44 protein-coding genes, 1 tRNA gene and 1 other RNA gene (1 of these 46 running past the window's edge) are annotated in these 57,671 nt (G+C 67.4%); 21 read left to right on the forward strand and 25 right to left on the reverse strand.

Annotated elements, in window-relative coordinates; genetic code table 11:
• Window positions 1-127: 127 nt before the first annotated feature.
• Entirely contained in the window at window positions 128-1,252 is a 1,125-nt protein-coding gene (locus ACTHNC_RS16600) for a substrate-binding domain-containing protein (protein ID WP_440295731.1), read from the reverse strand.
• A 295-nt stretch (window positions 1,253-1,547) separates the two neighbouring features.
• Here ACTHNC_RS16600 and ACTHNC_RS16605 point away from each other — a divergent pair, with 295 nt between their 5' ends.
• From ACTHNC_RS16605 to ACTHNC_RS16625, 5 genes are read left to right on the forward strand one after another with little or no spacing between them, the layout of a single operon-like run.
• The gene (locus ACTHNC_RS16605) at window positions 1,548-2,510 is read left to right on the forward strand and encodes an ABC transporter substrate-binding protein (RefSeq protein ID WP_440295732.1); all 963 of its coding nucleotides are present in this window, start codon (window positions 1,548-1,550) and stop codon (window positions 2,508-2,510) included.
• A complete protein-coding gene (locus ACTHNC_RS16610) occupies window positions 2,498-3,559 on the forward strand; it encodes an ABC transporter permease (protein ID WP_440295733.1) in 1,062 nt (353 codons plus the stop codon). The genes ACTHNC_RS16605 and ACTHNC_RS16610 overlap by 13 nt, the downstream gene beginning before the upstream one ends.
• Window positions 3,556-4,554 carry an ABC transporter permease subunit gene (locus ACTHNC_RS16615; RefSeq protein WP_440295734.1) on the forward strand — a complete coding sequence of 333 codons (999 nt, stop codon included), beginning with the start codon at window positions 3,556-3,558 and terminating at the stop codon, window positions 4,552-4,554. The genes ACTHNC_RS16610 and ACTHNC_RS16615 overlap by 4 nt, the downstream gene beginning before the upstream one ends.
• Window positions 4,551-6,080, forward strand: coding sequence for a sugar ABC transporter ATP-binding protein (locus ACTHNC_RS16620; protein ID WP_440295735.1), 1,530 nt, complete (start codon window positions 4,551-4,553; stop codon window positions 6,078-6,080). The genes ACTHNC_RS16615 and ACTHNC_RS16620 overlap by 4 nt, the downstream gene beginning before the upstream one ends.
• Complete coding sequence (locus tag ACTHNC_RS16625; protein ID WP_440295736.1) at window positions 6,067-7,152, forward strand: LacI family DNA-binding transcriptional regulator; 1,086 nt, start codon at window positions 6,067-6,069, stop codon at window positions 7,150-7,152. Before ACTHNC_RS16620 ends, ACTHNC_RS16625 begins: the two co-directional genes overlap by 14 nt.
• A 19-nt stretch (window positions 7,153-7,171) precedes the next feature.
• Here ACTHNC_RS16625 and araA read toward each other — a convergent pair whose 3' ends face one another.
• The 5 genes from araA to ACTHNC_RS16650 form a co-directional block, all read right to left on the reverse strand.
• The gene (gene araA, locus ACTHNC_RS16630; protein ID WP_440295737.1) at window positions 7,172-8,695 is read right to left on the reverse strand and encodes an L-arabinose isomerase; all 1,524 of its coding nucleotides are present in this window, start codon (window positions 8,693-8,695) and stop codon (window positions 7,172-7,174) included.
• Between the two features lie 75 nt (window positions 8,696-8,770).
• Window positions 8,771-10,396, reverse strand: a complete 1,626-nt coding sequence (locus tag ACTHNC_RS16635) for a xylulokinase (protein ID WP_440295738.1) — start codon at window positions 10,394-10,396, stop codon at window positions 8,771-8,773.
• Entirely contained in the window at window positions 10,393-11,109 is a 717-nt protein-coding gene (locus tag ACTHNC_RS16640; RefSeq protein ID WP_440295739.1) for an L-ribulose-5-phosphate 4-epimerase, read from the reverse strand. The genes ACTHNC_RS16635 and ACTHNC_RS16640 overlap by 4 nt, the downstream gene beginning before the upstream one ends.
• A gap of 122 nt (window positions 11,110-11,231) precedes the next feature.
• Complete coding sequence (locus tag ACTHNC_RS16645; RefSeq protein ID WP_440295740.1) at window positions 11,232-12,233, reverse strand: LacI family DNA-binding transcriptional regulator; 1,002 nt, start codon at window positions 12,231-12,233, stop codon at window positions 11,232-11,234.
• A gap of 34 nt (window positions 12,234-12,267) precedes the next feature.
• Window positions 12,268-13,281: a substrate-binding domain-containing protein gene (locus ACTHNC_RS16650; protein WP_440295741.1), complete on the reverse strand. Its 1,014-nt coding sequence runs from the start codon at window positions 13,279-13,281 to the stop codon at window positions 12,268-12,270.
• Between the two features lie 317 nt (window positions 13,282-13,598).
• Here ACTHNC_RS16650 and ACTHNC_RS16655 point away from each other — a divergent pair, with 317 nt between their 5' ends.
• Window positions 13,599-15,362, forward strand: coding sequence for a glycoside hydrolase family 127 protein (locus ACTHNC_RS16655; RefSeq protein ID WP_440295742.1), 1,764 nt, complete (start codon window positions 13,599-13,601; stop codon window positions 15,360-15,362).
• 116 nt (window positions 15,363-15,478) lie between these two features.
• On the opposite strand, the gene ACTHNC_RS16660 is transcribed toward ACTHNC_RS16655, so the two are convergent.
• From ACTHNC_RS16660 to ACTHNC_RS16710, 11 genes are all read right to left on the reverse strand, one after another.
• Entirely contained in the window at window positions 15,479-16,630 is a 1,152-nt protein-coding gene (locus tag ACTHNC_RS16660; RefSeq protein WP_440295743.1) for a S1C family serine protease, read from the reverse strand.
• Between the two features lie 117 nt (window positions 16,631-16,747).
• Entirely contained in the window at window positions 16,748-18,274 is a 1,527-nt protein-coding gene (locus ACTHNC_RS16665; protein ID WP_440295744.1) for a carboxylesterase/lipase family protein, read from the reverse strand.
• 20 nt (window positions 18,275-18,294) lie between these two features.
• Complete coding sequence (locus ACTHNC_RS16670) at window positions 18,295-19,635, reverse strand: MFS transporter (RefSeq protein WP_440295745.1); 1,341 nt, start codon at window positions 19,633-19,635, stop codon at window positions 18,295-18,297.
• Between the two features lie 104 nt (window positions 19,636-19,739).
• Window positions 19,740-20,966, reverse strand: a complete 1,227-nt coding sequence (locus ACTHNC_RS16675) for an ROK family protein (protein ID WP_440295746.1) — start codon at window positions 20,964-20,966, stop codon at window positions 19,740-19,742.
• A gap of 31 nt (window positions 20,967-20,997) precedes the next feature.
• Window positions 20,998-21,594, reverse strand: a complete 597-nt coding sequence (recR, locus tag ACTHNC_RS16680; protein ID WP_440295747.1) for a recombination mediator RecR — start codon at window positions 21,592-21,594, stop codon at window positions 20,998-21,000.
• A gap of 3 nt (window positions 21,595-21,597) precedes the next feature.
• A complete protein-coding gene (locus tag ACTHNC_RS16685) occupies window positions 21,598-24,366 on the reverse strand; it encodes a DNA polymerase III subunit gamma and tau (RefSeq protein WP_440295748.1) in 2,769 nt (922 codons plus the stop codon).
• Window positions 24,367-24,724: 358 nt separating this feature from the next.
• The gene (locus tag ACTHNC_RS16690) at window positions 24,725-25,921 is read right to left on the reverse strand and encodes an acetate/propionate family kinase (protein WP_440295749.1); all 1,197 of its coding nucleotides are present in this window, start codon (window positions 25,919-25,921) and stop codon (window positions 24,725-24,727) included.
• A gap of 11 nt (window positions 25,922-25,932) precedes the next feature.
• A complete protein-coding gene (pta, locus tag ACTHNC_RS16695) occupies window positions 25,933-28,053 on the reverse strand; it encodes a phosphate acetyltransferase (RefSeq protein WP_440295750.1) in 2,121 nt (706 codons plus the stop codon).
• Complete coding sequence (locus tag ACTHNC_RS16700; protein ID WP_440295789.1) at window positions 28,050-30,521, reverse strand: phosphoketolase family protein; 2,472 nt, start codon at window positions 30,519-30,521, stop codon at window positions 28,050-28,052. The genes pta and ACTHNC_RS16700 overlap by 4 nt, the downstream gene beginning before the upstream one ends.
• 255 nt (window positions 30,522-30,776) lie before the next feature.
• Window positions 30,777-30,873: signal recognition particle sRNA small type (ffs, locus tag ACTHNC_RS16705), an RNA gene on the reverse strand.
• Window positions 30,874-30,979: 106 nt separating this feature from the next.
• Window positions 30,980-32,359, reverse strand: a complete 1,380-nt coding sequence (locus tag ACTHNC_RS16710; protein WP_440295751.1) for a DUF222 domain-containing protein — start codon at window positions 32,357-32,359, stop codon at window positions 30,980-30,982.
• 130 nt (window positions 32,360-32,489) lie between these two features.
• Here ACTHNC_RS16710 and ACTHNC_RS16715 point away from each other — a divergent pair, with 130 nt between their 5' ends.
• The 3 genes from ACTHNC_RS16715 (at window position 32,490) to ACTHNC_RS16725 (ending at window position 34,162) form a co-directional block, all read left to right on the forward strand.
• Window positions 32,490-32,939, forward strand: coding sequence for a MaoC/PaaZ C-terminal domain-containing protein (locus ACTHNC_RS16715; RefSeq protein WP_440295752.1), 450 nt, complete (start codon window positions 32,490-32,492; stop codon window positions 32,937-32,939).
• A gap of 87 nt (window positions 32,940-33,026) precedes the next feature.
• A tRNA-Ser gene (locus ACTHNC_RS16720) sits at window positions 33,027-33,111 on the forward strand.
• Window positions 33,112-33,484: 373 nt separating this feature from the next.
• The gene (locus ACTHNC_RS16725) at window positions 33,485-34,162 is read left to right on the forward strand and encodes a DUF3761 domain-containing protein (protein WP_440295790.1); all 678 of its coding nucleotides are present in this window, start codon (window positions 33,485-33,487) and stop codon (window positions 34,160-34,162) included.
• 78 nt (window positions 34,163-34,240) lie between these two features.
• Here the strand turns inward: ACTHNC_RS16725 and ACTHNC_RS16730 are convergent, their stop codons facing one another.
• Complete coding sequence (locus ACTHNC_RS16730; RefSeq protein ID WP_440295753.1) at window positions 34,241-34,564, reverse strand: ArsR/SmtB family transcription factor; 324 nt, start codon at window positions 34,562-34,564, stop codon at window positions 34,241-34,243.
• A 16-nt stretch (window positions 34,565-34,580) separates the two neighbouring features.
• On the opposite strand from ACTHNC_RS16730, the gene ACTHNC_RS16735 reads away from it, so the two are divergent.
• From ACTHNC_RS16735 to ACTHNC_RS16780, 10 genes are all read left to right on the forward strand, one after another.
• Complete coding sequence (locus tag ACTHNC_RS16735) at window positions 34,581-35,057, forward strand: SRPBCC family protein (protein ID WP_440295754.1); 477 nt, start codon at window positions 34,581-34,583, stop codon at window positions 35,055-35,057.
• Window positions 35,058-35,155: 98 nt separating this feature from the next.
• Window positions 35,156-36,163 carry a LacI family DNA-binding transcriptional regulator gene (locus ACTHNC_RS16740; RefSeq protein WP_440295755.1) on the forward strand — a complete coding sequence of 336 codons (1,008 nt, stop codon included), beginning with the start codon at window positions 35,156-35,158 and terminating at the stop codon, window positions 36,161-36,163.
• A gap of 206 nt (window positions 36,164-36,369) precedes the next feature.
• A complete protein-coding gene (locus tag ACTHNC_RS16745; protein ID WP_440295756.1) occupies window positions 36,370-37,251 on the forward strand; it encodes an NAD-dependent epimerase/dehydratase family protein in 882 nt (293 codons plus the stop codon).
• Window positions 37,251-38,516 (forward strand): enolase C-terminal domain-like protein, encoded by a 1,266-nt coding sequence (locus ACTHNC_RS16750; RefSeq protein WP_440295757.1) that lies wholly within the window; start codon window positions 37,251-37,253, stop codon window positions 38,514-38,516. Before ACTHNC_RS16745 ends, ACTHNC_RS16750 begins: the two co-directional genes overlap by 1 nt.
• A 68-nt stretch (window positions 38,517-38,584) precedes the next feature.
• Window positions 38,585-39,943, forward strand: a complete 1,359-nt coding sequence (locus tag ACTHNC_RS16755) for an ABC transporter substrate-binding protein (RefSeq protein ID WP_440295758.1) — start codon at window positions 38,585-38,587, stop codon at window positions 39,941-39,943.
• A 57-nt stretch (window positions 39,944-40,000) separates the two neighbouring features.
• On the forward strand, window positions 40,001-40,996 hold the full coding sequence (locus ACTHNC_RS16760; RefSeq protein WP_440295759.1) for a carbohydrate ABC transporter permease: 996 nt from the start codon (window positions 40,001-40,003) through the stop codon (window positions 40,994-40,996).
• A 122-nt stretch (window positions 40,997-41,118) separates the two neighbouring features.
• Entirely contained in the window at window positions 41,119-41,916 is a 798-nt protein-coding gene (locus ACTHNC_RS16765; protein WP_440295760.1) for a carbohydrate ABC transporter permease, read from the forward strand.
• 1 nt (window position 41,917) lies between these two features.
• Window positions 41,918-43,069, forward strand: a complete 1,152-nt coding sequence (gene dgoD, locus ACTHNC_RS16770) for a galactonate dehydratase (protein WP_440295761.1) — start codon at window positions 41,918-41,920, stop codon at window positions 43,067-43,069.
• Window positions 43,063-44,349 carry a glucuronyl esterase domain-containing protein gene (locus tag ACTHNC_RS16775; protein ID WP_440295762.1) on the forward strand — a complete coding sequence of 429 codons (1,287 nt, stop codon included), beginning with the start codon at window positions 43,063-43,065 and terminating at the stop codon, window positions 44,347-44,349. Before dgoD ends, ACTHNC_RS16775 begins: the two co-directional genes overlap by 7 nt.
• Before the next feature lie 65 nt (window positions 44,350-44,414).
• Window positions 44,415-46,745 (forward strand): chitobiase/beta-hexosaminidase C-terminal domain-containing protein, encoded by a 2,331-nt coding sequence (locus ACTHNC_RS16780; protein WP_440295763.1) that lies wholly within the window; start codon window positions 44,415-44,417, stop codon window positions 46,743-46,745.
• A 9-nt stretch (window positions 46,746-46,754) separates the two neighbouring features.
• On the opposite strand, the gene ACTHNC_RS16785 is transcribed toward ACTHNC_RS16780, so the two are convergent.
• A complete protein-coding gene (locus tag ACTHNC_RS16785) occupies window positions 46,755-48,071 on the reverse strand; it encodes a serine/threonine-protein kinase (RefSeq protein WP_440295764.1) in 1,317 nt (438 codons plus the stop codon).
• Between the two features lie 240 nt (window positions 48,072-48,311).
• On the opposite strand from ACTHNC_RS16785, the gene ACTHNC_RS16790 reads away from it, so the two are divergent.
• Complete coding sequence (locus tag ACTHNC_RS16790; RefSeq protein WP_440295765.1) at window positions 48,312-50,474, forward strand: NEW3 domain-containing protein; 2,163 nt, start codon at window positions 48,312-48,314, stop codon at window positions 50,472-50,474.
• Between the two features lie 59 nt (window positions 50,475-50,533).
• On the opposite strand, the gene ACTHNC_RS16795 is transcribed toward ACTHNC_RS16790, so the two are convergent.
• The 6 genes from ACTHNC_RS16795 to ACTHNC_RS16820 are packed head-to-tail and all read right to left on the reverse strand — an operon-like array spanning window position 50,534 to window position 57,288.
• Window positions 50,534-52,090, reverse strand: a complete 1,557-nt coding sequence (locus tag ACTHNC_RS16795; protein ID WP_440295766.1) for an inositol monophosphatase family protein — start codon at window positions 52,088-52,090, stop codon at window positions 50,534-50,536.
• Window positions 52,087-53,211: an ABC transporter ATP-binding protein gene (locus ACTHNC_RS16800; RefSeq protein WP_440295767.1), complete on the reverse strand. Its 1,125-nt coding sequence runs from the start codon at window positions 53,209-53,211 to the stop codon at window positions 52,087-52,089. Before ACTHNC_RS16800 ends, ACTHNC_RS16795 begins: the two co-directional genes overlap by 4 nt.
• A 12-nt stretch (window positions 53,212-53,223) precedes the next feature.
• Window positions 53,224-54,114, reverse strand: a complete 891-nt coding sequence (locus ACTHNC_RS16805; protein ID WP_440295768.1) for an ABC transporter permease — start codon at window positions 54,112-54,114, stop codon at window positions 53,224-53,226.
• Window positions 54,114-55,064, reverse strand: coding sequence for an ABC transporter permease (locus ACTHNC_RS16810; RefSeq protein ID WP_440295769.1), 951 nt, complete (start codon window positions 55,062-55,064; stop codon window positions 54,114-54,116). The genes ACTHNC_RS16805 and ACTHNC_RS16810 overlap by 1 nt, the downstream gene beginning before the upstream one ends.
• Entirely contained in the window at window positions 55,061-56,218 is a 1,158-nt protein-coding gene (locus ACTHNC_RS16815) for an ABC transporter substrate-binding protein (RefSeq protein WP_440295770.1), read from the reverse strand. Before ACTHNC_RS16815 ends, ACTHNC_RS16810 begins: the two co-directional genes overlap by 4 nt.
• Window positions 56,215-57,288, reverse strand: coding sequence for a carbohydrate kinase family protein (locus ACTHNC_RS16820; RefSeq protein WP_440295771.1), 1,074 nt, complete (start codon window positions 57,286-57,288; stop codon window positions 56,215-56,217). The genes ACTHNC_RS16815 and ACTHNC_RS16820 overlap by 4 nt, the downstream gene beginning before the upstream one ends.
• 225 nt (window positions 57,289-57,513) lie before the next feature.
• Between ACTHNC_RS16820 and ACTHNC_RS16825 the strand changes: the two genes are divergently transcribed.
• On the forward strand, window positions 57,514-57,671 hold the beginning of the coding sequence (locus ACTHNC_RS16825) for a DeoR/GlpR family DNA-binding transcription regulator (protein WP_440295772.1). It continues 628 nt past the right edge of the window; only the first 158 of its 786 coding nucleotides appear in the window; it begins with the start codon at window positions 57,514-57,516; the stop codon falls past the right edge of the window.

Raw genomic sequence — 57,671 nt, forward strand, 5'->3', positions numbered from 1 at the left:
ACGACTTGGCCCGCGTAGAGCTCGAATTCAGGAAGGTCGAGCACGCGCACCGGTCCGTATTCCTTGTAGACCCCCTCCAGCCGCGCGACGACCGCGCGGCCGGAGGGGACGGTGGTGTCCGTCATGCCTAGCCGATGCCCAGTTGTCGCTCGAGCCCCTGGTAGTCCGAGAGATTCGACTTGGTGACCAGGCCGACTCCGGAGCTCAGAGTGCTGCCGTCCGATTCGAGATAGGGCTTGAGGATCGCGGCAGTCGCGGATGCGCCGAGCACCTTCTCAGCGGCGAGGATGTACGCGCCGGTGTAGCCCTGCTGGTACGGCATCTGAACGACGGTGCCCCCGATGACGCCCGACTTGATGAATTTCAGCGTCTGCGCGTCCGAGTCGTCGGAGACGATGCTGACGCTCGACTGCTTGCCCGCCGAGGTCACCGCCTGTGCGAGGGCCGGTCCGTCGTACGAGTACACCCCGTACAGTCCATTCACGTCCGGATTGTTCGCGAGGATCGTTTCGGCGTCGCTTGTGGCAGTGCTGGCCTGCAGGTTGTCGTTGACCTTCTGCGCGACGGTGATACTGCTGCCTTTGAGGGCATCCTCGAATCCCTGGATGCGCTGCACGGCGTTCGACGCGGTGAGCGAACCCACCAGGATCGCCACCTTGCCCTTGCCGCCCAGCAACTGCTTCATCGCCTTGCCGGCCTGGAAACCAGCCGTGTAGTTCGGCGTGCCGAGGTACAGCCCTCCGGCGGCGGTGTCGGGCAACGGCGAGTCGATGGGCAGCACGAAGATGCCGGCATCCATGTCCGTCTTGATCGTGTTCGCGGTCGACGTCGGGTCGATCGCCGAGATCGAGTACCCGGTGACTCCCTGTGACTTCAGCGTTTCCAGCTCGGATGTCTGTTCGGTGAGCTTGCCGTTCGGCGGCGCGAAGTAGGTGCACTTGTTTGCGGGGATCCCCAGATCCTTGCACCCCGCTTCGAAGCCGACCTGACCGGCCTTCCAGTAGTCCGCCGCCACGTTGACGACCATCGCGACGTTCACCGCCGAGAGGTCCTTGCCGGCAAGCGCCGACTTCAGCTTCTGGTCGAGGTCGGCGAGCTTCGTCTGATTGAACGCGAGCGTTCCGGTGAGCGTCGTCGAGCTCTTCGCGGAGGTGGTCGACGTCTCCGTCGCCGCCGACTTCGAACAGGCGGACATTGCCCCTGCGACCAGCAGCGCGATCGCCGCGGCTGCCACTTTTGTCGTGATCTTCATCGTTCACTTTCCGTTGGTGTGTGAGTGGGACTCCCTAGTGCGGGAGGGCGAGCTCGAGACGAATGTGAGGGCTCACATTGCCGGCACCAACGCGATGCTCCATCGCTCGTCTTCGGGCTCATCGAGTATTGTGAGCGCTCACGATCTTCACTGTCAAGCGCGAATTTGAAAGAATTTGCGGGAGCTGGCTCGGGTGAGTTACGCGCCGGCCGCGTCGCGCGAGCCGAGCTGTGAACGCTAACGTATCCTTGCGCGCTAGTTGTGCGCTCTTCGACGATGAAGCAGGAGGCGATCAGTGACGATCACCCGGCGTGCCATGCTCGGCGGCACCCTGGGGCTCGTGGCGGGTGGTCTGACGGGCTGCGCAACCGCCGAGGCGTCAGGGTCGCTGATCTCTGTCGGATTCGCCCAGACCGGCGCGGAGAGTACCTGGCGCGCGGCCAACACCGCATCGTTGCGCAAAGCCCTCTCACGCCGAAACGGCTTCGAACTCATGTTCATCGACTCCCAGGGCCGCCAGGAGAACGAGATCGCAGCGGTGCGTAGCTTCGTCACACGCGGCGTGGACGTCATCGTGCTGGCTCCCATGGTGGAGGGAGGATGGCGTGATGTGCTCGAAGAGGCACGGCAGGCGCACATCCCGGTCGTGCTCGAGGACCGCGGCATCGACGCGAGCGGCTCGTCGCTCTATGTCAGCCGGGTGGGCGACGACTTCCGGCACGAGGGTGCTCTCGCCGCCGAGTGGGTCGTGGCGACATCCGATCCCGCGACCCGTATCGTCGAGCTTCTCGGCACCACGGGGTCGAGCGCAGCACTCGAGCGTTCCGCCGGATTCGACGAGGTGATCGCGGGCCACGGCTTCACCGTGCTCGACGCGCAGGACGCCGGATTCACGCGCGCCGGTGGCAAGGAGGTCATGGCGGCGTTCCTTCAAAAGCACGGTGACGACATCCAGTTGCTGTTCGCGCAGAACGACGACATGGGGCTCGGCGCTATCCAGGCGATCAGAGCGGCCGGTCTGGAGCCGGGACACGACATCCGGATCGTCACGATCGACGGCACGCGTGATGCGCTCGTCGAGTTGATCGCCGGGCGTCTCAACCACGTCGTACAGTGCAATCCGATGCTCGGACCGCAGGTGGCATCCGTGGTCCGTGCCGTGCACTCCGGTAAGCCGCTGAAGCGCGAGTACATCGCAACCGACAGGGTCTTCGACGCTCGGGCGGCGAAGGAGGTGCTGGCGACGTGGCCGTACTGACACCCGCTCGCAGGGAATCCGTCGTACGCCACAGCATCGGCGTCGCGCTGCGCAGGCCGCAGCTGTGGTCGGTCCTCATTTTGTTCGTGCTCGTCGCCGTTAACGTCGCCGTGCGACCGAACTTCTTCGAGATCACCGTGCGGAACGGTGCCTTATACGGCAGCATTCCGGACGTCGTGCGGGATGCCGCACCCCTCATGCTCGTCTCGCTCGGAATGCTGCTCGTGATCTCCCTGCGCGGGCTGGACCTGTCGGTCGGGGCCGTACTCTCCGTCGGCGGCGCTGTAGCACTCGCGGTCATCGCGGCCTCACCTCAGCCCGGATCCGCCGGCGCGGTAGCGATCGGTATCGCCTCGGGCCTCGGTTCCGGCATCCTCCTGGGTGCCTGGAACGGGATGCTCGTCTCCGTCATCGGAGTGCAGCCGATCATCGCCACGCTCGTGCTCATGCTGGCCGGACGAGGTCTCGCAATGCTCATCACTCGAGGTCAGGTGGAGACCGTCGCAAGCCCGCCGTATGCGTGGCTCGCCTCCGGAACCGTCTTCGGCATTCCTGCCGCGGCCATCCTCGCCACCGCGGTCGTGGCGGCCGCGACGCTTCTGCTTCGACGCACCGCTCTCGGGACGATGATCGAGGCCATCGGTGCCAATCCCGTGGCCAGCCGCATGGCCGGCCTGCGGGTGCGGACGATCACCTGGACCGTCTACGCGATCAGCGGTCTGCTCGCGGCGGGCAGCGGGCTCATCACAAGCTCGGACATCATGTCGGCCGACGCCAGCAACGCGGGCCTCGGGATCGAGGTGGATGCCATACTCGCCGTGGTGATCGGAGGCACCTCCCTGCGTGGCGGGCGGTTCTCCATCGGCGGGACGGTGCTCGGAGTGCTGGCGGTTCAGGTACTGACGTCCACGGTGACGTATCTTGGCGGATCACCCGCGACCTCACCCCTCTTCGAAGGCATTATCATCATCGCCGTCTGCCTTCTGCAGGCCCCGCGTACAACCGCGCTCGTTGAGCAGCTGAGGGCCAGATGGCGGGGCGTCCGATGAGCACCGATCCGGCCCGGATGCCGCTGCCCGCGTGGCCCGCCCGACGGCGGGTGCACCTTCCCCCTGTGCTCGTCGCGGTCGTCATGCTCGCAATGCTCGTGCTCGGCGACCAGCTCGCGTTCGGCGGATTCGTGTCGGCGCGCCTCGTCTCGAACCTGTTCCTGGACACCGGTTACCTGCTCGTGCTCGCCGTGGGCATGACCTTCGTCGTGCTCTCCGGCGGACTCGATCTCTCCGTCGGTTCGGTCATCGGGCTCGGCGGAGTGGTCGGCGCCGGCCTGCTGTCTTCCGGCGTCCCTGCGGCGGTCGCACTACCACTAGTAGTCGCTTCCGGCGCCGCGATCGGGCTGGTCAACGGCGTGCTCGTCGCGCTCTTCGACGTACAACCGATCGTGGCGACACTCGCGGGGATGTTCCTGGCACGGGGCCTCGCCTACACCGTGAGCCTCAACCCCATCGCGATCCACGACAGCGGACTCAACGCGCTCACGCTCGTCTCCGTGGGCGCCGGCGGCCTTCAGTTCTCGCTCGGCGTCATCCTCGCCCTGACGATCGCCGCGGCGGCGTTCCTGGTGCTGCAGCGCACGCGCTTCGGTCGCACGGTCTTCGCCATCGGCGGGGACGCCGACGGAGCCCGACTCATGGGCCTCGACGTCATGCGCACCACCGTGCTCGTGTACGTCGTGAGCGGAGCGTGCGCGGGTGTGGCCGCGGTGCTCTTCTCGTCGTACACCTCCTCGGGCGACCCACAGGCCGGCGTTGGCCTGGAGCTCGCTGCCATCGCGGCCGTCGTGATCGGCGGCACCAGCCTCGGCGGCGGCCACGGCGGGGTCGTCGGCAGCGTCGTGGGCGTTCTCGTGTACGGGGTCATCCAGTTGACCATCGACTATCTCGGAGTCGATTCCTGGTGGACGCCCATCGTGCTCGGACTTCTTCTCCTGGCCTTCGTGGTGGCGCAACGGCTGGCAGCGAGCAGGGCGGAGGTGCCGCGATGAGCTCGGCCGACCCGTTCATCCGGATGCAAGGGATCACGGTGCGATATCCGGGTCACCTTGCGCTCGACGACGTCGACCTCGACCTGCACCGCGGGGAAGTGCACTCGCTGCTGGGTGAGAACGGAGCCGGAAAGTCGACGCTCATCCGCGTGCTCACCGGCGCTATCCGGCCGGTTCAGGGCGAGATCCTGTGCAATGGCGCGCCCTTGCAGATCGCATCGCCTCGCGATGCGCTTGCCGCCGGGATCGGCGTCGTGCACCAGGAGGCGGGACTGCTGCCGAACCTGCCGGTGTCCGAGAACATCATGCTCGGCGACGAGCCGCACGGGAGGTTCGGCATCGATCGCGGGGCGATGGCACATCGCGCCGCTGAACTGCTCGATCGCCTCGGAGCGGACGTGGATCCGCGGTCAGCGCTTGGTGAGCATCCGCCGGCCGTTCGCCAGCTGGTCGCGATCGCGCGTGCGGTCCGGTCGGATCCGAGAGTGCTCGTGCTCGACGAACCCACCGCGAGCCTCGGCGAGGCCGAGACCGAACGCGTCCTCGACGTCATCCGGTCCCTACGTGACGATGGAGTCGCCGTGCTCTTCGTCTCGCACCTCCTCGAGCAGGTCTACGAGATCGCGGACCGGCTCACTGTGCTCCGCGGCGGGGTCCGAGTGGGCGAGTTCCCCACGTCAGACATCCTTCGTCGCGACCTCGTGCAACGGATGCTTGGCCGCGACCCGCGAGAGCTCGACGAGATCATCGAGGAACGCTCGCAACCGATCGCGTGTCCGGCACCCATTCTGAGAGCGGAAGGCGTGCGCTCCGATGCGCTCCGAGCCCCGGCCGACCTCGAATTGAGCGAGGGTGAGATCGTGGGCGTCGCAGGGCTGCTGGGCTCTGGCCGCACCGAACTGGCGAGAGCCATCACGGGGGTCGACCCGATCGTCGACGGTCGGCTCGTGGGCGGAACGCCTCAAGCGGAGTACCGCTCGCCTCGCGCGGCTCTCGACTCCCGCGTGGTTTACGCCTCTGAGAGCCGCGTGTCTGAGGGACTCGTGGGTCAACTGAGCGTACGTGAGAACATCACGCTCGCCGTTCAGGCGCAGCGCGGCTGGTTCCTGCGGATGCCTCGCGCCCGCCAGCACGAGCTCGCCATGAGCTATCTCGAGGCGCTCAACGTGTGGCCGTGCAACCCGGAACAGCCGGCGGCGTCACTCTCCAGCGGCAACCAGCAGAAGATCCTCCTGGCACGATGGCTCGCGATCGCACCACGCGTTCTGGTGCTCGACGAGCCGACCAGGGGAATCGATGTCGGCGCTAAGGTGGAGGTGCAGCGCCTGGTGGCATCCATGGCTGCCAACGGCGTCGGCGTCGTGTACATCTCCACGGAACCCGATGAAGTGCTGCGTCTGTCTGATCGGATCGTGATCATGCGCGATCGCACGGTCCTGGGCACCGTGGTGAACGACGACGAGCTTGATCGGGAGCTCCTGCTGACGCTGATCGCGGATGGAGGCGAGGCGAATGGCACGGACTGAGGGGAACCGTGCGGCGACGATCTTCGATGTCGCACGACTGGCGGGCGTCTCGCATCAGACCGTCTCCCGGGTCATCAACGACTCGCCGGACGTGCGCGATCAGACCAGGGAGCGCGTGCGCAAAGCCATCAAACAGCTCCGCTACGAGCCGTCGGCCGCCGCCCGCGCACTCGTGACCCGGCGTACGCGAACGATCGGTCTCATCGCGCCAGGGTCGGCGGACTACGGGCCGGCGAGCATCCAACGCTTCTTCAACGAGGCAGCGCACGCGGCACGCTACAGCGTGTTCACCGTCAGCGTGCCCGGCGACAGCGCCGGTGAGGCGCGAAGCGCCATCGAGTCGCTGTTACGGCAGAACGTGGAGGCCGTGGTACTCGTGCAGCTCGACGTGCCGACACTCGAGTCGCTGCGCGGACTCGACGTGGGAGTCCCGCTCATCTCCGTCTCGGCGCCCGGGCGTCACGGCGACGTCGTCGCGATCGACCAGTACGGCGGGGCCCGGGCGGCCGTGCAGCACCTCATCGACTCCGGCTATCTCGACGTCATCCACGTCGCAGGCCCGCCCGATCACCCGGACGCGCGCGAACGACAGCGCGGCTGGGCCGACGAGCTGGCGGACGCGGGGGTTCCACGGGGCGCTCTCTACCACGCCGACTGGTCGGCCGCCGAAGGCCACCGGATCGGGCTAGAACTCACGGTGATCGCCGGGAAGACCGCGGTGTTCGCTGCCAACGATCAGCTCGCGCTCGGCGTCATGTCGGCGCTCGCACGCCGTGGATACCGCGTGCCGGACGATGTCGGTGTCGTCGGTTTCGACAACATCCCAGAGTCGGTGTTCTTCACACCGCCTCTCTCCACCGTCACGCAGGATTTCGCCGCGCTCGGACAGCTCGCCTTGCGACGCGTGCTCGACCGGCTCGATGGAGACGAGACATCCCCGTCACCCCCGCCCATCCCGGTCGCCCTCGTCGTGCGCGCGTCGAGCCAGCGACGCCGCGGGCCGGCGGGCGACACACCGGCCGACGCCGACGTGACGGAGCAGGCTCGCGCACACGAGACGCGCACCGGCTGAGCGCTGCGCGCCCGCGGCGTCAGATGCCGCGCTGGAGGCGCCAGTATGCTGCGCTCCACTGCAGCTGCTGCTCGAACTCCCGGGGACGGGTGTCCTTGTCGATCACGACCAGCTCGGTGCCGGACATCCTCGCGAAGTCTTCCCAGGCTTCGATGCCGACGGCGTTCGTCATGACCGTGTGATGCGCGGCACCGGCCTGCAGCCACGCCCAGGCCGAGGTGCGGAAGTCCGGCTCGGGAATCCACACGGCACGTCCCACCGGCAGCTTCGGCAGCGGCTCGGTGGGCGGGACCACCTCGACCACGTTCGCGGTGAGCCGGAACCGGTCGCGCATGTCGGAGAGCGCGACGACGACGGCGGGGCCGGCATCCGCATTGAAGACCAGGCGCACCGGGTCGTCCTTGCCGCCGATGCCCAGCGGGTGGATCTCCAGCGTCCGCTTGGCCGTGCTCAGCGACGGGCTCACCTCGAGCATGTGCGCGCCGAGAATGCGCTCCTGGCCGGGCGTGAGGTCGTACGTGTAGTCCTCCATGAGCGACGCGCCACCCGGCAGGCCCGCGCCCATCACGTTGGCGATGCGCACGAGCACCGCCGTCTTCCAGTCGCCCTCTGCGCCGAAGCCGTAGCCCTCTGCCATGAGACGCTGCACCGCCAGTCCCGGCAGCTGCTTGAGAGCGCCGAGATCCTCGAAGTTGGTGGTGAAGGCGCCGAAGCCGCCCTCCTCGAGGAACGAGCGCAGTCCCAGCTCGATCGCTGCACCGTCGCGCAGCGACTGGTGCCGCTCGCCACCGCGCCGCAGCTCGGGCACGACGTCGTACAGGTCTTCGTACTCGGCCACGAGGGCGTCGATGTCGGCCTCGGATGCCTGGCTCACGGCATCCGCGAGCTCGTTCACGCCCCAGGTGTTCACCTGCACGCCGAAGACGTGCTCCGCCTCCGTCTTGTCGCCCTCGGTGACGGCGACGAAGCGCATGTTGTCGCCGAATCGGGCGAGCTTCAGGGAACGGGATGCCGCGTAGCCGGCAGCAGCGCGGGTCCAGGTGCCGATTCGGCCGCTCACGGTGGGGTCGCTGACGTGGCCGACCACGGTGGTGCGGGCGACACCCAGCCTGGACTGGATGTAGCCGAACTCACGGTCACCATGCGCCGCCTGGTTGAGATTCATGAAGTCGAAGTCGATCTCGCCCCACGGCAGCTCCACGTTCGCCTGCGTGTGCAGGTGCAGCAGCGGCTTCTGCAGGGCGTCGAGACCGGCGATCCACATCTTCGCCGGGCTGAAGGTGTGCATCCAGGCGATCACGCCGATCACGGAGTCGTCCGCGTTGGCCTCGAGCATGACGCGACGGATCTCATCCGATCCGGTGAGCACGGGCTTCCACACGATGCGCACCGGCACATCGGCGGATGCCCCCAGCTGCTCGGCGATCGTGCCCGACTGGTCGGCGACCTGAGCGAGCGTCTCCGGACCGTAGAGGTGCTGGCTGCCGGTGAGGAACCACACCTCGTATCCGTCGAGCGAGGTGGTGAGCGGGGTGCGGGTCATGGTCGTTCCTTTTGTTTGTGGTGCGGAAGTTGTAAGGGTGTGGTTCTCGACCGGCTCAACCAGCGGGACGCCCGGTCACAGCGCGGCGATCGCCGCGCGCTCCACCGCGAGGCCGGCGCTGTAGCGCTCCAGGTAGGTGGCGAACCCGGCGACGTCGGCCGGGTCGGGGTCGGCGACGTGGGTCGCGGCATCCGCGAACACGGCATCGTTCAGATACTCGGCCAGCGACCGACCGGCGGATGCCTCGCGCAGGTACGCGGCGAGCACCGCGATCCCCCATGCTCCGCCCTCCGCAGCGGTCTCGCCGACGGCCACGGGAGCGTTCAGGGCCGCCGCGAGGAACCGCTGCGCGACGCCGGCGGTGCGGAAGATGCCGCCGTGCGCGAGCATCCGGTCGAGCGCGACGCCCTCCTCGGTGAGTACGCGCATGCCGAGGCTCAGCGTGCCGAACACGCCGTAGAGCTGGGCGCGCACCACGTTGGCGAGCGTGAAACGGCTGTCGGGCGTACGCACGAAGAGCGGACGCCCCTCGGCCGTGCCGGTGACCGGCTCACCCGCGAGGTAGTTGTACGCGAGCAGGCCGCCGGCATCCGCATCGCCGTTCAACGCCTCACGGAACAGCAGCTCGAACACGGCGTCCGCGTCGACGGATGCCCCGGACAGTTCTCCGAAGCGGTGGAACAGGCCCGCCCACTCGGCCAGTTCGCTCGCACCGTTGTTGCAGTGCACCATGGCCACCGGGTCGCCCGCGGGCGTCGTGACAAGGTCGAGCTCCTCGTGCGATTCGGCCAGCGGATGCTCGAGCACGACCATCGCGAAGATGCTCGTGCCGGCGCTGACGTTGCCGGTGCGCGGTGCGACGGCGTTCGTCGCCACCATGCCGGTTCCGGCATCGCCCTCCGGTGGACAGAGCGGAGCGCCCCGTTGGAGAGCTCCGGACGGGTCGAGGAGCGCAGCACCCTCTGCGGTGAGTTCGCCGGCGGGCTCGCCCGCGGAGAGCACCGTCGGGAGGATGCCGCGGAGGCCCGGCCGCGGGACGAGGGTGTCGAAGCGGGCGAGCAGTTCGGCGTCATAGTCGCCGGTGGCGGAGTCGATGGGGAACATCCCCGAGGCATCGCCGACGCCGAGCACCTTTCGACCGGTCAGCTTCCAGTGCACGTAGCCGGCGAGGGTCGTGAGGAACGCCACGTTCGGCACGTGCGGCTCCTCGTCGAGCACGGCCTGGTACAGGTGCGCGACGGACCAGCGCAACGGAATGTTCACCCCGAACAACTCGCTGAGCTCGGCCGCGGCTGGCCCGGTCGTCGTGTTGCGCCAGGTGCGGAACGGCACGAGCAACTCGCCCCGGGCGTCGAACGGCAGGTAGCCGTGCATCATCGCTGAAATGCCGATCGCGCCGAGCGAGGTGAGCTGCACGCCGTAGCGCCGCCGCACGTCCGCGACGAGATCGGCGTACGCACTCTGGATGCCTGCCCAGACATCCTCGAGCGAGTACGTCCACTTCCGGTCGACGAACCGGTTCTCCCAGGCGTGGCTTCCGCTTGCAATGGTCACCGAAGGGTCGTCACCGATCAGGCAGGCCTTGATGCGGGTGGAACCCAGCTCGATGCCGAGAACGGCGCGGCCCGCGCGGACGGCGTCGGCAGCGGACGCGGCCGTCGCCGCTGCGGCAACAGCGCCCTCTTCTGACGACGCGCTCACGACTGGCTCCTGCGGGCATCCGTCGCCTGTCCGTACACGTTCTGGTAGCGGTCGTAGAGGCGATCGATCGCCTCCTGCGGAATCGGGATGAGGTCTCCGCCCTGGCGTGCGATGTGCACCGTACGCGCGACGTCTTCGACCATCACGGCCGCCTTGACGGCATCCTTCGCGCTGACGCCGATCGTGAAGGGACCGTGGTTCTGCATGAGCACGGCCCGGCTGCGGTGCTCGCGCAGCGTCTCGACGACGCCGCGGCCGATGGAGTCGTCGCCGATGATCGCGAACGGCCCGACCGGAATAGGGCCGCCGAACTCGTCGGCCATCGCCGTGATCACGCACGGGATCTCCTCACCGCGCGCCGCCCAGGCCACCGCGTAGGTGGAGTGGGTGTGCACGACGCCGCCCACCTCGGGCATGTGCCGGTATACGTAGGCGTGCGCCGCCGTGTCGCTCGACGGCGAGCGCTCGCTGCCCGGCGTTCCGGGGATGACCCGTCCGTCGAGGTCGCACAGGATCATGTTCTCGGGTGCCAGGTCGTCGTATGAGACTCCGGACGGTTTGATCACGAACAGGTCGGTTCCCGGCACGCGTCCCGAGACGTTGCCGCCGGTCCACACCACGAGCCCGTAGCGCACGAGCTCGCCGTGCAGAGCGGCGACCTCCTCACGCGTGCGGGCGACCGCATCCTCCTGCGTCGGATCCAGAATCGTCACTGACTCCTCCTTAGTGTTCGTCTCGGGCGCTCCGGCTTCGCGCGACGGCCCCAGGCGCGCTCGGGGCCATGTTACCGGTCACATGCGCGGGGACCAACCGGACGCATCCGGTCGGATGCTCGCTATCCAAGCGGAGCCGTCGACTCCCGCACAACCAGGCGCGGCGGATCGACGGATGCCCGCACCTCGTCCAGCCCGAGCACCTCGGCAACGCAGCGTCTCGCCTCGTCCTCGACATCGACGCGCACGGTGGTGAGCGCCGGCCGGTAGAAGGCGGCATCCGTGTTGTCGTCGTACCCGATGATCGAGACATCCTGTGGAACCGAGAGCCCTGAGGAGACGAGGCCGGAGACGAGCCCCAGCGCCATCTGATCGTTGGTCACGACGACCCCGGTAGCGGCACCGGATCGCACGACCTCGGCAACCTCGGGTGCGACGGCCGCTCCGGATGACGCCGACCAGTCCCCCGACCAGCGCGCGACAGTCTCGAGTCCCGCGCGTCGCATCGCCTCATCGAAGCCGTTCGATCGGGCCGCCTCCTCGAGCCAGTCGGCGGGACCACCGAGCCGCGCGATGCGCCGGTGGCCGAGCGCGAGAAGGTGTTCCACCGCGAGACGCGCGCCCTCGGCTTGCATGGCGACTCCGCTGTCCGAGGGCAGCGCGGCGACGCGCACTCCGGCATCCTGTTTGCGCAGAAGGGCGACGGTCGACACGCGAGGCGCCACCACCACGATGCCGTCGACGCCCTGCAGCAGCAGATGCTCGAGCGACGCCAGCGTCGACGACTCGTCCGAGGCATCCGCGTAGGCCGTCGTCACCCAGCGGCCCGCGGCACGGGCAGCCGCTTCCAGTGCAACGGCCGCGGACGACGGACCGAAGAGCGCCGCATTGGATGCGATCACACCCAGCGTGCGCGTACGTCTGGTCCCCAGCGTCCGCGCAGCGTTGTTGACCCGGTAGCCGAGCTCGAGCATGGCGTCTTGCACGCGCCGCCGCGTCTCGTCGCGCACGCTCGGGTGGTCGTTGATCACCCTCGACACGGTCTGCGTGGACACCCCGGCGAGCGCTGCAACGTCGCGCACGCCCGCGCGGCGCACGTCACGCTCGGAGCCGGCTGTTCCCATGAGGCTTCACGATAGCCGCGGCATGGGGCGCGGATCAGAGCACGCCGAGCGTCGATCCGCGCGTGACGAGCTCGGGCTGCACACGTTCGATTCCGGGCCTTGGTGCGCCGCCGATCGCGTCGAGCAGGAGCTCGGCGGCACGACGCCCGATCTCTCCGAGCCTGCGGTTCACGGTCGTGAGCGGCGGACGCGCGCCCTCGACGATCACGTCCCAGTCGTCGAACCCGGTGATCGCGACGTCGTCGGGGATGCCCACCCCTCGTTCGCGAAGGCGCTCTGACGCCCCGCGCGCGATCTGATCGTTGCCGCAGGCGATCGCATCCGGCGCTCCGTCGCCATGATCGAGCAGGATGTCGACGGCCGCGCGCCCCCACGCCTCGCTCCACGCTCCGTAAAGGGGCTCGTGTACGAGGGAGAGGCCGCTCTCGCCCACCCGCGCGAGCATCGCCTCGGCACGAACCTGGGCGCTGCGCTGGTCGACGGGCCCGGTGATGTGCGCGAGGCGGCGCCTGCCCAGGTTCGCGAGATGGTCGACCACGAGGGCCACGCCCGCCGCGTCATCCGACACCACGGACGTGTCGTGCGGATCCTGTGACGGCGCGTGCGCGTAGACGATGGGAACGTCGGTGCGAAGCGGCCTCCGCGGGTCCGTGAGCCCGCCGGTCACAATCACGCCGTCGACGTGCTGCTCGCGCAGGCGCTCGAGGTAGTACTGCTCACGAACCGGGTCGTCGCGCGTGTCGCAGAGCAGCACCATGATCTGGCCGAGGCTCAGCGCGTTCTCCGCGCCGAGCAGGATCGGCAGGCTGAAGCGACCCACCGAGTCGCCCGTGAGCAGTGCAACGGTGACCGTACGGGAAGGGTCCCGCTCTCGCTCGCGCTCGGTGAATCCGAGCCGCTCTGCGACCTCGCGCACGCGACGCCGAGTGCTCTCGCTCAGCTGTCCCGTGTTGTTCAGCGCCTTGGATGCCGTCGCCGGCGAGACGCCCGCTGCCGCGGCGACGTCCACCACGCGCACCGGACCCCGGGGCGCCGACTTCACTGCCATACGAGCCTGCCTTTGCGGTTCGAGCGACACGTTGCGCCCGTGTGGCGGAAATGTTCCGCGGCGCCCACGATACCAAGAACAGTGAGCTTGACGACGTCAACCCGTGCGATTACCGTCAGCATAGTTCGGAATTTTCCGGAACGTTCTGCCCCGGGTCTTTTGTGCCCGTCTTCTGAACCGATCCGCTCTTTGAGAAGGACCTCGACATCGTGACCGTCACCTCTCCCACCACTTCGCGCCTGGTAGCCACTGCGCGCGTCGCCGGCCCCGCGAACCCCCTCGCTCAGACGATGCTGCGCCCTCTTGCGCTCTCCGATGTGAGCCTTCGAGAAGGCTTCTGGCTCGATCGACAGCTCGCCAACCGCAACGTGTCCATTCCGGATGGTCTGCGCCAGCTGCACGATGCGGGCAACCTGCGCAACTTCGAGATCGCCGCCGGCCGCGCCGAAGGCGAAGCGGTCGGGCCGATCTTCGCGGATTCGGACGTCTACAAATGGCTCGAGGCCGCCGCGTGGGAGTACGCGCGCGAGGCCGACGAGCAGCTGCTCGCCGACCAGCTGAAGATCACGGAGCTGGTCGCCGCGGCGCAGGAGCCGGACGGATACCTCAACACCGTGGTGCGACTGCGCGAGGGGAAGCGGTACGCGCATCCGGAGCGCGACCACGAGCACTACTGCGCCGGCCACCTGATCCAGGCCGCCGTCGCGCAGAAGCGAGCCACCGGTCGTGACGACCTGCTGAACGTCGCGGTGCGGGTGGCCGACCACCTGGTTCGCGAGTTCGGCCCGGGCTCGGCGACAGGTTCGGCTGGCGACGTTGACGGGCATCCAGTCATCGAGACCGCTCTCGTCGAGCTGTACCGCGAGACCGGCGAGCGCGCCTACCTCGACCTCGCCGAGTGGTTCGTCGACGCGCGCGGGCACGCGACGCTGGAGCGTTTCGGCGGTAACTCCACCTACCTCTCCGACCGCGTTCCGGTGCGAGAGGCGACGACCGTCGAGGGGCACGCGGTGCGCGCCGTGTACCTCGCGACGGGAGCTGCGGACGTGGCGATCGAGACATCCGACTCCGAGCTGCTTGCGACCCTGGGCCGGCAGTACGACCACATGGCCGCTACCAAGCAGTACGTCACCGGTGGGCTGGGATCCCGCTGGGAGGGCGAGGCGTTCGGCGACCCGTACGAGCTGCCGTCGGATCGGGCCTACGCCGAGACGTGCGCGGCGATCGGCGCGCTGCAGTGGGCGTGGCGGATGCTGCTGGCCACCGGCGAGGCGGTCTATGCGGACCAGATCGAGCGGCTTCTCTTCAATGGTTTCCTGGCCGGTGTCTCGCTGCGTGGCGGCGACTACTTCTACGTGAACCCGCTGCAGGTGCGGCACGACGCGCACGCGGACGACGAGCGCAACCCGAAGAACGGCCGCCTGCGCTGGTTCGGCTGCGCGTGCTGCCCGCCGAACATCATGCGCACCCTCGCCAGCCTCGGCGGGTACCTCGCCACGACGAACGGCGACGGCGTTCAGGTGCACCAGTACGTGCCGGGCGTACTCCGAGCGAACACCGACGCGGGCGAAGTCGAGCTGCGGGTCGACACCGCGTACCCCTGGGACGGCGGGATTCGCATCACCGTGGCGGAGGCGCCCGCGGAAGCCATCACGTTGAGTCTGCGCGTGCCGGACTGGGCCGACGGGGCGACGCTGGATGGAGTGGATGTCACTCCCGGTCGCTACGCGACGATCACGCGCACCTTCGCCGCGAACGACACACTCGAGCTCACGCTGCCGCTGACGCCGCGCATCACCCACCCTCACCCGCGGGCGGACGCCCTGCGCGGCAGCGTCGCGATCGAGCGCGGTCCCCTGGTCTACGCGTTCGAGGGCGCCGATCAGCCCGAGGGCGTCGTGTTGGACGACGAGCGGATCGAGGCCGGCTCGGTCGCGGAGGCGAGCGCGCCCGACCTCGTGCCCGGAATCGTCGGCGTCTCGGTGCGGACGGCCCAGGGTCGCGAGCTCACGGGCATCCCGTACTTCGCCTGGGCCAACCGCGGCGGCGACGACATGCGGGTCTGGCTGCCGGAGAGCTGACGCACGCTTCCGCGGCCTCAAATTGCGGGTCGGTGAGGAAGACACCCGCAATACGGGTCCGCGGAAGCGCTGAATCACCCGCCGAAGCGGATGCCTACGACGGCCGAAGCGGATGCCTACGACGGGGGACGCGCCACGAGCGTCGCCGTTCCGGTGTGCTGTGTGCCATCGCGCACGAACGTGATCGTCACCCGGTCACCCGCCTTCTTCGTGAGGAGGAGGCGGGTGAGCACGTCGGCGCGGTTGGCCGGGCTCCCGTCGATCTTCGTGACGATGTCGCCGGGCTTGAGGCCGGCCCTCGCGGCGGACCCGTTCGGGTCGACGGACTGGATGTAGAGGCCGTCCTCGATGCCCCAGCGCTGGGCGACGGCGGGCGGGATCGGCGTGACCTGCACGCCGATGTACGGGTAGGCGACCTCTCCCGTCTCGATGAGCTGGTCGGCGATCCGCATCGCGAGGTTCACCGGGATGGCGAAGCCGATGCCGACCGATCCGCCGCCTCCGACGCCCTCGGAATTCGGCACCGTGGAGATGGCCGTGTTGATGCCGATCAGGTCGCCGCGGCAGTCCACCAGGGCGCCGCCGGAGTTGCCGGGGTTGATCGAGGCATCCGTCTGGATGGCGCCGGCGAGCGTCGCGGTGGCGCCGTCGTCGCTGGGCACGGGAACGTCGCGGCCGAGCGCGCTCACGATGCCGGCGGTCACCGTGCTGGAGAGGCCGAGCGGAGCGCCGAGAGCGACCACCGGCTGGCCCACCGCAACGGTTCCGCTGTCGCCGATGCCGATCACCGGAAGGTCGGATCCCTCGTCCACCTTGAGCACGGCGAGGTCGGATTGCGGATCGCGCCCGACGAGCTTCGCGACGACGGTGTGGCCGTTGGAGAACGTGACGCGGATCTCCCCGCCGTTGCGCGCGGCCGAGATGACGTGGTTGTTGGTCACGATGTATCCGTCCTTGCGGATGACCTCACCGCTGCCGACGCCGCTGCCGCCGGGGGCGCTCACGTTGATCGTGACGATGGTAGGGAGCACCTCGTTCGAGACCGTCACGGCGTTGCAGGAGCCGCCCGTCGACGGGCCCGCGCTGGTGGTTGTTCCGCTGTTCTCCCACCACGCGCCGAACCACCCGGCGGCCACGCCGAGCACGATCGCGATGACGGCCGCGACCACCCACACGAGCCACGCCGGGGTACCGCGACGCTCGTTCGGCGGTGCGGACGCGACCGGTTCCTGCCTGGCGACCGGATCGTTGTCCCTCGGATCCGTCACGATGCACCCCCGATTGCCGCACGCCCGCCCACGCTTCGTGACTGTACGCCGGAGCGGTCGTGCCGCATATCGCTGCGGTCCGGTATCGCCCGCAGCAGGCGATACCGGCCCCGCTGCTCAGCGCTTCGAGTCGGGGACGGCCATCGCATCTCCGAAGCCGTCGGGCACGATGCGCGATGGCTCGTCGTAGCGCATCACCGCACGCTCCGGCAGCCGGTATTCAGCCCACCCCGGGTCGCCGGTGCGAATGAACGTGACCGCGGCCGCATGCACCTCGTCTGCGAGCGCCTGTGGCGGCGTCGGGCCGGCGATGACGCCGACGCGTTCCGCACCCAGGCAGTCGAAGAAGAACGGCACGTCGAGGCAGTGCACGGCACCGCCCATCGTCGGAGACGGCCACGAGAACCGGAACAGCCAGGTCGGGGCATCCACCGTCGCCCGCGCGTCGCCGACACGCCGCGTCGGCGCCCGGAACAGAGCATCGGTGACGAACTGGCCGAGCACGGCGACGGCCGGCTCGTCCGGGTGCGCCGAAGCGTAGGCATCCGCTTCGTCGCCGCTCAGACCCGCGCGCTGCAGAGCCTCTCGCGGCTCGACTCCAGCCAGCAGCTCGCCGAGCGGCGCTACCCCCATGTTGAACTCCTGGTCGGTCGTGCCGAGCAGGAGCGGCTTGCCGGCTGCCCATCCGGATGCGATCGCCTCGGCGACGGGCGTCGGCAGCAGGTCCCCGTCGATGACCGGGCACCATGGCATGCCCTGCGTCGCGAGCCGGCCGAAACTTGCGAGCGGGTCGCCGGATGCCTCGCCGGGGTCCGCGACCGGGCCGAGCGCGTTCTGCAGCTGCAGCATCCGGATCTCATCCAGCGACGAGAACCCGGCGACCGTCGGCTCGACACCGGCAGCCTCCGCCAGCCGGCGTCCGTTCGCCTTCGCCGCCTCGAGCGAGCTGTCGGCCACGGGCCCGGAGAGCGAGATCGCGGAGCGGAACAGGTGCGCCGCCTTGGGGCTGGCCAGCAGGGCGAAAACCGACGCACCTCCCGCGGACTGTCCGGCGATCGTGACGCTGCTGGGGTCTCCGCCGAAGGAGCGGATGTTGTCGCGCACCCACTCGAGTGCGAGCATCCAGTCGAGCATGGCGCGGTTGAGCGGGGCGTCTTCGATCCAGCCGAAGCCCTCGAACCCGAGCCGGTACGAGACGCTCACGGTGACGACGCCGTCGCGGTTGAACGCCGCGCCGTCGTACCAGGGGCTCGCGGGCGATCCGGCGACGAATCCGCCGCCATGGATGTACACCAGCACCGGCAGCGCAGCCTCGGTGTCACCTGGGGCTGGAGTGAACACGTTCACGTTGAGCGTCGAGTCGCCCGGGATAGACGGCTCCGGAATGAGCGTGACCTCCTGCAGCGCCTTTCGTTGCGGGGTCGCCCCGTACTGCGATGCATCGCGGATGCCGTCCCATGCGTCGCGCGGAACGGGCGCCGCGAACCGCAGCTCTCCCACCGGAGGCTTCGCGAACGGGATGCCCAGGAACGCCGCCGACGCCCCCCGCCACACGCCTCGCACGGCTCCTGCGAGGGTCTGCACGACAGGGCGATCGGACCCGTCCGCTCCCCTTCTCGCGCTGTGCATCAGCTGATCGGTCATGTGTGATCTCCTTCGTCTCTCTATCGCACGGACTTGATCGGGAACACGAGCAACGACGACAGCACGATGGCGACGATCGCGTAGACGAAGATCGCGACATAGTTGCCTGCGAAAAGGCCGAGGAGCAGAGCCGCGATCGGCGGCGTTAGCGCCTGGGGCACGTTCGCGGCGATGTTGAGCACGCCGAGGTCTTTGCCGACATCGCCCTGCGAGGGAAGCACGTCGATCATGAGCGCGAGATCCACCGCCATGTAGGCGCCGTACCCCACGCCGACGATCGCGGTGTAGACGAACATGGCTCCCACGGTCGGCGACAGCACGGGCGCGAGCACGCCTGCGGCGATCACGATGGTGGCGACGAAGACGAACATCTTGCGCCGGCCGGTCTTGTCGGAGATGCGGCCGAACACGAGCGTGCTGACGATCATGCACAGCATCGAGACCACCGAGAGCATGCCGGCCGTGGAGCCCGCCTGCACTGGGGTGAGGTGGATGTAGTCCTCCAGGATGTACAGCTGGTACGCCGCGATCGCCTGGTAGCCGAGGATCATGAAGAACCGTCCGCCGAAAGCCCACGCATAGTCCGGATGCTTGCGCGGCGACACCCAGAACGACTTCGCGAACGCGACCCAGTTGAACGGCGTGCGCTCCAGCCCTTTCGAGCTGCGGTCCGGGTTGATCACGACGAACAGCACGGAGACGACGATCACGCCGAGCCCGAAGATGAGGTACGCGAGGCCGAGGTGCATGAGCAGCTGACCGGCGAGGATGACGCCGGCCGCGGCTCCGACGGATGTTCCGACACCCGCGAACGCGGATGTCGTCGCCCGGCCGCTGACCTCGATGCGGTCGGCGATGATCGACGACATCGGACCCTGCCAGGCGTTGAGCAGCACCTGCGCGAGAACACAGATCACGGTCAGCGCGAAGATGCCAGGCGAGAACTGCAGAGCGATCACGCAGAGCCCGCCTCCGATGCCGCCGAAGACGATCCACGGGGAGCGCCGACCGAGCCTCGACCTGGTGCGGTCGGAGAGCGCCCCGACAATTGGCTGCACGAAGATCGTGACGATCGAGCTGATCGCCGTGACGATCGCGAAGTTGCCGATCTTGTTCGCGGGCGTGAGGTCGGCGACCTGCTGCGGCAGCAGGATGGCGATGACGCCGGCATACGTGGCGAAGAGCATGAGATTGCCGACGAGCAGCGATCCCATCAGGGTGCGTCGCCGCGTCGGCGACAGCGACTGCGCCATCGTCGGCGGCGTTGCGGGCGTCGGCGCTCCGACGAGCACCGGTGGTGCGGGAACGGATGCGACGGACTCGGGTGCGCCGAGCCCGTCGCTTTCGGGCGTAGTGGTCATGGATGTCTCCTCATCGTCGAGTCGGCACAGCTGTGGGGGTAAGACGCGTCGGAGCGAGTATGCGCTTCTTCTCACTTTATTTCAAGCGTTGAAGTAAAGTGAGATCAGTGCTGCGCGATCTGGAGCGCGAGCGGGTCCTCGAGCAGCCGCTCTCGGGCATCCCGTAGCGCGCCGAGGATCGCCGCGTCGCCGCCGAGTCCGCTCGGCACCACGGGTGGCAGCACCGAGCTGCCGGCCATCAAGAGGTCGCCGTCGGCGAAAGCGTCGGCGATCGCCCCGGTCAGCTGCGGGTCGGCCCAGAAGCCGCCGATCACGACGATCTCCGGGTCGAACGACATCGTGACGATGCGGAGGGTGCGCGCGATCCAGGGCACGGCGTCCTTCCACGCCGCTGACGCATCGCTCTCCCCCGCCTTGAGACGGGCGACGAACGCGGCCAGCGCCGCCGTGAGGCCCTGCTCGGCCAGCAGGTGCTGCAGGCCGGCGCGCTCGAGGAGGAGGTCAGGGCCGGCGACCGTGACCAGGCATCCACGCTGGCCGCAGACGCACGGCTCGCCGTCGTAGTCGATCGCGACGTGACCCAGCGCACCGGCATAGCCATGCGAGCCGAGGACGACCGTGCCGTCGACGACGAGCGCGCCGCCGATTCCGGAGTTGCTCTTCAGGTACACGAGATCGCGAACGCCCGGATGGGCGGCCAGTTCCTCGCGCGCCGCGGCCGTCGTGTCGCCCACGAGCCGGGCTTCAGGCAGCCGCGGCGCGCGTCGGCGCAGTCCGGCCACGAGGTCGACCGGTCCCCACAGCAGGTCGGTGTCGGCGAGCACGATCGCGGGTTCGCCGCCGACCGGTGCGAAGGCGATCACGGTGACGTCCGTGATCGTTCGGCCGAGCCGTTCGGCCTCATCCAGCGCCTCGTTGGTGACCGTCGCGAGCACGTCGAGCACGGCATCCGGATTTCCCAGCGGGCGACCGTGGTGTTCGGATGCCCGTGCCAACGTCTCCCCCGCGAGAGTCGCGAGCAGCGCGGTCGCGGTGTCGGCATCCAGCTGCACGACGAGCAGAGCTAGGTGGTCGGCGGAGAGCAACAACCGTGTCTTCGGACGACCGCGCCGCGTGGGCTCGGCCTCCGCGCTCTCGGCGATGAGGCCGGCGTCGAGGAGGCTGCTGGTGAGCAGCGTCACGGCGCCCGCGGTGAGGCCGGTGGCCGCCGCGATCTCGCTGCGGGAGAGCGGGCCGCGCTCGGCGAGCGCCGTCGCGACGATCGAGAGGTTGCGTCTGCGCACGTCGCTGCTGACCAGCGTGCCGCGGGCATCCAGCGCCTGCTCACTCACCGTTCGGACCCGCCACTTCGTCGCGCGCTCGTCAGCCGACGAGCCGGCGCGCCTCGAAGGCGCGCCCGAGTGTGACCTCGTCTGCGTACTCCAGGTCCCCTCCGACCGGCAGGCCGGATGCCAGCCGCGTCACCCGCAAGTCCATCGCCTGGAGCATGCGGCTGAGGTAGGCTGCGGTCGCCTCGCCCTCCACATTGGGGTTCGTGGCGATGATGATCTCGCGCACCGAGGCATCCGCGAGCCGGGACATCAGCTGACGGATGCGCAACTGGTCGGGGCCGACGCCCTGGATCGGGCTGATCGCGCCGCCGAGCACGTGGTACAGGCCGCGGAACTCACGCGTGCGCTCGATCGCGACCACGTCTTTCGCCTCTTCGACGACGCAGATCAGGCTCTGGTCGCGGCGTGGATCACGGCAGATCGAGCAGGTCGTCTGCTCGCTGACGTTGCCGCAGATCTCACAGAACCGCACCTTGTCGCGCACGGTGGTGAGCACATCCGCGAGCCGTGACGGATCGTAGTCTTGCGTCTGCAGAATGTAGAACGCGATGCGCTGGGCGGACTTCGGCCCGACACCGGGCAGCCTGCCGAGCTCGTCGATCAGGTCTTGGACGACGCCTTCGTACACGTTCTACCTCTGCCATCCGGAAGCGCCGCCCCCTGCGCCTGATGGCGGGGTGATCTGCTGCTCCTCGATGAACCTGGCGCCGAGCAGCTCGCGCACGACCGCCTCGCCGTAGCGCGTGGGGCCACCGAAGCCGACGGATGCCTTCGGCCTGTTGGACGCAGTCCCCGCGTCGTTCCTGCGGTTCGGGTTCTGGCTGCCGCTGGGTGACGCGGGTTCGGTGCTCGATTCGCGCGGTGCGGACGCGTCGGTCGATGCGGCCGCGGCGGGGATACGCGTGTCCGGCGCCGGTGCGCCGGAAGCCGGGCTTCCGCTCGCCGAGGCGTAGTCGTCGGGGAACGGCGGTTCCTCGTCGTCCGGCACGGCCTCGTCGTCCGGACCGACATACCAGCCTTCGTCGTCGGAGGTCGATGCCGAGCTCGCCGGAGACGCGAGGCCCGGCGCCTGCCCGTCGGGCGCGGCGCCGCTGCGTCCGTCGTCGACAGAACTCGGCTGCGCGGTATTCGCGCTGGAACCAGAGACGTCGTCAGCTCGATCCGGCGCCGTGTCGTCGAGCGGCCGCTCGAGCACGGCGGTCGCGGCACCCGGAATGGCGACCGTCTCCCAGCCCAACGATGAACCGGAAGCAGCCGATGCGTTCGGTCTGACGGATGCGGTCGATGCACGGACACCGGCAGTGGACGGCCCACTCTCCCTGGACCGCTCCTCGTTGGCCGGGGCGACGCCGCCGGTCCGGGCGGGCCCCCGCAAGCTCGGGTCGGAGCCGCGCTGCTCGGATAACGCTCCGACCTGCTGCGCTGAGCTCGGTCCGCCCGGTCCTCCGTTACCCGGTCCACCGCTACCGGGTCCTCCGCGTTCCGGGCCTCCGGATGCGCCGCCGTCGAGCCCGGCCGCCTTCGCGACGAACTTCACGCGGATGCCGAGGAGATCGACGATCGACTGCCGCAGCACCTCGCTCGCTGCATCGTTGGCGCCGGGCGTACCGCGGAAGCTCTCAACATCGTTGGCGCTCGGGAACGACAGCGAGAGCACATCGCCGTCGAGCGAGCGCACGGTCGCCGTATAGACGACCGCCCAGGCGTTGCGGCTCGCCTCGGCGACGGACTCGAGGATCTCGGGCCAGGCATCCCGCACCTGCTGCGTCGTCACGGGACCAACCGGCGCCGTGGGCCCGTCGTCGGTCACACCGGGAGTCGCCCAGGCGGATGCCGCGCCGCCGCTACTCGCTGTCGCGCCGCCCGAGGACGCATCGCCCGCAGGGCCGGACGCTCCACCGGCGCTGGTGCCCTTCTTCGCTGCGGCGGCCGCGGCGAACGCGGCGGCTTGTGCGACCGCCGGATCCACCGACGCGGGCGCGGCCTGCTCCGCTCTGGCGGGAGCGGGCTCTGCCGGCTCCGACCTGGCGGGAGCGGGCTCTGCCGGCTCCGACTGCACGGACCAGGCGGAGGTCGCCGACCTCGCGGCCGCTCCGGGCTCGGCGTCCTGCGTCACCGGCCGCTGGTCCTGCGCCGCGTCGGGCGTGTGCCGGCTCGTCACCGGTTCGGCCGCCCGGGCCGCAGGGGGCCGAGCCGTGGCGGCCGCGGGTCCGTCCGCCTCCCCGACCGTGCTCTGCACGCCGACACGGCGCTCCAGTCGCTCGACGCGGGCGAGCGCGCCGCGATCCGTCGAGTCAGAGGCGGGCACGAGCATCCGCGCGATCATCAGCTCGAGATGCAGCCGCGGCGAGGTGGCACCCGTCATTTCGGTGAGCGCGCTGTTCACGATGTCGGCGCACCGCGAGAGCTCGGCGGCACCGAAGACGGATGCCTGCACCGACATGCGGTCCAGCTCTTCCTGCGGGGTGCCGCGCAGCACAGCGGCGGCAGCATCAGGAGACGTGGCGGCGACGATGATGAGGTCGCGCAGCCGCTCCAGCAGGTCCTCGACGAATCGACGTGGATCCTGCCCGGTCTGGATGACCCGGTCGACGGCGGAGAAGGCGGATGCGGCATCCACGGCACCGATGGAGTCCACGACCTCATCGAGCAGCGCGGCGTGCGTGTAGCCCAGGAGGGCGACTGCGCGCTCGTACTCGATGGTCGCGCCCTCGGAACCGGCGATCAGCTGGTCGAGCAGCGAGAGAGTGTCACGCGGGGAGCCGCCGCCCGCACGGACGACGAGCGGCAGCACGCCGGGAGCAACGGACATCCCCTCGCTCTCGCACAGCTGCTGCACGTAGTCGAGCATCTGTGCCGGCGGCACGAGCCGGAACGGGTAGTGGTGCGTGCGCGAACGGATGGTGCCGATCACCTTGTCGGGCTCGGTCGTCGCGAAGATGAACTTCACGTGCTCCGGCGGCTCCTCCACGATCTTCAGCAGCGCGTTGAAGCCCTGCGGCGTGACCATGTGCGCCTCGTCGAGGATGAAGATCTTGTACCGGTCGCGGGCCGGCGCGAAGATCGCGCGTTCGCGGATGTCGCGGGCGTCGTCAACGCCGTTGTGGCTCGCGGCGTCGATCTCGACCACGTCGAGCGAACCCTGCCCTCCACGGCCGAGTTCGATGCAGCTCTGGCACTTCCCGCAGGGGGTGTCGGTCGGGCCTTCAGCACAGTTCAGGCAACGGGCCAGGATGCGCGCGCTCGTGGTCTTGCCGCACCCCCGGGGCCCGCTGAAGAGATAGGCGTGGTTCACCCGATTGGTACGCAGCGCCGTCATCAGCGGCTCGGTCACCTGAGACTGGCCGATCATCTCGGCGAACGTCTCTGGCCGGTAGCGGCGATACAGGGCGGTGACCACGCGTCAATGGTAGTCGGCACCCCCGACGCTCGATCGAGTCATGTGGAAGGGCGCTCAGGGGTCGACGACGGCCCGTGAGCGACCACCCGTGCGGCAAATCGGAGACCCGCCGAGCGCCCTGGCCAGGGCAACCCGAATGGGCCGGACCTCCGGCGCACGCTGACCGTCCCCCAGTGGCGCGGAGCCGTCCACCCCCTGGACGGTCCCCTCCGCGCCTACGAGGTCATGCCCCGACACGACCTCGAACCGAGTGCAACGCTATCGATTCCCTCTATGGGGAGGTCAAGCGCCCGAGCACAGATCACCCCCTAAGACGGGGCGAACAGGATGACCGCGAGCAACTAAACTTGAGGGTTCTTCATTTGCGAGCGCCGGTAGCCTGCAGGGTCTGGCGCGCGATCTCGAGCTCCTCGTTTGTGGGCACGACGAGCACCGTGATGCGGGAGTCATCTGTGGAGATCACTCGCGGGCCGGTGTTCGGTGCCTCGTTGCGGTCGGCGTCGATCTCGATGCCGAGTCCTTCCAGGCTCGACAGCGATCGAGTGCGCACGATCGCGGAGTTCTCCCCAACGCCCGCGGTGAAGGAGATGACGTCGACACCGCCGAGCTCGACGAGGTACGCACCGACGTAGCGCTTGATGCGATGCACGTACACCCCGAGGGCGAGCCGGGCCTTCTCGTCACCGGCATCCGCTGCTCGCGTCAGGTCGCGCATGTCCTTGTGCCCGGAAAGCCCGAGCACCCCTGACTGCTTGTTCACAAGCTCGTCGAGCTCTTCGACGCCCATGCGGGTCTTGCGCTGCAGGTAGAGCAGCACGGCCGGGTCCATGTCGCCGGTGCGGGTGCCCATCACGAGTCCCTCGAGCGGCGTGAAGCCCATGCTCGTGTCGACCGATCGACCGCGGTCGATGGCGCACGCTGACGCGCCGTTCCCCAGGTGCAGCACGATCTGCTTCAGCTCGGTGAGCGGCCGCTGCAGGAACTCCGCCGCAGCCTCCGACACGAACTTGTGGCTCGTGCCGTGGAAGCCGTAGCGACGGATGCGCAGGCGTTCGGCGATGGATGCCTCGAGCGCGTACGTGTAGGCATCCGGCGGCATCGTCTGATGGAAGGCGGTGTCGAACACGGCCACCTGCGGCAGGTCGGGGAAGGCGTGCTGCGCCGCCTTGATCCCCTCGACGTTCGCCGGGTTGTGCAGCGGGGCCAGGTCGGAGAGGTCCTCGATGTTGATGAGCACGAGCGGCGTGATGAGCGTGGGCTCGAAGAACCTCGCCCCGCCGTGCACGACCCGGTGTCCGACGGCGACCGGCGGATGCTCGTCGAGGCTCGGTCCGTGCTCCCGGAACCCGGCGAGCATCACGTCGAAGCCCGCCGTGTGGTCAGGGATCTCGAGCGACCGCTCCCAGTGACCCTCCGGTGTGTCGTAGCTCACGTGCCCGGTGGCCTCGCCGATCCGCTCGACCAGACCTGACGCCAGACGCTCCTCGGACTCCGCGTCGATCAGCTGGTACTTGAACGACGACGACCCGCTGTTGATGACCAGGACGGATGACATGACCCCTCAGTTCAGCTCTGTGCCTGGATCGCGGTGATCGCGATCGTGTTCACGATGTCGTCGACGAGCGCCCCGCGCGAGAGGTCGTTGATCGGTTTGCGCAGTCCCTGCAGAACCGGCCCGATCGCGACAGCACCCGCGGAGCGCTGCACCGCCTTGTACGTGTTGTTGCCGGTGTTCAGGTCGGGGAAGATGAACACGGTCGCGCGCCCGGCCACGCTGGAACCGGGCAGTTTTGCGGCGGCGACGGCGGCATCCGCTGCGGCGTCGTACTGGATCGGACCCTCCACGAGCAGCTCCGGCGCCCTGGCCCGCACGAGGGATGTCGCCTCCCGCACCTTCTCCACGTCGGCGCCGCTGCCGGACTCCCCCGTCGAGTACGAGAGCATGGCCACTCGCGGTTCGATGCCGAACTGCTCGGCCGTCGCGGACGACGAGATCGCGATGTCCGCGAGCTGGTCGGCGGTGGGGTCCGGGATGACGGCGCAGTCCCCGTACACGAGAACCCTGTCGGCGAGCGCCATCAGGAACACGCTGGAGACGACCGAGACGCCCGGTTTCGTCTTGATGATCTCGAACGCCGGGCGGATGGTGTGCGCTGTCGTGTGCTTCGCACCGGAGACCATGCCGTCGGCGAGGCCGAGCTGCACCATGAGCGTGCCGAAGTATGAGACGTCGGTGACGACATCCGCCGCCTGCACGCGCGTGATCCCCTTGTGCGAGCGCAGCCTGAAGTACTCGTCGGTGAAGCTCTCGTGCAGCTCGGGATCGAAGGGCGACAGGATGCTCGCCTCGTCCAGCTCCACGCCGAGCTCCCGTGCCCGCCCGAGCACCGCCCCCTCGTCGCCGAGGATGGTCAGGTCGGCGATGCCGCGCGAGAGCACCACGCCGGCCGCCTTCAGAATGCGGTCGTCGTCGCCCTCCGGCAGCACGATGCGCTTGCGGTCCGAGCGGGCTCGTTCGATCAGTCGGTACGCGAACGCGAGCGGTGTCACGACCGGTGCGCGTTCGATGTCGAGCATGCGCAGCATGGCGTCGGGGTCGATGCTGCGGTCGAACAGCGCCAGCGCGCGCTCGCGCTTGCGTTCGGAGTCGGCAGCCAGCCTGCCCCTGGTGTGCGTCACGCGCACCGTCGTCTCGTAGCTGCCGTACTCGGTCGCGATGAGCGGCACCTTCGTGTGGATGCCGTCCAGTAGCCGCTCGATCGGCTCGCTGAGCGCGAACCCGCCGTTGAGCACGATGCCCGCGACCGAGGGAAACGTGCCGGACGCGTTCGCCATCAGCACCGCGAGCAGCACCTCGGTGCGGTCGGCCGGCAGCACCACGACGGACCCTTCGATCAGCCGGGTGAGGACGTTCTCCATCGACATCGCCGCCACCACGACGCCCAGCGCCTCGCGCTCCAGGAGCTGCGGGTCGCCGGAGACGAGCTCCCCGTCGACGGATGCCATGATCGAGGCCACCGACGGCGCCACCAGCACCGGATCCTCCGGGATGGCCCAGACCCCGGGCCGCGATTCCGCGGTCCCTTCCGCCGGCATGGCCGACGTCACCGCCCGCACGATGTCGTCGATCCGCTCCGGGTCGGCGCGGTTCACCACGACCGCGATCAACTCCGCGTGCTCCGCGTGCAGCGACACCACGGCCACCTCGGTGAGCTGGCGGATGTCGGAGGGGGTGCGGGCATCCGCCTGCCCGAGCCGCTCGTCGGCGCCTCGGGCCACGCGTCCGCCGAGCACAAGCAGCACGGGCGAGCCGAGGTTCGCGGCGATACGCGCGTTGTAGCCCAGCTCGGTCGGGGTGCCGACGTCGGTGTAGTCGCTGCCGACGATGACGACGACATCGCTGGATGCCTCCACCGCCTTGTACCTGTCGATGATGCGCGAGAGCGCGGCCTCCGGGTCAGTGTGCACATCGTCGTACGTGACACCGAGCGCCTGCTCGTAGCCGGTCTCCACGCCGTCAAGCTTCAGCAGAAGGTCGAGCACGTAGTCGCGCTCCGTCGTCGACCTCGCGATCGGCCGGAAGACACCGACCCGGCGCCCCTGCCGTAGCAGCAGGTCGACCACCCCGAGCGCGATCGTGGACTTGCCGCTGTGTCCCTCCGCCGAGGTGATGTAGACGGAGCTCACGCGTTGTCCCCGCCGGTGTCGGTGGAAAGGTTCACGGCTTCGTCCGCTCCGCTCTGGTCGTGTCCGACCGTCGAGTGCCCCCACGCCCAGTTGGCGACTTCAGGGATGTCCTCACCGTACTCGCGGGTGTACTGGCGGGCGGCAAGGCGGGCATCCTGCATCCGCTGACGCAGTTCGCCGTATCGCTCGGCGAGGCCCGGCACGCGGTCGATCACGTCGATCACCAGGTGGTACCTGTCGAGATCGTTGAGCATCACCATGTCGAACGGCGTCGTCGTCGTGCCGTTCTCCTTGTAGCCCCGGGCGTGGATGTTGTCGTGCCCGTGCCTGCGATACGTGAGTCGGTGGATGAGCCACGGATACCCGTGGTAAGCGAAGATGATCGGCCGGTCGCTCGTGAAGATCGCGTCGAACTCGCGGTCGGAGAGTCCGTGTGGATGCTCCGTCTCAGACTGCAGACGCATCAGGTCGACGACGTTGACGACGCGCACCTTCAGATCGGGGATCTCGTCGCGCAGCAGTTGCGCCGCCGCCAGCACCTCGAGAGTCGGGATGTCCCCTGCCGCCGCGAGCACGACATCCGGAGCCTCGCCCTCGACCTCGGTGCCCGCCCATTCGAAGATGCCGAGGCCGCGGGTGCAGTGCGCGATCGCGCGATCCATGCTGAGCCAGTTCGGGGCGGGCTGCTTGCCGGCGACGACGACGTTCACGTAGTCGACGGAGCGCAGGCAGTGGTCGTACGTGGACAGCAGCGTGTTGGCGTCGAACGGCAGGTACACGCGCACGACGTCGGCGCTCTTGTTGACGACGTGGTCGATGAACCCCGGATCCTGGTGGCTGAAGCCGTTGTGATCCTGTCGCCAGACGTGGCTGGAGAGCAGGTAGTTCAGGCTCGAGATGGGTCGGCGCCACGGGATCTGCCGCGTCACCTTCAGCCACTTGGCGTGCTGATTGAACATCGAGTCGATGATGTGGACGAACGCCTCGTAGCAGTTGAACAGCCCGTGCCGGCCGGTGAGCAGGTAGCCCTCCAGCCATCCCTCGCACTGGTGTTCGCTGAGCATCTCCATCACGCGCCCCGCTCGGGCGAGATGGTCGTCGGTCTCCCAGAGCTCGGCGTTCCACTGCTTCTCGGTGTGTGCGTACACGGCGGGCGCGAGACGGTTGGACGCCGTCTCATCCGGTCCGAAGATGCGGAACGTGGTCGGGTTGTCCTCGATCACGGTCGCCAGCCACTCCCCCAGCACCTTGGTGGCCTCGTCGACCGTGGCACCCGGATCGGGAACGTCGACCGCGAAGTCGCGGAAGTCGCGCAGCGTCAGCTCCTTGCGCAGCAGCCCGCCGTTCGCGACCGGGTTCGCGCTCATTCGCCGGTCGCCCTCCGGCGCCAGCTCAGTGGCGAGTGCGGCAGGCGCTCCTGCTTCGTCGAACAGCTCGTCCGGGCGGTACTTCCTCAGCCAGTCCTCGAGGATCTTCGTGTGCTCCTCGCTGTCGCGCGCGTTCGCAAGCGGCACTTGATGCGCCCGGTAGGTGCCCTCGATCTGCACGCCGTCCACGGTGTGCGGGCAGGTCCAGCCCTTCGGCGTTCGCAGGATGATCATCGGCCAGGCGGGAACCGCGCCGCCCTGCTCGTCTCCGGGAGCGGCGTCGTAACGGCCGGCACGGGCATCCGCCTTGATCGTCGCGATGTCGTTGAGCACCTCGTCAAGGGTCGCGGCGAATCGCTTGTGCACCTCGATCGGGTCTTCGTCGTCGAAGCCTCCGCTGACCAGGTAGGGCTTGTACCCGTAGCCGCGGAACAGCTCGAACAGCTCGTCTTCCGGGATGCGCGCGAGCACGGACGGGTTGGCGATCTTGTAGCCGTTGAGGTGCAGGACCGGCAGCACTACGCCGTCCTGCTTCGGGTCGAGGAACTTGTTCGAGTGCCAGCTCGTGGCCAGCGGTCCGGTCTCGGCTTCACCGTCGCCGATGACGCAGGCGACCAACAGATCGGGGTTATCGAATGCGGCGCCGTATGCGTGGCTCAGCGAGTAGCCGAGCTCGCCGCCCTCGTGGATGGAGCCGGGCGTCTCCGGGGCGACATGGCTCGGGATGCCGCCCGGGAACGAGAACTGGCGGAACAGCTTGCGCAGTCCCTCTTCGTCCTGCTTGATGTGCGTGTACACCTCGGAGTAAGTGCCGTCGAGGTACGCGTTCGCCACCATGCCGGGACCACCGTGGCCGGGGCCGGTGATATAGATCGCGTCGAGGTCGCGTTCCCGGATGGCCCGGTTCAGGTGCGCGTAGACCAGGTTCAGGCCGGGCACTGTGCCGAAATGGCCCAGCAGCCGCGGCTTGATGTCGTCTCGGGTGAGGGGCCTCCGCAGCAGCGGGTTGTCGAGCAGGTAGATCTGCCCGACGCTGAGGTAGTTGGCGGCGCGCCACCAGGCATCCAGTGCCGCGAGCGTCTCCGGGGCGAGCTCGCGCAGGGGCCGATGCGGGAACGCGGGATCGTAGTCCGCAGCGGTGCGTCTGCCCTCGTAGTGTAGGCGGGTAGCGGTGGTGGATGCCACGACTTGCGGAGGCCGCGCCCGCTGCGTCCCCTTCGTCTTGCGAGTCTTGGCCGATGCCGACACGGGAGCCACGAGGATTCCTCCAGACCGGCCGCGATCGCGGCCGTCTTTTCCATCCTTGTCAGGCGGTCCCGCGACGCGCCACCCCTTCGTGGCATCCCGCGACAAATGAAAAAGGACCCCCCGCGCACCCGCCAGAGCCCGGTTACCCTTGCTGCGTTTCCGCCCTGGGGGAGTTGGCCTGGATGGCGCCACGCGAGGAGCCTCATCCAGTGTACCGGCTGACGGATGCGCCTGTTGCGCCGGGCGGTGGCCCGCACCCGCGCCACTGCGCACGCCGCCCTTCACGGCCCCTCCGTATACAGCGGTCACGCTCATGCGGTGAGGTCGTATCGCGCCTTGCCACCGAGGCGCGGAGTGCGGCTGGGATCGAGCCAGGCAGGCGGGATGAACCAGACCCGGGCCCGGGTGTGCAGCGGTCTCGACCCTGTGTGACTTCGATCGACCTTGGCCCGCGGGTTTTCGATGCGGATGTCCCAGCCATCGTCGTGAATACGGTGATGGCAGTTGGTACAGAGCAGGATGCCGTTGTTGAGGTCGGTGGGCCCGGCGTCTCGTTTCCACCACAACAGGTGGTGGCCGACGGTGAGGGCCGGTGGGAGCCCGCAGCACGCGCATCCACCGTCGCGTTCGGTGAGGGCGAGTTTCTGTGCTGGGGTGAACAATCTCTTTGCTCGGCCCCAGTCGAGGATCTCGCTTTCCCCTCCAAGCACGCAGGGGATGATCTGCGCGTCGGCGGCCATGCGTCGTACGGTCGACACCGAGACCGGCTGAGCGATGCCGTCGATAGTGCCGTAGCCGGTGCCGTCTTCCAAATCAGCCAGATTCATCCGCACCACCACGGTGGTACTCGGCGCGGTCGGCACGCTTTGGCAGCCCAGGCCGTGCCGACACAACTCGGACAAGGCATCCGCACGCATCTGCGCGACGCTGCGGTCATCCGCGTCGGCGACGCTCGTTCCGTCCTCACGTCGGCGCAACATCCCTGTCATGATGCCCTCCACGGCAGCGACGATCGGCGCTCCGGTTTCCGGGTCGAACCGGCCGCTGATTGCGATGGCACCGGAGCGCTCCTGACGGATCGACAATTGCCGGTCTGCTCGCAGTTCGTCTTCCCGGGGCTGCACACCGTCGGGGTCCAAGAGCGCCTCGCCGCGGCAGATCAGCACGCGAAGCCGGTCGGGTGTCAGCCCGGGCGCCGCTTCCACCAGTCTGGCTTCCATGGCCTCCCGCGCTTCAGCGTCAGAGCGCACAGCCACCCTGTCAAGCATCGTGATGATCGCCGACGCGGCCAGCGTACCGATCGCCCCGGCACGGACCGCAGCCGCGACATGGGGATGCTTCGCCGGACGTTCTTCCCCGCTCAACGAAGTGCGTGGAGCGGTTGCCTCGCCGACGGCCACGAGTCGGATCGCTTCGCCGACGCTGGTGCCGGTGGTGGTCGAGATCATTCTGCCCGCGCTGGGAAACCCTTGCCGCTTCGCCAATGAGTCACTGCCCAGCTCTGGGCGAGACTGGCGTGCGATCTCCGCCGCGACCGGCACGAGCGCTGCGTCCACCGCGCGCTTCAATCGCCCCAACGCGTCGCCCACCGCGACCAGATCACCGGGAGCGAGCCCTAAAACCTCTCGATCACCCGACGCATGCCGCACCGCATCCAACGATGTCTGCACCGCGTCGAGAAGATCCTTCATACGACTAATCTATCACACGTTTAGTGTTGAGTTTCGAAGTTTTCTTCGATTGAATCGTATGCGCCGGCTGCCGGTCACGACTGGGCCAGCGATACGCTCGTGGAGCATCCGTCGAACGAAGGGAACGGGCATGACGCTGTACCTGGACGATCTTCACGCCGGCCAGGTGTTCGTCACGCCGGGACGCACGATCACCGAAGCGGATGTCATGTCGTTCGCCTCCTGGACGAACGACAACAACCAGGTGCACACCGACGCGGAGTTCGCGGGGCGCACCCGCTTCGGCCAGCGGATCGTGCATGGCATGCTCGGGGCATCCCTCTGTCTTGGTCTGATCGCGAGAACCGGCGTCTTCGAAGGAAGCGCTGTCGCTCTGCTCGGTATCGATCAGTGGAAGTTCGCCGCGCCGATCTTCATCGGCGATACCGTGACGTGCACGGTCGAGATCCTCTCGACGCGTGTCACGAGCTCGGGCCGGTACGGGATCGTGGAACGGATGCTCACCCTCCGCAACCAGCGTGACGAGGTCGTGCAGAGCGGACGCATGGACGTGATGGTGGCGACCGCGCCCGTCGCCTGAACGGATGCAGTTGCCGGTGCTTTCGGCGTGACGGAGCGGCTCCGGGCGTCGGGTAGGATTCTCGTCAGGCCGTTTCGGCGGCCGCCCGGAGGATTCGCCTAGTGGCCTATGGCGCACGCTTGGAAAGCGTGTTGGGTGAAAGCCCTCGGGGGTTCGAATCCCCCATCCTCCGCCGTTGTCTGGGTTCGCGACACAGGTGTTCGTCGCGAGCCCGGAGACTCGTCCTCCGCGCTATGTGAGCTGCAATCGTTCGCTTCACGGCGAGCTGCCGCAATCTCTCGACCACTCGAAGCTTCGTACTCGCGCATTCGCACCGAACGCCGCACTCGAGACCCGTCCCCTTAACTGGGGCGAGACATCTGGTGACGGGCCTTTCATGCTTAGGAGCCGTCATCGGAATGGAGAGCGTCATGCCGACTCCGTCGTCATTCGATCCGCCGAGTGTGTTGGGCTGGATTCGCAAACTGCCCGTTACGACATGGATCGGGATCGGCTGCACCGCGCTTTTGGCCCTCATCGGCTTGGCATCGGGCGGCGTGTGGCCGATGCTCGTCCTGACCGCACTTGTCGTGCTGGTTACCGCTATTTATGGTCTGATCTTCCGGCGCCGCACGTGGCTTAGATTGCCTCGGACTCGCGCTGCCGGCGCTATTGGCGCGGGAATCGCGTTGGTGATTCTGCTCTCTTCAGCGGCTTACGGAGCGGCGCACCCGATCGTGACCGAACCGACTGGTGTAACCGGTCGGGTTCCAACTTCATCGACGCCTCTCGTAACGCCGACACCAACGCCGACACCAGTAATTACCACCGAGCTCATCCACGAGACCAGCGCTATCCCATTCCAGTCCACGACCGTCGAGAGCTCATCGTTGGCGCAGGGCACCTCCTCGATCACAACTGCTGGGGTCGATGGAGTCGAGACAAAGACATACCTCGTCACCTACTCGGACGGCGTTGAGACAAGCCGCGTGCTCCAGAGCGACGTTGTCACTACCGCCCCTGTGACACAGGTGACGACATTGGGAACCTATGTAGCGCCGGCTGCCCCCACCTGCACGAACGGGACGTACGTCAATAGCGCTGGCAACACGATCTGTCGCCCAGAGTCGTCAGCGACTGTACCCAGCGGCGCGACAGCCAGATGCGTCGACGGTTCTTACAGCTTTAGTCAATCGCGACGGGGAACTTGCTCATCGCATGGCGGTGTGGCCGAGTGGCTTTAGCTACTGGACGACAATGTCCAGCACGCCGCATGCAACGGCGCGCGACAAGCGGCGCGGTCATAGTCAACTGACCCACCATCACTCGTCGAGCGCGTCGAGCAGCTCAACCGCGGCACGTGCATACTCGCTGATCCAGCGGTCGTAGATCCGCTTGATCGGCACGGGCGCGAGCGTCAGCAACCGCTCCCGCCCTCTGCTGCGGCCCTCCACGAGCTGCGCCCGCTCGAGCACGCGCAGGTGCTGAAGCACCGTCGTGCGATCGACGCTCGGAAACGCGCTGCACAACTCGCCCGTTGTGCGCGTCCCGGCTTTCAGCACGTCGAGCATCCTTCGCCGCATCGGGGAGGCGAGTGCCTTGAAGACGAGGTCGTCATCCGGCGTGCTTTCCCCCTCTCGCGACATGTGATAAAACTATCACGTGAATGAGACCGACTCGCTCTCCGAACTGCGTTTCACCGTCTCCGGGCGCGTCTCGCGTCCCTGCGCCGAGGTCTACTCGGCTGTCGCCGATCCTGAGCAGCTCTCGCACTACTTCACGACCGGAGGGGCGCACGGCCGCCTCGAGCCCGGTCAAGAGGTCACGTGGGACTTCCACGATTTTCCCGGTCGCTTCCCCGTGACCGTTCTCGAGGCGGACCCGCCGCACCGCATCGTGATCGAGTGGGATGCCCGCTCCTCCACTCGCGACGACGGCAAAACCCGCACGACCTTCGAGTTCGAACCGCTCGACGACGACACGCGAACCCTCGTCACCATCACCGAAGAGACCTGGCGCGCCACCGCCGACGGCGCCAAAGCGGCATTCGGAAACTGCGAAGGCTGGACCGGGATGCTCGCGGCACTCAAGGCGTGGGTGGAGCACGGCATCAACCTCCGGGAGGGTTTCTACCGCTGACGACCATCACACGGCGAGGTAAACCGGTTTCGCATCGAAGCCCGTCGATCGCCGCCCGATTGCGCTCCGATCTCCCGTGCGGGCGATATGCTCTGGGCGTGCCAACCGGGAGAAGTGTTCGCCTCAGCGACGTCGCGGCGGTTGCCGGCGTCTCGCTGGCGACCGCTTCCAAGGCGCTGAACGGAAGCACGCGCATCTCGCAGGCGACTCGTGACCGAGTGCGCGCCGCGGCCGACAGACTCGACTTCAGACCCGATGCGCTCGCAAGATCGTTCGCTTCCGGGCGAAGTGGAACGATCGGCGTACTGACCCATAGGGCGAAGAACACGTTCGCTCGACCGGTGATCGTCGGGGCGGTGCTGCAGCTCGGCGAACAGAATCAGGCGGCGCTCGTCTACGACAGCGACATCAGCGAGCGCAAGGCGATGACCGGCAGCATCCGAGAGCTGCAGGCTCGCCGCATCGACGGCTTGCTCGTCATCGGCGACGGCCACGAGCACGTCTCACCATCCGTCACGCACTACTTCGACGTACCGGTCACCTACGTCTTCACCGCGTCGAGTGACGCCGAGGACGTGATGTATCTGCCCGACAACCGACGAGCGGGTTACATCGCAACAAAACACCTGATCGACATCGGAAAGACGAGCTTAGCCCATATCACTGGCCCACGATCGAGCATCGCCGCCGATCGACGGCGCGAAGGCATGGTGGATGCCCTGACCGAGGCGGGTCTCGACCCCTCGATACCTGTCGTCTACGGTGACTGGACGAGGCAGCGAGGCGCCGAGGCGATGATGGAGCTGATCGCCTCTCGGGCCGAGTTCGACGCGGTGTTCTGCGGCAACGACCACACTGCATTGGGCGCCATGGAAGCGTGTGCGTCAGCAGGCATTCGCGTTCCTCACGATGTCGCACTCGTCGGCGTCGACAACTGGGAGGGGACGGTCGTCGACCAAAACGGAACCCGGCAACTGACGTCGGTCGATCCTGAACTGATGGAGCTCGGTCGGCTGGCCGCAGCGAATCTGCTGACACCGGAACGCATCCCCGGAGAGCACTACACGGCTCCCTCGCTCGTAGTCGGCCCCTCCACTCTGAGCTGACCCTTCGCCGAAACGAGCCTCAGGCATGCGGCCACAGGGCGTCTCTCAACGTCGTCTGCCGTCGCATCCGTTCCACTTCCACTTGCACTGTTGACACTCCCGCAACGGCTGTGCTTAGGTGTCAGCAGCAGGTGCGAAAGCGGTTTCGCACTCCCGATCAGTGGAGATCTCAGTTGGCACATCCAAACCACTCAGCCGACAGGTCGATGCCGAGCCACGTGCTCGTCACCGGTGCCGACGGAAACATCGGCGGTGCCCTCGTCGACCGGCTGACTGCATCGGGTGTGATGGTGACCGCCCTCGGCCTCACCTTCTCGGCTCCCACCGCGGCGATTCGCACGATCACCGCCGACGCGGCGAACGAGGGTGCCGTCGCCGACGCGCTCGAAGGCGTCGATGCGGTCGTCCATCTCGCCGCGATCGCGCACCCGGGCCTCGCACCTGCCCGCGAGGTGTTCGTGCGAAACACCTCTGCCACGTTCACGGTGCTCGACCGCGCCGGCGCCGCCGGCATCGACCGCATCGTCGTCGCGGGATCGATCAACGCGTTCGGCGTCCCCATGAACCATCACGACGTGCTGCCGGCGTACTTCCCGCTCGACGAACATATGCCGGTCGATCACGACGACGCCTACTCGCTCTCGAAATGGACCGACGAGTACACCGCGCGCTGGGCGGCGAGCCGATGGGGAGTGGATGTTCTCACGTTGAGGCTTCCACTGGTGAAGAACCGAGAGACGCTTGTGCAGGCGAACCGCGAATTGCTCGCGAACGAGGCCGAGATCGCGAGGCTCGGGCGTGAGGGATGGTCGTATCTCGTGCTCGACGACGCGATCGAGGCGATAGTGCGTGGCCTCGTCGCGCCGTTCACGGGGGCTCGCGTGGCGCTGCTGGCCGCCGAAACCACGCGGCTCCCGATCGCCACTGAGACTCTGCTGGATCGCTACGCCCATGGCGTGGAACGGCGGAAGCGATTCCCGGGGCGGTCCTCTCTCGTGGATACGACGTCCGCCCGCGAGCTTCTGGGCTGGACGCCTCGCCACTCGCTGGACGTCGACCCCGAGCTCGTCCCGGAGGTGACGCGATGATGCTCGATGAGCTGACTTCATTCACCCAGCCGTGGCCCGCACGCGACGAGCTGCGCATCACCGGTGTCACGGCGATCGCCACGGCACCGGGCGGTATCCCCCTCGTGGTTGTGAAGGTGACCACGAGCGACGATGGCCTCTACGGTCTGGGGTGCGCCACGTTCACTCAGCGCTGGCGTGCGGTCGTGACCTACGTCGAGGAGCACCTCGCCCGTCTGATCGTCGGGCGGCATCCTGCGGACATCGAAGACCTCGTGCGCTTGGCGCGGTTCTCGTCGTACTGGCGCGAAGGACCCGTCGGAAACAACGCCATCTCCGGACTCGATCAGGCCCTATGGGATATTGCGGGCAAACGCGCCGGGCTACCGGTGTACGAGCTGCTCGGCGGGCGCGTGCGCGCGGCGGCCGACACCTACCTCCACGCGGAGGGGGCCACCATCGAGCAGGCGCTCGACCAAGCCGAGTTGCTGCGCGACCGAGGGCTGCGACACGTGCGGATCCAGGTCGGGGCATCGGGCGCTGGACACTACGGAGCCCGCCCGACGCGCCTGGTGACCGACCCGGACGCGCCTTATCCCCAAGGGTGGCAGGTCTCGGAGTACCTGGCATCCGTTCCCAGACTCTTCGAGGCCGCGCGGGAGCGGCTGGGCGAACGGCTGGAGTTGTTGCACGACGTGCACTCGCGCCTCACCCCGAAGCAAGCCGTCGTTCTGGCCAGGTCCCTCGAGCCGTACCGCCTGTTCTTCCTCGAAGACGTACTCCCGCCCGAGCATTGGGACCGTCTGCCCGAAGTGCGCGAGAACTCTCCCGTTCCGCTCGCCGTCGGCGAGCTGACCACCTCGGTCACCGATGCAGCACGGCTCGTGCTCCACGGCGGAGTCGACTTCATCCGTTCGCATGTCTCCGATCTGGGCGGTCTCACCCCCGCGCGCAAGGTCGCCGCGGCCGCCGAACTCGTCGGCGTGCGCACGGCGTGGCACGGTCCGGGCGATACCTCGCCCATTGGGGCCGCCGCGAACGTGACCCTCGACGTGACGAGCCCCGCCTTCGGCATCCAGGAGGGCCACGAGTATCCGGATGCCGTCCACGACGTCTTCCCCGGAACCCTCCGGATCGAACGCGGCTGGCTGCGCCCCAACGACGCGCCGGGCTGGGGCATCGACCTCGACGAAGCTGCCGCGGCGCGCTTTCCACCAGAACTGTCCGGGCACGACGCGTGGGCAGCGAAGGTCCGTGGGCTGGACGGCGGACTCATCGCACCATAGCCCCTCCGCCGACCGGGACCCGCGGTCGGCTTCACCGAGCACCACCAACACAACGAAGTGAGGACATTATGAGAAAAGCGATTCGGCGAACTCTTGCGCCGATCACCGCTCTCGCCTTGGCCGGAGTCGCCCTTGTCGGTTGCAGTTCGAGCGGATCGGATGCCGGTGGCAAGGTGACGATCACCGTCGCCAACGAGCCCACTAGCGATCAGACCGCCGCGCTGAAGGTCTACAAGCAGCAACTCGCGTCATTCGAGAAGGCCAACCCGAACATCACGGTCAAGCCGAGCACGACGACCTACAACGCTCAGACGTTCCAGGCGCTCGTGGCGTCGGGCAAGATGCCGGACGTGTTCTTCGTGCCGTTCACGGACATCCAGTCCCTGATCGCACGAGGCCAGGTCGCGGACATCACCGACGAGTTCAAGGCCGACCCGCAGGCATCCAAGGTCAATCCGACGGTGGAGAAGGTCGCTCAGGCAAACGGCAAGACGTACGGTGCCGCCGTCGGCGCGTACTCGATGGCGCTGATCTACAACCGCTCCCTCTTCACAAAGGCCGGACTCGATCCCGACAAGCCGCCGACCACGTGGGACGAAGTGCGGGCCGACGCCAAGGCGATCACCGACAAGACCGGCAAGCAGGGCTACATGACGATGACCACCAACAACACGGGTGGCTGGTCGCTCACCACCATGAGCTACGCCTTCGGCCACACGATCGAGTCGAAGGACGGCAAGAAGGCGACCGTCGACAACCCCGCCACCAAGAAGGCACTCGAGATGTACCAGCAGATGCGCTGGCAGGACAACTCGTTCGGCTCCAACTTCCTGCTCAACCAGGACGACGTCTTCAAGCAGATGGCTGCCGGAAACGTCGGCATGCTGGTGAATGGCTCGGATGCCTATTCCACGACGGTCGTCACCGATGGCATGAGCAAGGATGACTTCGGCCTCGCGCCGCTACCTCAGGCGAGCGACGGCCTTGGAACGCTCGGCGGCGGCACCATCGCGATCTTCAACCCGAAGGCGACCAAGGAGCAGATCAGCGCGGGCCTCAAGTTCGTCGACTGGATCTACTACCACCAGTACTTCGACAAGAACACCGCCGTCACGACGGCGAAAGCCACCGTCGCGGACGGTGGAGCTGTGGGCGCACCCGGCCTTCAGCTGTTCGATGACTCCACCAACAGCCGGTACCTGTCATGGGTGAAGGACGAGATCAACGTGCCACGCCAGAACTACAAGGCCTACTTCGACTCCAGCACGACACTGCCGCTCGTTCCGGAGCCGATGACGCAGGCGCAACAGGTGTACAGCATCCTCGACAACACGGTTCAGGCCGTGTTGACCAATAGGGGCACTGACATCGATTCGCTGCTGCAGAGCGCTCAGACGCAGGTGCAGTCGGCGGTCAACGGGGGTTGATCTCCTCGGGGCCGCCCCAGCAGGGGCGGCCCTCTCTTCTCGTAGGAGCCTCATGCGATGACTCGAATCACTTCTTCGGATCTGCCACAAGCGGCTGCGCAACGCTCGACTCCGCGCGCCGCCGCACCGGCGGCCACGGTCGCGCGGCGCGAGCAGCCGCGGACGACAGGCATCAGTATCGGCCGGTGGGTGCGCTCCGGTGGCCTCTCGACGCTGATCTTCTTCCTTCCGATGCTGGTCGTCTTCGCCCTCTTCAGCTGGTGGCCGATCCTGCGATCCCTGCCGCTGAGCATGGAGCAGACGAACTTCATCTCCACGCAATGGGTGTGGTTCGACAACTTCACACGCGTGCTGAGCGATCCGCTATTGCCGACGGCCTTGCTCAACACAACGTGGTTCACCGTGCTCGCCCTCGTCATCGGATTCCCCGTGCCGTTGTTCCTCGGCATCGCCATCGGCGAACTGCGACGATCCAGACAACTTGCGGCCGTCTTCGTCTACTTGCCGGTCATCCTGCCGCCCGTCGTCGCGGTGTTGCTTTGGCAGACCTTCTACGATCCGAGCGCACAGGGCGTGTTCAATACGATCCTCGGTTGGTTCGGACTCGGACCACTGCCGTGGCTCAACAGCGCGGGCCTCGCGATGCCCTCGATCGTCGTCCAAGCGACGTGGGCGTCGTTCGGCACGGCAACGATCGTCTATCTCGCGACCATCATGGGCGTTCAGACCGAGCTCTACGATGCCGCCGAGGTGGACGGTGCCGGGATCTGGAAGCGGATCTGGCACGTCACGCTTCCCCAGATGCGCGGCGTGATCCTGATCCTGCTCCTGTTGCAGTTGATCGGCACTTTCCAGGTCTTCACCGAGCCTTATGTGATGACCGGCGGAGGACCGGAGAACCACACCCTCACGTTGCTGATGCTGATCTTCAAGTACGCCTTCGTGGCAGGGAACTACGGCATGGCGACCGCACTGAGCGTGCTGCTCGCCATCGGCCTGGGCATCCTGTCGTTCGTCTATCTACGCCTCACTCGACGATGGAGTCCATCATGACCCGTGCAGCGGACCTTCAGTCGGGGCCACGGCGTGCGCCTCGCCAAGTCTTCGAGGCCGGCGAACGCAGCATCATCTCGCCTCTCGATCGCCGACGTCCGGTGGTTCGAGCAGTGGTCTGGGTGGGCACCGTTCTGGTTCTCGTCGGCATCACCGTGACGTGCGCCGGGCCATTGCTCTGGCTGTTCAAGGCGGCGACGTCGACATCGAACGAGATTCTGGCGAACCCGTTCTCGCTCTGGCAGAGCGGCATTCACTGGGAGAACTTCGTGGAGGCATGGACGAAGGTCAACTTCGGCCAGTACTTCCTCAACACCCTGTGGACCGTCGGCGGCACGACCATCGTCGGCCTCATCGTCGCCACCACCGGCGGGTACGGGTTGGCGATCCTGAAGCCGAAGTACAGCAAGGCGGTCTTCATCGCAGTGCTGGCAACGCTGTTCATCCCCGGAGTGATCTCGCTCGTCTCGCTCTACCTCACGATGAACGACCTGAACCTGCTCGGCACCTACCCCGCCGTATGGTTCCCGGCGGCGGCGAACGCGTTCAGCATCCTGCTTGTGCAGAGGTTCTTCGCGGGCATCCCTCCCCAGATCTTCGAGGCTGCACGCATCGACGGTGCAGGGCCGTTCCGCATCTTCTTCTCACTCGTTCTGCCGCTTTCCCGCCCCGTCATCGGCGTCGTCGCGCTGCTCACGGCTATAGCGAGTTACAAGGACTTCCTCTGGCCGTTGCTAGCCCTCCCCGATCCCGCCACCCAGCCGATCTCGGTCGTACTGCCGTCGTTCTCCCACAACATGCCGCTTGCGCAGTTCATGGCGGTGCTCTTCGTGTCGGTGCTCGTTCCCGTCGCGCTGTTCATGGTCTTCCAGCGAGACATCCTGCAAGCGGCCGGCAATTCCGGTGCGGTGAAGGGCTGACATGCGCATCTCCTCGGTGGAGACGTTCCGCGTCTCTCAGCGCTTCCTCCTAGTGAAGATCGGTGCCGACAACGGCCTCTCCGGCTGGGGCGAAGCGACCTTGGAAAGCAGGGCAGCGACGGTTGCGACTGCGATAGGCGAGCTCTCGACGATCCTGCTCGGTGCCGATCCGAGACGAATCGAACTGCTCTGGCAACGGATGTACAAGGGCGCGTTCTACCGCGGCGGTCCGGTTCTCGGATCGGCTGTGGCGGGCATCGATCAAGCCCTCTGGGATCTGAAGGGCAAGTCGCTCGGGGTTCCCGTGCACGAGCTGCTCGGCGGCCCGACACGAGACAGGGTACGCGTCTACACATCGGTGCCGGACGGTGAGGCCGACGCCATGATCGCCAGGGCTCAAGAGCTGGTGACCGCTGGATACACCGCACTCAAGACCGCGCCGCCTGCACCGCTTCGTCATCTCGAGTCCCCCGGAGTCATCGACGGGATTCTCGAGAAGTGGTCGGGGACCCGCGAGGCCGTCGGGGCAGGGGTGGATCTGGCATTCGACCTGCACGGCCGTTTCTCCATCCCGGGAGCCAGACGACTGTTGGACAGGCTTGAGCCGATCCAGCCTCTCTTCGTGGAGGAGCCGCAGCCACCGGAGCTGCAGCGGGAAATCGCGCGGATCTGCGCGTCAACGACGATCCCCATAGCGACCGGGGAGCGGCTCTACGATCGCTGGGAGGTCAGCGATGTGGTCGGTTCGGGCATCGCCGTCCTCCAGCCGGATCTCGCCCACGCGAACGGCATCAGCGAGGTCGTACGCATCGCCGCGCTCGCCGACCTGTACGGCGTGCACATCGCTCCGCACTGCGCTACTGGCCCCCTGGCATTCGCCGCGTGCCTTCAAGTGGCGTTGGTGATTCCGAACTTCCTGATCCAGGAATCGCCACTGGACGTGCACGAGCCGGGCCGGCACCCGTGGTGGCGGTTCATCGCGGCGACGCCCTTCCGATTCGACGACGGCCACATCGAGGCGCCGTCGGCACCGGGACTGGGCGTTGCCGTGGACGAAGACCTGGTTCGCGAAGCTGTGGACGAGCGTCGCGACCTTTCTGCAGAGAACTCGCCCATTCTGACCGCCGCGGACGGAGGATTCGCCGAATGGTGATCGATACCCTGGCAGAGGATCCTCTCGATCTGGCATACTCCCGATCCACGCTGCCGTCGTTATGGTCCGACGCTCCGACAGGATCGACCGCCGAGCAGTGGGCCCAGGCGTGGCGGCGTCGGCGAACGCAACTCGTGGACGCGCTCGGGGCAACCGTGTACGGGGTAACGCCCGCCGGAGGCGGCCTACGTTCGTCGACGCTGATCTCTGAGTGCGCGGCGCTCGGGGGCACGGCGCTGCGCCGCGAGTACGAGCTGACTGTCGAGGGCCCGCGTGGAACCCACACCTTCGACCTGCTGCTTCACCTGCCGGCAGGCGTCCGCGGGCCGGTTCCCGTGTTCCTCGGGCTGAACTTCAACGGCAACCAGGCGACCACGTCGGAACCCGGATTGCGGGTCGACACGGCTCGACGCTCAGAGGCGGTGGTGGAACACGAACCCGGGGGGCGAGGCGTTCGAGTGATCGATCGGGTCGTTCTGGATGCGAATGCGCCGATCGGTTCCGACGCGGAGATGTGGCCGGCACGCGAGATCGTGAAGCGAGGATACGGGCTGGCGACGGCCCACAATTCCCAGATCGAAGAGGACCGCCCATTCGACCGCGCGCCCGGTGTCGGCTCCCTTTTCGGAGACGACGCAGGCTGGGGCGTCGTGGGCATGTGGGCGTGGGGGTTGTCTCGCGCATTGGACGCCCTCGAACTCGCGCCCGATGTCGACGCGCACGCCGTCATCGGTGTGGGCCACTCGAGACTGGGCAAAGCGGCCTTGTGGGCCGCGGCGCAGGATGAGCGGTTCGTCGCCGCCGTCTCCAATGACTCCGGATGCGCCGGCGCGTCCTTGTTCCGTCATCCCGGCGGCGAGAGCCTCGCATCCATCGCCGAGGTGTTCCCGCATTGGTTCATCTCCACGTTGCGGGACTACGCGGGTCGGGAAGCAGAGCTACCCGTCGACCAGCACCAGCTACTGGCATCCATCGCACCGCGCGCCGTGCACGTCGCCAGCGCTACCGAGGATCGCTGGGCCGACCCTCGCGGTGAGTTCCTCGCCGTCGTCCATTCCAGCCGCCTGTTCCAGTCATTCGGCGCGCGGGCACTCCTACCCGGTGATGCTTCTCCCGGAATGGATGTCTGCCCATCGACGGCGGTACGGATTCCGACCCCTGATCCCGGCACTTCAGTGGGCGATCGGCTCTCTTACCACCTGCGCGCCGGCTCTCATCGCATGGTCGCTGAGGATTGGGCCCATTTCCTCGACTTCGCAGATCGCATTCTCACCCCCTGACCAACGGCGTTCACGCTCACCCGCCACCCCTACGCAACATCCGATTCGAACGAGGGAGTTCGCCCATGAAGAGGCGCTCGATCTATCTCATGACCTCGATGCTCGCGCTCGGCGCTCTCGTGGTTCCGACCGCGGCGCAGGCAGTCTCGGGGGCCAGTACGGCACCCGCGAGTGCTACCCGCGCGACTGCGGCGGCCACTGCCAGTCCGAGCGACTGTCCGCCGACGACGCCGAATCCCACGACGGACAACGTGACCGATTATCAACTCGACTCGAATGCGGTGTTACCGGGCAAGTGGTCGTACGAGGCCGTCAACACGGACAACACGGTGAGCATGCTCCACAAGGGCGGCTCCGGCGTCTTCGCGGCAGATGAGTGGGCGCTCGATGTCACGAAGCCCGAGCATGCCTGGTACGTGAAGGCGGATGGCTCGATCGGTACCGACTGGCGACCCATCTCCGAGACGTACACGGTCCCCGACGAAGCGGACGGAAAGCCCGTTCACATCAGTGGGTCGTTCACTTCGCCCGGTGGCCGCTTCCGGATCCTACTGGCGCACGACGGCAGCTCCGACAGCATCTCCGGCCCGTTCCAGGAACTCTTCTCGTACACGGGCACCTCGACGTCGTTCGACAAGACTTTCACCGCCGCTAAGGGTGACGACATCCTGTTCGTGAGTGATTCGGTGCAGACGTGGTGGGTCGCCGGCAAGCTTAAGGCGACAGTCACCTCCGAGATCAACCCGCCAGCGGCGGACGTCACCTCGTCGCCGGCGGTCGGAGCCATCGATGCAGGCAAGAGCGTGACGCTGTCGACCACCACGACGGGAGCCTGCATCCGCTACACGACCGATGGCAGCGATCCTCTCAGCTCCGCGACCGCGTCCGTCTACAGCAAGCCGATCACGATCAGCGCCGACACCGACATCAAAGCAGTGGCCGTGGGCAAGGGCGGAGCGCCCAGTTCGGTCTCCGACCTGCCCTACGTGATCAACGAGCCCTTCCGCGCCTTCGCCGGTGTGAACCAGGGTCCGACGACAGGGCTCGTAGCAGGCATGCAGTGGGACCGACAGGACTTCGACTGGGGAACCGTCGAACCGTCGAAGGGGCAGGTCGACCAAGCAGCTCTGGCGAAGTACGTGCAGCAATTCACCGAGGCGAAGGCGCACGGGGTGACCATCCTGCCGGTCCTGGACTACACCGCTCCGTGGGCGGCGAACCGCACGGGCTATTCCTACGAGTTCCACGGCAACACATACGAGTACGGTCCGGTCACCGGCACCCAGGGCGGCAACTTCATCCGCGAGCTCATCACGAAAGATGCGTCGGGCAAAGTGCTCTCCGACACGACCGTGCAGACCAGCATCGGTCGCACCCCTCCGCAGAACATCGACGACTGGAAGAACTTCGTGAAGCTCGCGGTCGACACTCTGAAACCGCTCGGAATCACCTACTACCAGGTGTGGAACGAGGCGTACCCGGGGTCTGGCTTCTGGGAGGGCGGCATGGATCAGTACATGCAGGACATCCAGCTCCCCGCCTCGCAGGTGCTGCACGACGCAGGCATGAAGCTGGTCTACGGCGGATGGATCTGCGGAGCACCGCTGAGCGAGTACATCGCACTGCTCGACAAGTGGCACGCCTGGAAGTCAGTTGATGTGTATGACATGCACTACATGCCGATCGGCACCATGCAGACGTTGTACGCAGCAGCGCAGAAACGAGGGATCAAGCATCCGTCGATCTGGCAGACCGAACTCGGCTTCACAACGGAGGACAAGTTCATCGCCGACATCTACCCGCGGGTGTTCCATTGGGCGCTGTCGAAGGGAGGGAACAACCCCGACCAGTTCAAGCTGATCTACTTCGCCGACTGGTCACCCAACGATCCCGCAGCCTTCGGATACAACCGCACCCTGCGAAGCGGTGACGGACTGTCGACCAAGGGTAAGACGCTCGTCACCCTGGCCGGCCTTCTGAACGGGGCCAAGGCCACGACCTACGACAGCTTCAGCACGGATCCGGGCCTCAAACCGGAGATGAACGAGGCGTTGTCGACCGCGAACGGATTCCTGATCGACGGCAAGCGCATCGTGCTCGCCATCGACATGAAACGACAGAACCAGGCCGACATCTTCGAGGACCAGTCGACCGGGGACACGATCCACCTCGACTTCGGCACTCCGATGATGACCGTGACACTGCGCAATGTACACGACGTGAAGTCGCTGGATCGGGTGGATCTCCTCGGCAACCGAATGCCGTTGACCTGGAAGACGGTGTCGCATGACACGATCCAGGCGCAGGTGCCGATCATCGATAGCGATCCCACCGTGCACGCGCTCAACCAGACCGAGAACGAAGACGTCTTCTATTTGGAAGCGGACCAGGGCTGACCCGGCAGGTCACCCGCCGTTGCCCTTCGTGCCGCTGTTCCCCTTCCCGTGACCGTTGCCGTTGCCGTTGCCGTTGCCGTGACCGTTCCCGTTGCCGTTCCCCGGCGGGTTGTTCACCGGGGCGGGCCCTTGGGTGTCGCTCGGTTGCGGCGTCGGTGTCGCCGTTCGCACGGTCGTGATGACAACGGTCGGCACGGGCGTGTGCGCACCTGGATGGGGCTGGCCGCTCAAGGATGTCCACGCCACGACCGCGCCCGCAATGGCGAGGGCGGCCAGCCCAGCGGCGATCCCGACGGCAAGGGGCCGTCTACGCGGTGACGCGCTCGTAGGAGATGTCGGCGCTTCCGTCTCGTCCAGATCGGGAACGAAAGGGGCCATCACGACGGTCTCGCCCGTGAGCTCGTGCTCCGCCGGCACTGGCTCGACGATCATGGGGACCGTGGGCACGGTGCTCATGACAGCGGTCGGCAGGTCGCGAATGACAGGCAGTTCGCCGCGATTGACCAGTGAGTCGACGGAGTCCACGAGCTGGGTCGCGGTGGGCCGGCTGGCCGGATCCCTCTCCGTCATGGCGACGAGCAGCGCGCGCCAGCCCTCTGACAGGCCGGATGGAATCAGGGGGCTGCGCGCGAGGCGAGCCACGGCGGCTTCCGGGGCGGATCCCGGATACTCGCGGTGACCCGTCAGACACTCGAGCACGACAAGGCCGAGCGAGTAGATGTCGCTCGGTGGGCCCACCTCGCCGCCCGACACCTGCTCGGGGCTGAGGTACGCGGCGGTGCCCAGAACCATTCCGGCTACCGTGATCCGTTCTGAGCCGCCCAGCTGCGCTATGCCGAAATCGACGAGCTTTATCGAGCCGCGCGCATCTTCGATCAGGATGTTCTCCGGTTTGACGTCACGATGCACGATGCCGCGTTCATGCAAGTGGGTCAACGCACCGGCCAGATCACTGCACACGCGCAGTGCGAGATCGGGATCCGATGGATCACGGTCGATCCGATGGCGCAAGGACTCGCCTTCGACGAGTTCCATAACGAGAAAGGCGGGCTGCCCCGCGTCCCCGGACACCGGCCATTCCGCGTCGAACAGCGTAACCAGATGCGGATGACTCGCGGATGCGAGCACGTGCGCCTCGCGAAGCCTGCGCTCGCGGTCGGCGGCGATGGGCTCGTCGGAGGCGAACACCTTGACGGCCACCGATCGCTCGAGCTTCTCGTCCCACGCGCGGTAGACGGTCGACATCCCGCCTCGGCCGAGTACCTCGCCGAGACGATATCGCGCCGCCAGCGTCGCGATCGGCGATACATCGCCGCCTTCGGGCATGCGTCACCTCCGGGTCAGCACCCCACCGTACGAGATGGCTTCCGAGAATCCCATGGGTTGACGCGGCTCCTGGCCGGGGTTGACGTTCGGCACCACACCATGGTTCCGATCGCGCTGATTGATAATTCGATCACCAAATTGAGTGAAAGTGACCGCTTTTCCCCATTTCCAGTCACGACGTTGCGGGCCTAGTGTGTGAAGCATCCTCCTTTTGGGGGCCACACGAACAATGGAGATCGCATGGGAAAGGGTCGTACTGCCGCGCTTGCGAGCGCAGCGGTCATAGCTGCCGGACTGCTGGCAGCCCCGAATGCGGTGATGGCCGCGACGGTGCCGAGTTCGAGCGCCGCAACCGCAACCGCGTCGTCATACAACGGTCTGGCGCTCACCCCGCCCATGGGGTGGAACGACTGGTCCTACTACCAGTGCAACATTGACGAGAAGCTGATCCTGGACCAGGGAGCGGCGCTCGTCTCGAGCGGCCTGGCGAAGAAGGGCTACAACACCGTCACGATCGATGACTGCTGGATGCAGTCCCGCGACCCGAGCGGCGTCCTGGTCGCGAATCCCACCACCTTTCCGGACGGCATGAAGTACGTCGGCGACAAGCTGCATGCGATGGGATTGAAGTTCGGGATCTACGAGGACTCGGGCACGTACACGTGCGGTGGTTACCCCGGCAGCTGGGGTCACTACAAGCAGGATGCCGACACGTTCGCCTCGTGGGGCGTCGATTACGTGAAGCTGGACGGCTGCAACGTTCCTTCCGTTGCGGGCCAGACCGCGGCTCAGACATACATCGACGCGTACAACCAGTTCAGCCAGGCACTCGTCGACACGGGCAGGCCGATCGTATTCTCCGACTCCGCGCCCGCCTACTTCCAGGGCACATCCGACTGGCAGGCCGTGATCTCAGCATCGAGCAAGGTGGCCAACCTCTGGCGAGAGGGGGCCGATACCGCCCTCGGCCAGCAGAGCGCAGCAGCGAAGTGGAGCGCGATCGCGTACAACTACTCGTACAACGAGCCGCTCGGGCAGTACGCCGGTCCCGGGCACTGGAACGACCCCGACTTCCTGCTCGCCGGCGACTCCGGCCTGAGCACGACGGAGATGCAGAGCCAGATGTCGTTGTGGGCGGAAATGGCTGCGCCGCTGATCAGCAGCACAGACCTGACGAAACTGTCGCCCGAGGCACTGAAGGTGCTCGGTAACGACCGGATCATCGCGGTCGATCAGGACCGACTCGGCGTGCAGGGTCACATCGTTCAGCAGGGCACCGGATACGACGTGCTGACCAAGCCGCTCGCCAACGGAGACGTCTCCGTCGTGCTCTTCAACAAGGGGACGTCATCCCAGACGATCAGCACCACCGCTGCCACGGTCGGCCTCGCAGGATCCGGCCCGTTCACGCTCACCGAGCTGGTCACCGGAGAGCAATCGGTGACAAACGGCGTCATCTCCGCCGACGTCCCGGCTCACGGCACGGTGATGTACCGGGTGCATCGCGGAGCCGGCAAGAAGCTCGCCCCGGCGGTCTCGCTGTCGTTCACGAATGGCTCGGCGGATGCCGGTGCTGCCCGCGCCGTCGACGTCACGCTGACGAACAACGGACCGACGATGATCAACGAGGCGGATGTCGTGCTCGCCGTTCCCTCGGGATGGACCGTTACCGGGTCGCCGGCGACGGCTCACCTCATCCGCCCGGGAGGGTCCGCGACCGAGTCGTTCACGGTGACCGGCCCGACTCCGCCGCCCGGACCGCACACGGATGAGCTCACAGCGACCGTCACCTACCGCGCGGAGAGCACGACCGCGACCGTCACCGGCGTCGACGATCTGTTCAGCAATGTGCCGTATCCCAACCTCGCTGCAGCTTTCAACAACGTCGGTGTGACGGACCTGTCGAACTACACGGTGGGGAACTTCGACGGCGACGGCAACAGCTTCTCGGCCGAGCAGCTGAAGGCCGCCGGTGTCGTCCCGGGCAGCACGATCACCTTCGGCGGAGCGACCTTCGCATGGCCGAACGCTGCGGCTGGCACGAATGACAACGTCGAAGCCGCTGGACAGACCATCGAAGCGAGCGGATCGGGCAGTAAGCTCGCGTTCCTCGGATCCGAGGCGGGCGACGTGCAAGACACGGTCACGGTCACCTATACCGATGGCACCACGTCGACGGGCCAGCTCGGGTTCCCCAACTGGTCGTTCTCCTCGGCGACCGAGTTCGGCTCCCAGGTGGCGATCTCCACGCAGGGCAGGAACACGCCGAGCGGTTACGCGGATTCCGCGTACGCCTACCGCGTGTTCTACAACTCGATCCCGCTGGACTCCGGAAAGACCATCGCGTCGGTGACGCTGCCGTCGAACGCATCGATCCACGTGTTCGCCTTCGCGGCTCAATAGGTCGCGGCAGTCGGCATGAGCGTGTCCGCGGCATCCTGGTCGGGTGCTGCGGACATCGCTCAACCGGCGGGCTGTTCCTCCGCGATCGACGCCTTCCACTCCGCGTAGAGCGCGTCGGCGGCGAACGGTGCGGCCGCGAGCACGCCTCCGGATGCCGGGAACGACGTGGGCGACCCGTCCTCACCGAGTACCACTCCGCCGGCCTCCTGCACGATGAGGATCGCCGCGAGGTGATCCACCGCACCGAATGAGCCGATCACCGCGCCCACACCGCGGCCGGCGGCGACGCCGGTCAGCGTGAGGGTGCCGGAGCCCATGATCCGCATGGTGCAGTAGCGATCGCCGAGCCGGCGGAGCAGGGCGAGCATGCCGGGCCACGGATGCTGGTTCGCCAGCTCCGTGCTGACGATGCGCCCACGTAGAGGGTCGCCTTCGGGTGCCACATCCGCGAGACGAAGCGGATGCCCGTTCGACCGCGACCCTGCTCCCCGCCTCGCGTCGAAGACGTCGCCCCGCCACGGGTCGGCGACCACGGCGACGACGGGCTCGTGGTCCACCACGAGGGCCAACGAGAACGCGTTCCACGGCACGCCGTTCGCGAGGTTCGCCGTGCCGTCCACCGGGTCGAGATACCAGCACGGCACACCGCGGCGCTCCTCGCCGCCGAACTCCTCTCCGACGAAGTCGTGATCGGGGAACTGCGCGCCGATGACCTCGCGCACCTGCCGCTCGACCGCGGTGTCCACTTCGGTGACGAGGTCGGCGGCATCGCGCTTCGTCGAGATCGTTCCGAGGTCTGCGCCGCTCGTGAACTCCACCGCCCACTCGGCCAAGGATCGAGCGACCGCGTGGGCGCGCTCGAGCTCCTCTGCGGTATCCGCTGCTCTCCCGCCCGCGGTACCCGACCCGTCCTCGACGTCCGCCGCGATGGTCTGGAATCGGCCGAGCCGGTTGGTGGTCACGGTATCCACTCCTGTTCTGATCGCCCAGCGCATGACCGCGTCGTCGTCGACGGTCCACACGGTCACGTCGAGCCCGAGTCGGTGGATGTCGCCCACGAGTCCCGGAGACATCACGGCGTACGGCGTGTTGATGCACTCCGGTCGAAGGTCGCCGAGGTCATCATCGGTGGGCGCGGTCGTGCGGCTCCACGGCATCCAGATGCGCGCGTCGGGGTCCAGCGCCCTGATGGTGCGCATGCCGCCGAGATCGCCGCACCACGCGATGGACGCGTCGACCGGCGCCGTCGCCGCGACCACCGCGTGAGCGGGAGCGGCGAAGGATGCGTCATCCATGTCGATCAGCAGCGTCGAGTCTGCGCCGTCGAAGAGGCCGAGCACCTCGGCGAGCGACGGCGGGCGATGGTCCGCATCGCCGAGCGCGAGCACCTGATCCCACGTCGTCTCCGCCACCGGCTGCTGGAGGTCCCACAGCCGTTCGAACGTCGGGTCGTGCACCACGACCACGTGTCCGTCGCGGGTGACGCGCACATCGATCTCCACGAACCCGGCGCCGGATTCGATCGCCGACCGGATCGCCGGCAACGTGTTTTCTCGGTACCGACTCGAGTCGCCGCGGTGCGCGGACGCCCGCACGCGCAGCCCGGTCGCCGTCATCGGGTGGATGCCCCGTCGTTCACCGTGACGCGCTCGCGTGCCGGCTCGGCCGTGCCGGCCTGAAGCACGCCGTCCTCATAGCGCAGGGCGCGGACGATGCGCGAGTATCCGCTCTCGCCGATCGCGGGCGCCTCGCCGGAGACGTACGCGCGCAGCGTGGCATCCGACCGGCGCAAAACGAGCTCGTTGAAGTGCCCGCGCGGGATGACCCGCTCGACCACGGCCTCGACGCCACCGGGCATCGGCTCGCGGTGGAACGCGACGTCTTCGGGCCGAACGGCGGTCGTCTCATCGCCCGGCACGATCATCCCGTCGCGCAGCGACCCCTCGACCATGTTGATCGCTCCGATGAACGTCGCGACGAACGTGGTGCGCGGCTGGGCGTACAGCTCTGCCGGGGTGCTGTACTGCTCGATGCGGCCGGCATTCATCACGGCGATCCGGTCGGAGACCGACATCGCCTCGTCCTGGTCGTGCGTCACGATCACGGTCGTGATCCCGAGCCGTTGCTGCAGCTCGCGGATGTCTTCCCGCACTTTGACCCGCAGCTTGGCGTCCAGGTTGCTGAGCGGCTCGTCGAGCAGGAGCAGCTGCGGCTCCTGCACCAGCGCCCTGGCCAGCGCAACACGCTGCTGCTCACCGCCCGAGATGCGTCCCGGCCTGGAGTCCCTGTGGTGCAGCAGGTTCACGAGCTCCAGCGCGTGGTCGACCCGGCTGGTGACCTCAGCGCGCGGCAGCTTGCGCAGGCGTAGCGGGAAGGCGACGTTCTTGAACACCGTCATGTGCGGCCAGAGCGCATAGTTCTGGAACACCATCGCACTCGGCCTACGCTCCGGCCCGAGCCTCGTGACATCCCTGCCCGCGACCTTGATCGAGCCACTGTCGGGGGTCAGGAACCCCGCGATCATGCGCAGCGTCGTGGTCTTGCCGCATCCGGAAGGCCCGAGCAGCGACACCAGCTCCCCCTGCCGCACCGCCAGGTTGAGGTCGTCGATGATCGTGCGTCCGCCGAGCACCTTGTTCAAGCCTTCGATGCTCAGGCCCTGCTCGTCGCGGCTCGTGGCGCCGGCGGTCGTCTCCCGGCTCTGTTCTGCGGTGTCGCCGTGGTCAGGCTCGCCCATGGTGCACCCCTTCTATCTGATCTGGAAGCCCTCTGCCAGCTGTCCACCCATGATGTGCTTACGGGCGACGAGCAGGAGGACAACGGACGGAATGGACAGCAGGATCGAGAACACAGCCGCGACCTGCTTCGGGTAGTTCAAGACCAGCGTGTACATCTCGGTCGGCATCGTGAAGTAGTCGGGCGCACCGACCAGGTACGTGCCTTGCGCCTCGTCGAACGAGGCCAGGAACGACATCACGATGGCGACGAGAATGCCCGGCAGCGCCATCGGAAGAGTGATCCGGAAGAAGACCCGCAGCTTGGATGCGCCCGCGTCGCGCGCCGCCTCCTCGAGACTGCGTGGCACGGCCGAGAACGCGGCTGCCGGGATCCACGTCATGAAGACGATGGTGCCCAGCAGCTGCACGATCACGATGCCGACCACCGTGTTCATCAGGTTCAGCGCGTAGAACAACGACGCGAGGGTCGCGAACAGGCCCATCTTCGGGAACGCGTTCGTCGCGAAGAGCCCCACCAAGAACGTACGCCTGGCGAAGAACTCATGCCGGGCGAACGCGTACGCGGCAGGCAGGCAGATCACAGCGGAGCACAGCACCACGATCGGCGAGATCACGAGCGAGTTCTGCACCGCCGCGCCGAGGCCCGGGTCGCTGAAGACGGTGCCGAACCAGTGCAAGGTCCAGCCGTCCGGCCACAGGTTCGGGAACGTCCAGCTGGTGGCGAACGCGTGCACGGCCAACCACGCCAGCGGTCCGAGGATGAACAGGATCATGAACGCGGAGAACAGCACGATGAGCGTTCTGCCGGCGATCCGGCTCATCAGCGGGCTGCGCTCCTGGAGCTGAGGCTCCGACCGGTCGCGTTCGACCGGCGGCGTCGTGCGATCGGTGACCGCGCTCATCACGCCCTCCCCTGTTCCTTGGCGCTGCGGAAGTTCGCCCATACGTAGAACGCGCCGATCGCGGCCGCGACGATGAAGATCGTGAACGCCATCACGATCGACTGCTGCGGCCGGTTGAACGCGGTGAAGTAGCTCGTGAGCATCACACCGAGCATGGTCGGGGCGTTCGGACCGGTGAAGTACGGCACCGTGAACGACCCGATGACGCCGATCGCGGTGAACGTCGAGGCGATCACGATCGGCACCGACGACATCGGGATCAGGATGCTGAACGCGATACGCGCGCGGGAGGCGCCGGCGTCCTGCGCGGCCTCGATCATGGCATCCGGGATCGACTGGAACCCCGAGGAGATCATCAGCACCGCGAACGGCAGCGACGTCCACACCGAGCCGATGACGATCGCGACGACCGTGTAGCCCCACGTCGGGCCGACGAGGCCGACGGAGGCGAACACGCTGCGGATGAAACCGTCGCCGGCGTAGAACGTGAGGATCGCCCACGACGCGATGACCACCGGGATGAACAGCGGAACGACGGCGAGACCGGACAGGAGCGTGGCGAACCAGCCGCCCCGCATGCGCAGGTAGAGGCCGATACCGATAGACATGCCGAGCACGAGCACGGCGCTCACGATCGTGACGACGACCGTGACCGCGAGGTTCGTGAGGAATTGAGTGTCGCCGAAGACGTCGGCCCATGCCGCCAGCGTTCCCCACCAGTCCGTCGCCTTGTGCACCTGCTGTCCCACCAAGGAGACCACGGTGTTGAGGCCGCCGGTGAAGCCGAGGCTGAACCCGAGCGCGAGGATGACCGGTAGGCCGACGAAGAGCACGACCAGCACGATCGGCGGCAGGGCCATGAGGAACCCGGCCACCGAGAGCCTCGGGGTGCGCTTGACCCCGAGGCTCTTGGTGTCGCTTCTCGAGCGACGCGCGGTGGAGACCGTCACTTGCCGGGCACCTGCTGAGACCACTGCTGGTTCATGTCGTTGTTCATCTGTGCCTGGTACGTCGGGCGCAGCTTGTCGATCTGCGCGTTGGCGAACTCGGTCTGGATCGACTGCGGCAGCTCCTTCAGCGGGATCACCGGGTAACCGGCGACCGACTCGGAGATGGATGCCTGCGCCGATGGCGTGAGCAACCAGTTCAGCAGCTTGTAGGCATCCTTCGCCCGCGGCGACGCCTTGAGAACGCCCAGGTACGAGGCCCCGCCGGTGAGCGACGGCGTGGTCTGGGTCGCCTTGATGTTCTTCGGGATCTGACCGCTCTGCACCCCGGAGGTGAACTGGTCGGACCAGACCGGCGCCATCAGGATCTGGCCGCTGGAGAGCAGGTCGAGCACCTGGTTGTTGCCGTTCGGGTAGACGCCCTGCTGATACACGTAGGGGTTCAGGCTGCGCAGTGTCGCCCAGCCCGCGTTCCAGTCGGTCTCGAGGTTGGGCTCGTACGAGGTGACCATCTTGGCGCGGTCGGCCGACGGGATCGACTTGTCGAGCACTGTGGTCACGAACGCGCCGCCGCTACCGCCGGACGCGGGCGAGCAGTACGTGAACTTGCCGGGGTTCGCCTTGATCCAGGCGAGCAGGTCGTCGACCGTCTTCGGCGGCGACGAGACCTTGTCGCTGTTGTACGCGAGAAGAACGGATGACGCCCGGTACGGCACCGAGTTCGCCCCGCCAGGCTGGCGGATCGACTCGGGCACCTTGGAGAGGTTCGGGATCTGCTTCGGCGTCGCGGTCGCGAGCAGTCCGCTCGTGGACAGCTGCTGCACGAAACCGGCGTCGACGATGTCGTAGCCCGGGTCCCGCTTCTGCACGGTGGCAGCGGTGATCTTGGCCACGGTCTGCTGGTCGTGTACGCCGTGCAGATCGAAGTCGACCTTGACGGTGTACGACGGGTTCGCCTTCTCGAAGGCGGGGATCAGCGTCTTCTGCCACAGGTCCTGGATGTTCGTGTCTGCGCTGACGAAGACCGTGAGCGTGTGCTTGGACCCCGAGCTGCTGCCGCTCGGCGCCTGATTCGCGCTCTGCACGCATCCCGCGAGAGCAAGTGCGACGGTGGCCGCCAAGGCTCCCGCCATCACTCTCCGTCGTGTTGTTTTCATCGCTGTCCTCCTGCCTCCGGGTGGCGAGTGCCCCAAGCCGGTTCCTCGCCTGTGATGGTGATGTGTCGTGTCGTGGTGTGCTGGGCGCCCCATGCCGCGATCGGTTCCCAGTGCTCGTCAGGGAGCTCTGCCGGCAGCGCCGCCGCGAGATCCTCGCGACGAGGTGCGCTGGATGCTCCGCCCAGCGAGCGGACGGATACCGAGGCGGCCATCGTGGCGAACCGCAGAGCGGTCGGCAGCGACCAGCCCTGTTGTTCGGCCACCATGAACGCCGCGGTGAAGACGTCGCCGGCCCCCGTCGGGTCCAGCGCCGCGACGCGCGGTGCTGAGACGCGGGTCACGCGGCCGCCTCCCGAGTCGACAGCGAGCGCTCCGTCCGCACCGAGCGTCACGATGACGAGACCGACCCGATGCGCCAGCACTCGGGCCGCCGCCTCGACGTCGTCGCTGTGCGTGTAGGCGAGCGCCTCGTCCTCGTTCAGGATGAACGCATCCACGTTCTTCAGGCGCTCCAGGTCGCTGCCGTCCCATGCGCCGGTCACATCCCAGCCGACTCCGCCGTAGACACGGGCGCCAGCCGCCCGCATCCGCACGACCCAGTCCGCCTCCGCATCGGCCAGGTCGACCTGGCAGCAGCCCGCGACGGGCACGTCGCCGCGGAGCACGGCAGGCATGGCGGACGCCTCGTCCTCGTACGTGACGAAGCTCCTGTCGCTGCCCTCGGTCATGGCGGCCGTGACCGCAACCCGGGCCGACGGATGCTCCTCGACCCAGTCGGTACTCAGCCCCGGCTCGCTCTCCAGCAGCGAGCGCACCAGTCGGCTGGCCGGATCCGTGCCGAGCACCGCGACGATGCCGGCATCCATCCCCAGCCGAGCAGCTGCGATGGCGCGCGTCGCGACACCGCCAACGGTGAGCACGAAGTCGGATGCGTGCACCTCCTGCCCAGGACCGGGCACCGGGACGTCGGCGAACACCAGGTCGCAGTAGAGCCGACCGCCGAAGGCCGCGTCGATCCCCGCCGGGGCGGCTTCGATGCCTGCGCTCGGTGCGAACCTCTGCTCTTCCACGTGCGTGCTTCTCCACTCGGGTGCGCATTGCGGAACTGATCGCGCGGAATGTGACATTCTTTGACTGGCTTTGAGCATAGGCGCGCGATATGCCCCCCGGTCAAGGGATGTCAGGACATTTTCTCAAACCGTTACCGCTCGTTCAGCTCGGTTCTGCCCCGTCTTCCTGGTCTCTTCCTGCGCGATTCACGCAAACTCGGTCATCCGGCGGATAAACTCGTGCCCATGATTTCGAAGGCCCGGCGTACACGGATCCTCGACGCACTTGCCGTCGACGGGTCCGCTTCCGTGCGTGAACTGGCCGAACGTCTCGACGTGAGCGAGTCCACCATCCGCCGCGATCTGCAGCGGCTCGACGAGAACGGCGAGCTTGTGCGCACGTA

The sequence above is a fragment of the Humibacter sp. genome (genome assembly GCF_051954055.1).
In the GTDB taxonomy this organism is placed as follows: Bacteria; Actinomycetota; Actinomycetes; order Actinomycetales; family Microbacteriaceae; genus Humibacter.

Excerpts from the sequence above, each read along its gene's own strand:
- ACTHNC_RS16600 (WP_440295731.1), bottom strand. The coding sequence starts at position 1,252 with ATGAAGATCACGACAAAAGTGGCAGCCGCGGCGATCGCGCTGCTGGTC.
- ACTHNC_RS16615 (WP_440295734.1), top strand. The coding sequence starts at position 3,556 with ATGAGCACCGATCCGGCCCGGATGCCGCTGCCCGCGTGGCCCGCCCGA.
- ACTHNC_RS16620 (WP_440295735.1), top strand. The coding sequence starts at position 4,551 with ATGAGCTCGGCCGACCCGTTCATCCGGATGCAAGGGATCACGGTGCGA.
- ACTHNC_RS16625 (WP_440295736.1), top strand. The coding sequence starts at position 6,067 with ATGGCACGGACTGAGGGGAACCGTGCGGCGACGATCTTCGATGTCGCA.
- araA (WP_440295737.1), bottom strand. The coding sequence starts at position 8,695 with ATGACCCGCACCCCGCTCACCACCTCGCTCGACGGATACGAGGTGTGG.
- ACTHNC_RS16645 (WP_440295740.1), bottom strand. The coding sequence starts at position 12,233 with ATGGGAACAGCCGGCTCCGAGCGTGACGTGCGCCGCGCGGGCGTGCGC.
- ACTHNC_RS16650 (WP_440295741.1), bottom strand. The coding sequence starts at position 13,281 with ATGGCAGTGAAGTCGGCGCCCCGGGGTCCGGTGCGCGTGGTGGACGTC.
- ACTHNC_RS16665 (WP_440295744.1), bottom strand. The coding sequence starts at position 18,274 with ATGACCGATCAGCTGATGCACAGCGCGAGAAGGGGAGCGGACGGGTCC.
- ACTHNC_RS16670 (WP_440295745.1), bottom strand. The coding sequence starts at position 19,635 with ATGACCACTACGCCCGAAAGCGACGGGCTCGGCGCACCCGAGTCCGTC.
- ACTHNC_RS16690 (WP_440295749.1), bottom strand. The coding sequence starts at position 25,921 with ATGTCATCCGTCCTGGTCATCAACAGCGGGTCGTCGTCGTTCAAGTAC.
- ACTHNC_RS16710 (WP_440295751.1), bottom strand. The coding sequence starts at position 32,359 with ATGAAGGATCTTCTCGACGCGGTGCAGACATCGTTGGATGCGGTGCGG.
- ACTHNC_RS16715 (WP_440295752.1), top strand. The coding sequence starts at position 32,490 with ATGACGCTGTACCTGGACGATCTTCACGCCGGCCAGGTGTTCGTCACG.
- ACTHNC_RS16725 (WP_440295790.1), top strand. The coding sequence starts at position 33,485 with ATGCTCGTCCTGACCGCACTTGTCGTGCTGGTTACCGCTATTTATGGT.
- ACTHNC_RS16730 (WP_440295753.1), bottom strand. The coding sequence starts at position 34,564 with ATGTCGCGAGAGGGGGAAAGCACGCCGGATGACGACCTCGTCTTCAAG.
- ACTHNC_RS16745 (WP_440295756.1), top strand. The coding sequence starts at position 36,370 with ATGCCGAGCCACGTGCTCGTCACCGGTGCCGACGGAAACATCGGCGGT.
- ACTHNC_RS16750 (WP_440295757.1), top strand. The coding sequence starts at position 37,251 with ATGCTCGATGAGCTGACTTCATTCACCCAGCCGTGGCCCGCACGCGAC.
- ACTHNC_RS16755 (WP_440295758.1), top strand. The coding sequence starts at position 38,585 with ATGAGAAAAGCGATTCGGCGAACTCTTGCGCCGATCACCGCTCTCGCC.
- ACTHNC_RS16760 (WP_440295759.1), top strand. The coding sequence starts at position 40,001 with ATGACTCGAATCACTTCTTCGGATCTGCCACAAGCGGCTGCGCAACGC.
- dgoD (WP_440295761.1), top strand. The coding sequence starts at position 41,918 with ATGCGCATCTCCTCGGTGGAGACGTTCCGCGTCTCTCAGCGCTTCCTC.
- ACTHNC_RS16775 (WP_440295762.1), top strand. The coding sequence starts at position 43,063 with ATGGTGATCGATACCCTGGCAGAGGATCCTCTCGATCTGGCATACTCC.
- ACTHNC_RS16780 (WP_440295763.1), top strand. The coding sequence starts at position 44,415 with ATGAAGAGGCGCTCGATCTATCTCATGACCTCGATGCTCGCGCTCGGC.
- ACTHNC_RS16785 (WP_440295764.1), bottom strand. The coding sequence starts at position 48,071 with ATGCCCGAAGGCGGCGATGTATCGCCGATCGCGACGCTGGCGGCGCGA.
- ACTHNC_RS16790 (WP_440295765.1), top strand. The coding sequence starts at position 48,312 with ATGGGAAAGGGTCGTACTGCCGCGCTTGCGAGCGCAGCGGTCATAGCT.
- ACTHNC_RS16795 (WP_440295766.1), bottom strand. The coding sequence starts at position 52,090 with ATGACGGCGACCGGGCTGCGCGTGCGGGCGTCCGCGCACCGCGGCGAC.
- ACTHNC_RS16800 (WP_440295767.1), bottom strand. The coding sequence starts at position 53,211 with ATGGGCGAGCCTGACCACGGCGACACCGCAGAACAGAGCCGGGAGACG.
- ACTHNC_RS16805 (WP_440295768.1), bottom strand. The coding sequence starts at position 54,114 with ATGAGCGCGGTCACCGATCGCACGACGCCGCCGGTCGAACGCGACCGG.
- ACTHNC_RS16815 (WP_440295770.1), bottom strand. The coding sequence starts at position 56,218 with ATGAAAACAACACGACGGAGAGTGATGGCGGGAGCCTTGGCGGCCACC.